This is a genomic window from Yersinia enterocolitica (genome assembly GCA_002082245.2).
In the GTDB taxonomy this organism is placed as follows: Bacteria; Pseudomonadota; Gammaproteobacteria; order Enterobacterales; family Enterobacteriaceae; genus Yersinia; species Yersinia enterocolitica_E.
This window is the reverse complement of record NBTC02000002.1, coordinates 1-57671: the sequence shown is the minus strand read 5'-3', so window position 1 is coordinate 57671 and position 57671 is coordinate 1. Positions and strand designations below refer to the sequence as shown.

The window sequence follows — 57671 nt, the reverse complement described above, 5'->3', positions numbered from 1 at the left end:
ACGGATTATCAGTACCGTGACCATAAAAAATATTGGCCGCATTAAACCGGCTAACTGCCCAGCGCAGCATATCCTGAATGGTGTGCAGCTCATTTACTGCTTCATCGACGAAAATCTTGTCCAAGGTATTCTCCAACAACGGTGCGAAAAATCATTATCTATCCCCTAGTTTGCCATGAAGCCCGCGACAAATCAGCAGCAATACATCAGTTGAATGATAACCGAATAATGAAAAGCACATTAACATTGAAAATTGTATGGATAACCGCTTGATTGCGAGAACAGCCAATACACCTACACCTTGAAATATGACGACATACCTATACCCAATAGATTTCGAGGCGTAGGAAGGCGGCAACCGAGATAATCCCGATGAGCTTACACAAGTAAGTGATTCGGGTAAGCGAGGGCAGCCAACACACCTACACCTTGAAATATGACGGGTATAGACATTTATTTAGACAGATGACGTTCAACAGGTAAACTGGAGGTAATCAAATAAGTACAACGAACTGATGATGAAAAATAAATATCACCTCACGACTGATGATTTACAGCTATTTAAGGAGTCAATAGTTGGGGCGAAGAAGCTGAAACAAGATACGATTGTTCTGCATACACCGCCCAAGTTGGGCAAAAGAATCGCACCGGAAAAATTACTGCAAGAGCAGGTTGATGCCAGTTATTATTTTTCCGATGAATTCCAACCGCAGTTGGATTACGACGGTCCCACCCGCTATGTGCGGCCTGGCGTTGATCATTTTGAAGTTAAAAAGCTGCGGCGCGGTGATTACTCGCCCGATATGTTTTTGGATTTACACGGATTAACCCAGAAACAGGCCAAACAGGAGTTGGGCGCACTGATTGCTGCCTGTAAGCGGGAGCATGTGCATTGTGCCTGCGTGATGCATGGCCACGGCAAACATGTTCTGAAGCAGCAAACCCCTTTGTGGCTGGCGCAGCACCCTGATGTGCTGGCATTCCATCAAGCCCCTAAAGATTGGGGTGGGACTGCGGCATTACTGGTCTTAATTGAGTTAGAAGAATAGACGCGAAATACGGTTTGACAGAAAAACAAAGGCGCGACAGAGATGCCGCGCCGATTGAATATTCACTAACACTGTTTTAACCGTGGCAAGTCTTTGCCAACAGTTGTGACGGGCTGACCTGCCAATCAAGTGTCCCCTTCCCGGTATCACCATTAAGATCAACACAGGCGATTGCCGAGGTGGCAAACATTGGTGGGCATTGCCCTGGACAAAGCTCAGAAACCAGATACCCGACCAGCGGCAAGTGCGAAATGACCAGCACTGCGGCACAATCTTCTTTTGCCAATGCCTGCAAATAGCAGCAGACAAAAGCGGCATCCCCACCCGGCGTTAATTCTGGCATCACTTCCTGCTCTGCCGGTAGCGTAATCACCTCACGCGCGACGTCTAATGTTTGCGCTGCGCGTAGATAAGGGCTAACCAAAATCTGATCGATATCAACAGACTGCTCGCTTAGCCAGCTTGCTATCTGACGTGACTCATCCTGACCACACAGAGTAAGAGGCCGTTGTGCATCACTTGCTGCATCAAGGGCCGCGTCACCGTGACGCATAATGAAAACTTGCATATTGCACCGTTTTTGTTAACAAAATAACGCTATACAGAAACGCTTTGCGTGCTGTACCGCCGAAACCTTTGCCATGGGCAAAGAAACTTCATAACGATAACGCGCCGTCTCTCTATGGCGGCCGGGCATTTTGCCTGAAACTTAAGGTAAAGAAAATGGCTGCTTTTTACACCGAGCATACCGGCAGCCAACCTTGAATGGTTACATAATAACCATATCAACAGCTTAATCTAAACTTTATCACCTGCGCAATAAGTGCCTATTAATACATTTTGGCACGAATAGTCACTTAACGTGATTCTGGTTAAGGTAGCGCGGGTTGCCCCCGGTGTACAGCCACCTAATCCCTTAGAATTGCAGGTGGTGATCCTGCTCACACTCTTAAGAATAGGTGTTAGTCGGCCGCCTGTTTAGTGGAAAAATGCGACCAAGCCCCGTGAGCAATACCCTTTTGCAAACTCAGCGCTCTTCGCCAGGCACCTCATCTGGATTACGTTCCTGCGGGTAAAACGTCTGTTGCTGTTCGGCCATGCTCACCAGCAGTTGGCAAGGTTCAAAACGTTCGCCGTATTGTTGTGCCAACAATCTGAGTGTTTTCACGACCTTCTCCACCCCCAGACTATCCAGATAGCGGAAAGGCCCCCCGAGGAATGGCGGGAAGCCGATGCCAAACACAGCACCAATATCACCATCGCGTGGGTTACGAATTATCGATTCATCCAGACAACGTGCTGCTTCATTCAACATCATCATGGTACAACGCTGTGCTATCACCGAGGACTCGATATGGGCTTTCGGCGTCACACCCAGCAAGACATAAACACTGGTATCGACTTGTTTATCCTGTTTTTTCTTCCAGTTAATACCTTTGGTTGCTGCCGGATAGAGATAAAAGCCACGGCCATTTTTACGCCCTTTCCGTCCATCCTTCAAGATGACATCAAATGATGGAGGTGCAGCAAAACGCGGCCCTAGTTGCTCAACCAGAATCGGCATGATTTTGGTACCTACATCAATACCAACTTCATCCAACAGTGTGATCGGCCCAACCGGGAAGCCAAAATTCACCAACGCTTTGTCAACAGAATCGATAGGTTCACCGTCCAGTACACAGCGAGCAGCTTCGTTGATATATGGAGCCAGAATTCGGTTTACATAAAACCCAGCGCAATCAGCCACGACAATAGCTGTTTTACCTTGTTTACGCGCCAAAGCTACTGTGGTTGCGATAGTTTCTTCGCTGGTTTTTGCATGAGGAATCACTTCAACCAGCGGCATTTTATCTACCGGGCTAAAGTAGTGCAGGCCGATCACCTGTTCTGGTCGCTGTGCCTGCGCAGCAATTTGGCTTATCGGCAATGAGGAGGTATTGGAGGCAAAAATGGTATGTGCTGCGCCGAAACGTTCGATATCAGCAACCATTTGCTGCTTCAATGATAAATCTTCAAATACAGCTTCAACTACGATATCAACCGAGTCAAAACCGCAATAATCTGTGCTGCCGGAAATCAGCATCATCTGGCGCTGCCGTTCAGCCGGGCGCATACGCTTACTGCGAACCCGCTTGCCTAAGGCATCCCAAGTGTATTTTAGCGCCTGATTAATCCCTTGCGGATTAATATCTTTGATACGTACCGGCAAGCCTGCGCGAGTGGCCGTTACATTGGCAATTCCGCCCCCCATCAAACCGCCACCCAAGACCCCAACACGATGAATAGCACGAGGCTGCGCTGTACCACCGGTCTCCTTTTTCAGTGATGTTGTGGCAAAGAACAAGCTACGCAAAGCAGATGACTGGGGAGACATGGCCAGATCACCAAAGGCTCTGGCTTCCGCTTCATAACCACTGGGGCCACCGTAGTCCAATCCTTTACGCACCACATCAATAATGCGCTCCGCCGCCGGATAATGGCCCTTGGTCTGCGCCAGCGTTTTTTTACGCACAATCTTAAACAGTAATGCTTTACCCAATGGGCCGCTAAGTAGACGTTCCTGCCAAGGTAAAACTGGCCTATCGAGCCAACCCGCTTTGGCCCGTTTGACCGCCACATCTAACAAGATATCGAGGGGCACCGCATCGTCCACCAGCCCCATCTTAAGCGCCTGGCGCGCACGGACTTGTCTGCCGGTAAGAATCATATCCAGTGCTTTGCTGACACCAATCAACCGCGGCAAGCGTTGTGTACCACCCGATCCGGGCAACAGACCCAGTTGAACCTCTGGCAAACCGAGTACCGTTTTGTCATCTAGCGAACAGATGCGACTATGGCACGCTAGCGCCAGCTCCAAACCACCGCCCAGGCAAGCACCATGGATAGCAGCCACCACCGGTATGGGGAATGCAGCGATCTGCGCTAGAACAGATTGCCCTTTCTGTGCCAATACACGCGCATCGTGCGCGGTACGGCAAGCGGCAATCATGGTGATATCAGCACCTGCAATAAAAGAGTCTGGCTTGCCAGAAATAATAACCAGCCCCTGCAATTGTGATAAAGCCTGCGCTTGTTGCAGTATCTCGGCAATTTGCTCTGCAAATTCAGCCTTTAAGGTATTCACTTTGTCACCAATAACATCAATGGTGATCACACCGATATTGTCTGGCCGCACATTGAGGGTAAAGACCGAATCGGTTGGGGTACGGCTATCCCCTGAGGCTGTTTCACTACCGCTGTTAAGTAAATTTTCCTGACCCATTACTCCACCTCCAAAATCATCGCGGCACCCAACCCACCGGCAGCACATGCCGTCGTTAGCCCTAATCCTCCGCCACGGCGACGCAATTCATTTAATGTTTGGGTAATCATCCGGGCGCCTGTGGCCGCAAAGGGGTGACCGTAGGCAATCGAACCACCCAATACGTTGAATTTGCTCATATCAACTTCACCAATAGCCTGGCTACGACCCAATTTTTCACGCGCGAAAGTATCACTGGCAAACATTTTCAGGTTAGCCAGTGTTTGTGCCGCAAATGCTTCATGCATATCGATAAGGGTCAAATCAGCCAGCGTGATGCCGGCACGGTCTAGTGCCAGTGGCGTGGCATAAGATGGGCCTAGCAGCATATCTTGCCAGACATCGATGGCGGAAAAGGCGAAACTGCGCAGATAACCCAACGGTTGCAAACCTAACTCTTTTGCTTTCGCTTCACTCATCATCATCACGGCTGCGGCACCGTCCGTCAAAGGGGTGCTGTTGGCCGCCGTGACACTGCCATGTTGGCGATCGAATGCGGGGCGTAACTTGGCATATTGCGCCATAGTGGAATCTTTGCGGATATTGTTATCTTCGGTAATAGCATCACGGTAAGGCGGGATATAAGCCGTCATCACCTCATCGTGTAATAACCCTTGCTGCCAGGCAATCGCTGCCATTTGGTGCGATCGTAGCGCCAGAGCATCCTGATCTTCACGGCTGATACCATAGGTTTTTGCCATCTGCTCTGCGGTATCCCCCATGCGCAAGCCGGTAGAGTATTCAGCCACTGCCGGGGCAACAGGAAGCAAATCGCGTAACTTTAAGCGGCTGAACAACTTCAGGCGCTGGGAGAGGGTTCGCGCTTTATTAACATCAACCAAGGTTCGCGCCAGTGCTTTACTGACACCAATTGGCAGCACGGAAGAGGAATCGGCACCACCGGCTATCGCCACCGTGACTGAGCCTGCAATAATACTTTCTGCCACATTGGCTACCGCCTGAAAACTGGTGGCGCACGCGCGTGAGACACTGTAAGCATCGGTATGCACACTCATGCCGGTACCCAACACGATTTCACGGGCAATATTTGGCGCTTCAGGCATCTGCACCACTTGACCGAATACGAGTTGATCAATTAACTCAGGAGCAACGCCACTTCTGGCCAGCAACTCACTGACCACAATTTTGCCTAAGTCGACGGCCGGTACGCCATGATAAGCAGTTGCTTGCTTGGCAAAAGGGGTCCGCAGGCCGCTGACGATTGCAATGCGATCGCCCTGGCGCGTCACTAGCGGTAATGGCTTACTCATAAACGCTCCTGATAAATAGAGTGGCTTTTAGTTAAGCATAACAAATAACAGGTCTGACCTGATCTAATTATTTTTAACCAAAAATTTACATTTGGTAAACCTACAGAACAGGAAAGTGAGAGCAGGAGCAACTTTTAGCGACAAAATCGTGGGAAAGATGAATTGGGGATGGGGAAGAATGATGAATCTAACGCAATAAATTTACAGAGGAAATTAGACAAAAATAAACGCGAAGCAAAAGGCTTCGCGTTAGAGATCGGTTCAACTTACCTGAGTTGCGGTGACTACCGGCATGAATTAACGCAGACCCAGCTGGAAAATCATGGTTTCTGCCTGGCAGGCAAAAGTAAAGTCGATGGTTAAACAAACACCGCCGTCCTTCTCTTCCAATTTATGCTCAATCAAGCAAGGTTCTGACTCAACAGCACGCGCTTTTTCGGTCAGCGATTTCAGCATCGCTTCAGCTTCAGTACGGTTGTCAAACACACAACTGTAAGAGGCCGTGCAATCAGTATTATCCATTATAGTACCAACATCTATACAGCAGCAGGCAGCAGTTTCTTCCGCACTACAGCGATTAATTGCATCTGACATCTTCAATTCTCCTCAACGGACATTTCAAAATAGGTGCAAATTGCCAATTCGTTAGTGCAAATAGCACAAAAAGGCATGGCGCAAAAAAAATATTTTCTCTGTCATTATTTTACTACCGTCGGTCACTTGGCACTAGGACTTACTGTTTATAGGCTTATTAAGTGATAAAGGTCACAGTCAAATTGTATGCTCATTCATTGATAATGTAATAATTGATACTAAATTGTGAGTTTTTTGTTAACTGCGTCTATTTTTTGCAATCAAAACTGAACAAATCCCAAAACATACTTGCAACACTGACACAGGTCGGACCTATACTTCAGCCACTGGTCTGCTTTGTCTGACCGATAACGGACCCTACAATCCCGCATTCTCTTGTTACGGTGTGTAACATTAATTAAAACAATGAGGTTTTGGTCATGAACCAGAAAAACCTGTTTACCCGATCAGCTCTGGCAGCTGCAGTGGCAATCATATCGTCGAACGTTTCTGCGGCTGGCTTCCAGTTGAATGAATATTCAGCCGCTGCATTGGGGCGTTCTTTCTCTGGTGAAGGCGCCGTTGCCGACAACGCATCAGTTGGTAGCCGTAACCCCGCAGCAATGACTTTGTTCGACCGCCCTTCTTTCTCTGGCGGCTTTGTTTATGTTGATCCTGACGTCAATATTAGTGGGACATCCCCCATTTCAGGCAGAAGTACCGATGCCAATAACATCGCGCCTTCAGAGTGGATCCCAAATATCCACTTTATTATGCCACTGAATGAGCAATGGGCAATTGGTGCCTCTGGTACCTCAAACTACGGTTTGGCTACTGAATTCAATGACGACTATCCTGCGGGTTCCCTTGGCGGTCAGACTGATCTGAAAACCGCCAACCTGAACCTGAGTACCGCGTATCGCCTGAATGAAAACTTCAGTTTCGGCCTGGGCTTTAATGCAGTGTACGCCGATGCGAAGATTGTACGCCATCTCGGTGAAGTTGGTCCGTTATCGGGTCGCCCTGCTAATACCGAAGTTACCCGTATGGAAGGTAAAGAGTGGGGGTATGGTTGGAATGCGGGCGTGCTGTATGAAGTTGATAAGGAAAACCGTTATAGCTTCACTTACCGCTCAAAAGTGAAAATCGACTTTGATGGCGATTTCAGCAACCAACTGCCACCACCAAGAGGCACTGGCGGTAATACGATCCCGGGTGCTTTAACTCTGAACCTACCAGAAGTCTGGGAAGTGTCCGGCTATAACAAAGTGGCACCACAGTGGGCCATTCACTACAGCATGGCCTACACCAGTTGGAGTCAGTTCCAAGAACTGAAAGCAACCGGCACTAATGGCCAGACACTGTTTGAAAAACATGAAGGCTTCCATGATGCTTACCGTATCGCGCTGGGTACCACTTATTATCACGATGATAATTGGACCTTCCGTACCGGTATTGCCTTCGATGACAGCCCGGTTCCGGCAGATAACCGCACTATCTCAATTCCAGACCAAGACCGTTTCTGGATCAGTGCGGGTACTACCTACGCCTTCAACAAAGATGCCTCAGTGGATGTTGGTATTTCCTATATGCATGGCCAAAGCGTGCATATTACTGAAAAAACACCAGCGGCAGTGGGCGGCACTACTTATCAGTTCGACTCTAAAGGTACGGCACTGCTGTACGGCGTGAACTTTAACTACGCGTTCTAATCAGCGGATACTGGCAATTCCTTTGCCCATAAAAAAGCGCCTTTCGGCGCTTTTTTATTATTCGAATCAGGTATCAGAATCAGTTGGCTGAATCGATACTGTCCAAATCACCCTGAATAGCTTGTGCATTCGAATTGACTTCCGGTTTCAACTGCCCGCCGTTCGCCAGGAAATCATGACGTTGGAAGTAGGCATCGCGCACCATCAGATAAGGATCTGACGAGTTACGCAGCAACCCATCGGAATCCAATAGCTGAGCACGGGTTTCAATCCCTTCTACCATCCATTTACCTGCCGACATCCAGAACGTGAGATAGCTCAACACCGGATAAACGTAATCAGCCGCATTCCCCCCATCCTCACGAATGGTGAAGCTGCCATAGCCCGGTAACACTACATACGGGCCGTAACCAACATTATAATGGCCCAGTGTACTGCCAAAGCGGTGAGGGACTTGTTTAGCCAGCTTAGGGTTAGCCATACTCGCCACATCTATCAAGCCACCCATGCCCAAAATAGTATTCAGGAAGAAGCGGTTAAAGTGCTTCATGCCATTATACGGGTCACCCACCAAGAAGCTGTTGACCATACTGGCTGGCTCTTCAAGGTTACTCAGGAAGTTACTTGTGCCGTTACGTGCAGGTTGTGGCACGTAATCACGCCAAACTACGGCTACCGGGCGCACCACGTAAGGATCAAGAACCTCATAGTTAAAATTGAACATTGCCCGGTTAAAACCTTCCAGCGGATCTGAGCGGCCCTGCTCCATATGATCCGGCGAGCTACTGGCACACCCTACTAATAGCACGGTGGCAAAAGCCAGCACAGTCAGGCGGTAGTTCATAATCTTCTCCATGAAATTCTGTCCAGCCCCTTACGCTTAAGGGATCTGTTTGTTTATCTGTACATTAATTGTTTGTGGCTTTGCTGTCCCACCGAAACTCTGCACGCTGCTCTCACCAAACCAGTCACCCGATTGCGGATTGGCCGTACCATCTTGCGAGAGACGTGCCCGCACTTTCACCTGAGACAACGAAGAGAGCAAACGCTCTGGCATCATTGCATTACTGTCATCCAACGTTACTAATAACGGGAATCGGCTCACAGGCAGTTGTTTGACGGCAACCGGTACCGGGTTTGCTCCATCGGTTACCGATATAATCAGGGTTCCCTGCTGAGGTAATTTCTGAGCGGCATCAGAGGAGATTGAAACCTCTATTCCCAGTGTAGCTGTTTCCTGCCCAGCCTGTGATTTGGCTTGCTGGATACTGCGTTTTATCACTTCTATGCGGGAATCGCCAGCAGGCAGCAATTTTAGCATAACTTCCCATGCACCAATGGCTTGTTTAAAGTCACCCTGCTCAAAAGCATTAAAAGCTAATAAACTCATGGCGCGCAGATTGGTATGATCCTGTCCAACCATCGTTCGCAACATCTGAGTTGCCAGCTGATTATCTTGTGGATCGTTGGAACGTGTCAGCACCTCAGCATAACCGAGTCTGACATCTTCATTATCGGGCGCAAGCTGATAAGCTTTAGCAAAAGCTTGGGTTGCGGTAGTGGCATTATTCAGTGCCATCCCCACCCGGCCAAGCATCATCCAATCATTGACGTTAGCAATATCTTGCTGCAAAGAAGTACGCAAGCCCAGCCCTAAACGTGCGACCTCTTCCATACTCAAAGGCTCCGCCCGCTCATTGGCAACTCTGGCACGTAATTCAGGCATTTGTGCAACAACCTGATGCCATGCCTGCACCTGAGCCAAACCACCGGTTTTTAGGTATAACCCCACGGCGACCACCACCAGTATCACCACCCCGGGCAGTAACACCCAGCGGTTAATCGGGCTTATCTCCTCATCCGGTTGTTGGGGGATATCTGTCAGCAGGTTTTGTTGCAGTTCCTGAATCAGTTCAGGTCGCTGTTCTACCACGCCTTGCGCTTCATCTTCAGCCAGTTCAGATAACCGATCCTGATAAATAGCCTTGTTCAATTCATCCCGGGTGGTCGTCGGTGAATCCGTGTCTTGCCGCATGGCAGGTATAACCAACAAAGCACCCGCGACCGCCAGCAAAATGATCACTATCAGCCAAAAAGCCATTATGGTTGTTTCCTGTTTGTCTTCGCGTGTTTAGTCGGGATGCTGTGTTGCACCACCGTCGATTTTTCCACACCGCGAGCATGTTCGGCGAGCAGATGGTGTAACCGTTGCTGTTCCTGCGCCGACAGTGGGGTCTCTTTCTCCACTCGTCGCCGTGCACGTAATATCACCACTACGGCCCCAAATAGCACAAACAGAGCCGGCCCCACCCACAGAATCAGCGTTGCAGCCGTCACCGGCGGCTCGTAAGTGACGAAGTTGCCGTAGCGGGCCACCATATAGTCAATGACTTGCTGTTTGGAATTACCCTGCTGCATCAGTTCATACAATTTGGCGCGCATATCAGCAGCAATAATCGCATTGGAGTCGGCAATGCTGTTGTTCTGACATTTAGGGCAGCGCAGTTGTTCGGTCAGTTCACGATACTGCTGCTCTTGTGCCTCAGATTTAAAGGTGTAGGTATCGATGGCGGCAAACAGACTCCAACTCAGCATAAGGCCGAAGATCAGGCTTAGTAATCTCATGCGCCCCCCTGATACTTCTTATACAACGGCAGAATTTCTTGCAGCCAGACGCGATCGTTCAGATCACCGGCATGGCGATAACGGATAATTCCCTGCCCGTCGATCAGAAAAGTTTCCGGCGCACCATAAACCCCCAGATCCAGCCCTAACATGCCATCACCATCATACAAACTCAGCGCGTAAGGATTACCCAGCGCATTGAGCCACTGCACCGCTTTGACACGATCATCTTTATAGTTCAAACCCACCACACGGATGCCTTGTGCCGCCAGCTTATTCAGATATTGATGCTCAGCGCGGCAGGTCGGACACCAGGTTGCCCAGACATTAAGTAACATCGGCTTACCATCATGTAATACTGCCTGATCAAAGGTTTTCCCCGGTTGCTCAAGCGATTCAAGCTTGAACGTTGGCACCGGTTTACCAATCAGCGCAGACTCCAACATCGTCGGATCCTCGCCATTAGCATTGCGAGTCAATTGCACTAAAAAGGCCACAACTAGCAGTAAAAACAGTACCAGCGGAATAAACATCAGCTTATTGAATGAAAAGTGAGATTTCATTATTCAGCCTCCGATGCAGCACTGCGCTTTAACTTTTTGCTCATCCGATAGCGCGGATCAAGCATGCAGAAGATGCCGCCGATAGCCATAAATACCCCACCGAACCAGATCCAGCGGACAAAGGGTTTGTAATACAAGCGCACCGCCCATGACCCGTCATCCAGTTCTTCACCCAGTGCGGCGTAGAGATCACGGCTGAAGCCACCATCAATAGCGGCTTCAGTCATCATAGAACGGGCCACACTGTAATAACGTTTCTCCGCATGTAAGGTGGCTTCAGGTTTACCATGACGGGTGACATCAATAATGCCAACACCGCCGGTATAGTTCGATCCTTTGATATCGTGAACATCGCGGAACACGAAGTGATAATCGTGAATATCGATGCTATCACCAGCCTTCATGCGCACATCACGCTCAACACTGTAATTTTGGCTAAAGGCAATACCGATCACCGTCACCGCCACACCCAAATGCCCCAACACCATGCCCCAATGACTGCGAGATAAGTGCGTTAAACCACGCCAAAAACCATGGCGGTGAGTTGCTCGCTCATGCAACTCCATCAATGTCAGGATAATGACCCAGATAGACATCATCAAACCGACCACGGTCATACCGGCAATAGTGTCTTGCAGCAGCCAGGGTATCAATATCGACAGCAGCAAGGTGATGACCAGAGCCACACTGAGGCGTTTCCAGAGTTTACTCGGCTCATCACGACGCCAACGCACTAACGGCCCAATCCCCATCAGCAGTGCCATTGGGGCCATCAACCAGGTAAACATGGTATTAAAGAACGGTTCGCCGATTGAAATACTGCCCAGTCCCAGTTGCTTGTGTACCAATGGCAACAAAGTACCCAGAAGCACCACCAACATTGCGGCAATCAGCAGCACATTATTACCGAGCAGGAAAGTCTCGCGTGAGAACACCTCATGCTGAGTACGGCTGCGCACTTGTGCACCTTTAACTGCATACAGTAGCAATGAGCCACCGATAACAATCACCAGATAAGCCAGAATAAACATGCCACGAGCCGGATCAGAGGCAAAAGAGTGTACCGAAACCAATACGCCGGAACGCACCAGGAAGGTGCCCATTAGGCATAGAGAGAATGCCGTAATCGCCAGCAATACCGTCCACGCTTTGAATGTGCCACGTTTTTCGGTCACCGCCAGTGAGTGAATTAACGCCGTACCTGCCAGCCAAGGCATAAACGAGGCATTCTCAACCGGATCCCAGAACCACCAGCCGCCCCAGCCTAATTCATAATAGGCCCACGCCGAACCGAGCACGATCCCCATGGTCAGGAACACCCATGCCGCTTGAGTCCACGGCCGTGACCAGCGCGCCCAAGCACTATCAAGTCGGCCAGCCATTAAGGAAGCTATCGCGAAAGCAAAAGCTACCGAGAACCCCACATAACCCATATAAAGCAGTGGCGGATGGAAAATCAACCCGACATCCTGCAACAACGGATTTAAATCATTACCGTCAATTGGGAAGTCCGGCAAGGTGCGGGTAAACGGATTTGACGTCAGAATAATAAACAGCAGGAAACCGCCGGTAATCATCCCCAGCACCGACAGCACTCGGGCTACCGCATCATCCGGCATTGAACGGCTAAAGAGCGCAACGGCCAGCGACCAGCAACTTAGCAGCAACACCCACAGCAGCAGCGATCCCTCATGTGCGCCCCAGGTCGCCGCAATACGATAATAAACTGGCAGGTGTGAATTTGAGTTCGCCGCCACATAGGAGACAGTGAAATCATTCACCACAAACGCATACACCAGACATATAAATGACAGCGCGATGGTAGCGAACATACCGTACGTCAAGGGTCTGCCAACCGCCATCATACGGGCATCTTGACGCGCAGCGCCCCATTGCGGATACAAACTCAGCAATAGCGAGATAGCCAGTGCCAGGCATAACAGAAAACTCCCCATTTCAGGCATCATGAGGCATTACCCTCACGCTTAGTGCTACTGTAAGCCTCCGCTGGGCGGGTGTGGTTTTCCTTCATCGCCTCTTTCACTTCTGGTGGTGTGTATTTTTCATCATGCTTTGCCAGCACTTCTTTCGCATTTACCTTATTGCCCTCAGCGAATACACCTTGCGCTACCACCCCCTGCCCCTCGCGGAACAGGTCCGGTAAAATGCCGGTATAAGTGACGGTGATTGCGCCGCGCGCATCATAAACCTTGAAACTCATTTCCAGCGTCTTATCATCACGTTTCACCGACCCCGGCATCACCATGCCGCCGATACGTAAACGCTGACCTATTTCCGGCTTCTCGTGGCGCTCCCCTTTACCCTGCAAGATTTCGCCAGGGGTATAGAACAGATCGATATTGGCACGCAGTGCGTACAACACCAGAGTGGTGGTCAGACCGATACCGATCAAAACCACCATCGCCAGATAGAGCCGACTTTTTCTACGTGGGTTCACTGCTGTTTCTCCTGCGAACGGGCGGAATGCTGAGTCTGATTTGCCTGCCGAATGCGCAGCTCCCGCGCCTGACGACGCTGAATATCCGCTAATAATTGTTTGTGCTGCCACAGCGTATGTCCCCACAAACTAAGCAGAGACAGCAAAGTAACCGCCGCCGCCAGCCAGACATAAAAGGCATAGCCGCCCATGGCGAAAAATGCCGCCCAAGAGTTAAAGGCCGGATTCATAGACGTGGCTCCTTACGCAATAAGGCGCTTACCCAAGGGCGATGGCGCTCTTGCTGCAAAATCAAGTTGCGCAGGCGCATTAATGTCAGAGTAATAAAGCACAACAAATAGCCAAAAATCGCCCAACGCAACGGCGAACGCATACTTGGATCAATGCTTTGCTGCATGTTGGTGGAACCTTGATGCAAGGTGTTCCACCACACCACGGAGAAATGAATGATTGGAATATTGACCACACCGACCAGCACCAAAATACCCGCAGCCCGCCCAGCCAACTTGCGGTCGTCAAATGCGTTATACAGCGCAATCACGCCAAGATAGAGGAATAGCAACACTAACTCAGAGGTCAATCGCGCATCCCAAATCCACCAGGTTCCCCACATCGGTTTACCCCAAGTAGAACCGGTGACCAAGGCAATAAAGGTAAACACCGCGCCGACCGGCGCCATGGCGGCGACGACGTTATCAGACATTTTCATTTGCCAGACCAGGCCGACAAGTGCCGCAATCGCCATCGACATATAGATCCCCATCGACCAGATCGCCGCCGGGACATGCAAGTAAATGATACGGAAACTGTTGCCTTGCTGATAATCAGAGGGGGCGAAACCAAATCCCCACACCCAGCCCACCATCAAACAGACCACAGCGGCAATACCCAGCCACGGGACAAACCGACCACACAGCGTATAGAGCCGCTCGGGTTTAGCGAATTGATGAAACCATTTCCACATTTTTCATTGCTCACAGTAAAATTGGACAGGCATCACTCAGTGGCAATGCCGGCGCAGGGTACGGCGCACAATCTGCTCTGACTGCGTTGGCTACCGCGCTTAAGCTTCTGAAAATTATTATATTTTAACTACAGATTTCTTTTAAGAAATTGTTACCTTCTGAGTGGCATTCAACTGCTAGTGCACACTCACTCTCAATGCAGCGGCGGTGGCAAAAGGCGCAAGTGTTACACTCCCCGCGAGCATTGCCCCCAAAATCGCCAGATACCCATCAATCGGCAGTGACATAGAAGCCGCATCAATGGCCGCAGTAGCAAATATCAGCACCGGGATATACAGCGGCAACACCAATAAACTCAGCAGCACCCCTCCCTTGCGTAACCCCACCGTCAGTGCCACACCAATAGCCCCGATAAAACTTAAGGTTGGCGTCCCCAACAGCAGCGTGAGCGCCATGGCAATCGCGGTATTACTATCAAGAGACAGCAAGAGAGCGACCAGCGGAGATAAAATAAGCAAGGGTAATCCGGTAACGACCCAGTGAGCACACACTTTGCCTAACACCGTGAGTGCCAGTGGCGCGGGTAACAACAACAACTGTTCAAGGGAACCATCGTAGAAATCATCGCGAAATAGCCGCTCCAAAGAGAGTAACGATGCAAGCAATGCCGCCACCCAGACAATCCCCGGAGCAATACGCGCCAATAATTGCGGTTCTGGGCCTATCCCTAACGGAAACAGCGTGATGACAATCAGAAAAAACCAGAGCGGGTTAACTATCTCTGCCCCTTTTCTAAAGGCTATTTTTAATTCACGACGCAACACGCTGATAAACATTAATTCTCCTGCGTGTTGGTTAAACGGATTTTACGCACACTCTGACCAACACCGTTCAGATCCTGATGTGTGGTAAGCAGTACCATGCCACCGTTAGCTGCATGTTCAACAAACAGATCTAACAGGGTAGCAACCCCCTGCTTATCAATCGCGGTCAACGGTTCATCCAGAATCCATAGTGGAGCCTTGCTCAACCACAAACGGGCCAAGGCCACGCGCCGTTGCTGCCCAGCCGATAATTGAGATACCGGTAAATCCTCATAACCCACCAACCCGACCTGAGACAAAGCCTGCCAGATTGCGGCGCTATCGACCTTTTGTAACACCGACTGATAAAACGCCAGATTTTCAAAAGGCGTCAGTACCGACTTAACCCCCGGTTGATGGCCTAAAAACAATAAATCCTGATGATACTTAGCGCGATCTCGGCGAATATTCGCCCCCAACCAGCTCACCTGCCCTTCATCTGCATCGGCCAGTCCGGCTAAAATCCGCAACAGACTGGTTTTACCTGCACCATTTTGCCCCTCGACCTGCACTATCTCCCCAGCAGCCACACAAAAGCTTAACTGTTGGAACAAGCTTCGCTCATCTCGGATGCAGGTCAGGTTTTTAGCTTCCAACATGAAGGATTGGTTTCCACCGTAGGATTGTTGTTTCAGGAAAACTGAATGATAACATAAGGCTTAATCCTTACGTAGCGTGGGCCTAACCCTGACCCTACCCTTATAGAGGTATTATTCGGTATAAGATCAAATTTCTGTAGAAAAAACCAACAACATTAACGTTGGGTTACTTTTCTCCCTCTTCTGATGGCTATTTTACTCCGCCCAACAAAGACACACTAACAACTCACCATTAGCCCGCGAATAATAAATAGCGACTACGCTTATTATGTCGACTTTCCCTTATTTTTTGTGTTCCAACCACCACAATTATTTATCTACCAACTGGGAAATCCCTATGAATGATGAAAAACTGTCGCAGAATAAGGGTGAATTGAAAGTGGAAAGTGAGGAACAAAAGCAGGGAAAAGAGATAGAAATAAATGAGAAGGAACTTCCCTCAAAAGCAGCCGCAATCCATGAATTGATCCGCCTCGAGGGGCAAAAAGAGTTAGAGCGCGACAGCTTTGCACTGCTGTGGTCCGCCATTGCTGCCGGCCTTTCAATGGGGGCATCGCTTATTGCCAAAGGCATTTTTCACGCAAAACTACCTGACTCACCGGCAAGTTTTCTGCTGGAGAATGTCGGTTATACCTTTGGTTTTATTATTGTCATTATGGCCCGCCAACAGCTATTTACCGAAAATACCGTGACCGCGGTACTGCCCATCATGCAAAAACCGAGTGGGCAAAACTTTCTTCTGTTATTTCGCCTATGGGGGTTGGTACTACTGGGCAACCTTATCGGTACAGGAATTGCGGCCTATTCCTTTATCCATATGCCGGTGTTTGATGAGTCGACCCGCGCATCATTTGTCACTCTGGCACAAGGGGTGATGGAGAATTCGCCATCTGAGATGTTTGCTAACGGCATATTTTCCGGTTGGATCATTGCCACTATGGTATGGATGATGCCATCAGCAGGAGGCGCTAAGATCTGGGTCATTTTCCTGATGACCTATTTAGTGGCGCTATGCGACCTTACCCATATTGTGGTTGGTTCGGTCGAAATCTTCTATCTGGTATTTAATGGCTCATTACCCTGGCAGCAATTTATTTATCCATTCGCGATTCCAACATTGGCAGGCAACATTATCGGCGGTACTTTTATTTTTGCCCTGATAAGCCATGCGCAGATCCGCAGTGATATGACCCATCAACCGAAAAATGGTGATAAGGCAGCCAAAGACACTCCGCCCCCCTCTGAATAGCACCAACTTAACCACTGTGTTAACGTGATAATTTCGTACTAGCAAAGAGGTACAACTAATGCATTTCTCTTCGATCGAGGATATCAGAGCGGCTATTGATGGCATAGATTCGCAAATTGTCGCGTTAATCGCGCAACGGAGCCAATGTGTAAAAGCGGCCGCCGCATTTAAGCAGGATCAGAACGCAGTACGGGCGCCAGATCGGGTGCAGATGGTAATAGATCGTGTCACAGCAGAAGCCAGCAAAGCGGGATTAGCAGAAGAGATCATAGAGAAAGTTTACCGGACGATGATCAATGCTTTTATCGACTATGAACTTGAACAACATCGGCGCTTAGGGCAAAAGTAAGCGGGATTCAGTTATCACTGTTCCACTAACAGGTGGTAACAGGGTATACCGACAATTTTTAATAAAATCCCCTTAGTTCAGCCAATCATCCTTATATCATCTAAACCATAAAAAATACCATGACGTGGCAGGATTCAAAGATAGCTACACCGATACACCCGTAATTATTTACCTGAGTTACTGGCCACTTGGCTATTCTTTAATGCGGTAAAAAGTGTAAAATATGTGAACATCAATATAGCAGACTGTTATTTGTCACTTTTTTATATTTATTCAATTTAATTTCAAGAGGTTAACGTGCAGGATTTACCAAACTGTCCAAAATGTAGTTCTGAATTTACATGGCAAGAAGGTGAACAACTGAATTGCCCGGAATGTGGTCATGAGTGGTCGGAAAATAGCCCTTCAGCCACCGGCCAAGACGACCTGGTGGTGCGCGATGCCAACGGTAATTTGTTGGCTGACGGTGACTCAGTAACTGTTGTTAAAGACCTAAAAGTAAAAGGCAGTTCTTCAACGCTGAAAATTGGCACCAAAGTGAAAGGCATCCGCCTGGTTGAAGGGGATCACAATATCGATTGTAAAATTGATGGGTTTGGTCCAATGAAGTTGAAATCAGAGTTCGTTAAGAAGAGTTGATATTTTAATCAATGAGTTACCCCCAAATAGAAATGTAGCCTCTGGGGGGATTGCCGTTGGTTGCTGAGTTTACTGGACACGAGTGGCGACAGCCTCGTGTCCTTAATTAACCTATTCAAATTAACTTATTCACTTCTCACGTCAGCCTGATACTCGATGTTGTTAATGGCTTACGGCAAAAAAACAGTTATAAGGCTAGATAGCTACAACTGTGCCGATAAACATCGTTTTTCGGTTATTACTATCACTTAATCACTCTAAGTTGGTGACAGAGTAACCAAACAGCCAGCTAACCGCTTATTATCTGGATAAAAATGCGTATAATGCTCGGCAGTACACTTCAGCGGCAGTCACTCTGCCAATGTCCGGGTCCCCGTAGTTAAACGGATATAACAAGCCCCTCCTAAGGGCTAGTTACTGGTTCGATTCCAGTCGGGGACACCATTAGCACTTCTTAGCACATCCCGCCAAGTCTATAAAACCCTGTTAAAACAACGATATAGACAAAGACTAAACAATATGGATTTTCCAGAGAATCGAACTGGGTAGACTGCTTACGCTCCCTACTTTGAAGCTCAGTACAAAGAATGAACAATCAAGGTTGAAACACTAAAACAAAAATTGCCTAACGACTACCAGCAGTGGAAACACACAGAGTTTTTAGCTCATTTACTCCAGATAAAACATCACCAGCCAACCCATTCCCCTCACTATATGGACTTTGTCTTCACTTTATTCCTCGCTGGCATATAATAAATATTTATCATATATATCAATAAATAGAGTACAAATCTCCTCTATTTTTACCCATAAAACTCACTATTTATCACTCTCTGCTTGTCAATTTAGATATATCGATCTAAATTAGATATATCTAAATTGTTTAGATATATCTAAAGGAGAGTCATTATGTTTGGTTTTTCAAAACGTGGTCATCATCAGGGCGGCGAACACCATGAAGGGCAGCGCCACTGTGGCGAAAGGATGCATCGCGGAGGTCGTCATCATATAACCGCTGAAGGCGCTGAAGCAGTAAGGGGCAGCAGGCGTGGTCGCGGTGATAAAATGCATCGCTTGTTCGAACATGGGGATTTGCGCATCGTCCTCTTAGCGCTGGTTGATAAAAAACCGAGCCACGGTTACGAGCTGATTAAGGCAATTGAAGAGGCGTCCTCCGGGCTCTATGTTCCAAGCCCTGGGGTTATCTACCCAACGCTAACCCTGCTAGAAGAGCAAGATTTTGTCACGCCAGTGGCAACCGGTAATGGCCGTAAAAGCTACCAAATCACTGATGCCGGTAAAGTTGAATTACAACAAAATCAACAGATGGTGGATGTGATTTTCTCCCGCTTGGCACAGGTAAATCGCCGGCCAGAAGGGAATCTGGCAGAAGGTATTTCTGATGCTATGCATCGCTTACGCCACATTCTACGTAGCAGTATGATGCGTTCTGATGTCGCACCAGAGCAGGTTTTGCGCATTAACGCCGCACTACTGGCGGCGGTAGAAGTGATTGAAAAAGAGTTAGCACCGCCTTCGGCTACAACTGATGAAAAAGATCAGGAGAAAAGCTGATGCCGGGATATCGTTATCGCATCACCATTGAGCCGCTGACCGACCGCAAAGGTGACGCTATTGAGAAAACCCCGCTAACGTTCGAAGCCGAGAATCATGACGAGATCCTCGGCATCATCGAACGGTTACAAATGCGGGAAGATATAGACTTCGGCAAAGAGAAAACCGCAGCATTTGCTCTCGGGCTGAAACTGTTTTCAGAAACGATGCTGGAGAACCGTAAACACCCGCTGTTTGCACCGCTGCGCACCGCATTTACCGATTTCATGATTCATCTGAAGAAAGGCCCGCACGATAGTAATGATAGTGCCGGGTAATACGTCATAAGGAGAAAATGGACCCGCTCCCGACTATATTTATCCACTGGGGATATCGGCTATAGACGATATCCCGGCAGATGACTTAATCCAAATCGGCACCGTTACTGGCAATAACTTTTTTGTACCAATAAAAGGATTTCTTTCTCTTACGGGCTAAAGAGCCCTTGCCCTGATCATCACGGTCAACATAAACAAAACCATAGCGCTTGCTCATTTCACCGGTAGAAGCAGAAACCAGATCAATACAACCCCATGAGGTATAACCCATTACCGGAATGCCATCAACAATGGCCTCCCCCATAGCTTTGATATGCTCACGCAAATAACTGATGCGATAATCATCTTCAATCTCGCCTTGCGGGTTAATTTCATCCTTGGCACCTAACCCATTCTCAACCAAAAATAGTGGTTTCTGATAGCGGTCGTACATCATATTCATGGTGATGCGTAAACCTAAAGGATCAATACCCCACCCCCATTCACTGGCCTCAATGTGAGGATTTTTCAGCGATTTTACGATATTCGCCGCACTGCTGTTATGGTCGTTCATATCGGCCGACGCACAGCGGGAGGCATAATAACTAAAGGAGACAAAATCCACTGTATGCTTGAGTATCTCGTCGTCACCCGTTTCAGTAACAATTGAAATCCCTTTCTCCCTGAAAAGCCGTTTGGTATAAGCCGGATAAGCACCTCGGGCCTGTACATCAATGAAAAACAGATTTTCACGGTCTTTCTCCAGCGCGGCCCACACATCCTCGGGTTTACAAGTGCGCGGATAAAAGTTCCCCCCCGCCAGCATGCACCCCACCTGATTATTCGGATTAACCTCATGGGCAATTTTTGTCGCCAAGGCACTGGCAAGCAACTCATGATGAGCAGCCTGATACTTTACTTGCTCCTGATTTTCCTGTTGCTCAAACACCAGCCCGGCGCCAGAGAACGGACTGTGCAGCAGGATATTAATTTCGTTAAAAGTGAGCCAGTACTTAACTAATCCATCAAACGCCGTAAAACATGTGCGCGCATAACGAGCGAAGAAATCAACCATCTTCCGGTTACGCCACGAGCCGTATTCTGTGACCAGATGCATGGGAACATCAAAGTGGCACAGCGTCACCAGTGGCTCAATATTGTACTTTTTACACTCGGCGAAAAGGTCGCGGTAAAATGCAATGCCCTGTGCATTCGGGGTTAACTCATCACCGTTAGGGTAAATCCGACTCCATGCGATTGAGGTACGAAATACGGTGAACCCCATTTCAGCCATTAACGCGATATCATCTTTATAACGATGATAGAAATCGATCGCTTGATGACTGGGATAAAACTCATCATCTCTTAGGGTAAAACGCTTCTCCTGCCCCAGCTTTACTGCCAAACGGTGTGGTCCATGAGGGATCATATCAACCGTCGTCAGCCCTTTTCCACCTTCAAAGCAAGCACCTTCGGCCTGGTTTGCGGCTAATGCGCCGCCCCATAAGAAACCGTCGGGAAATGTTGATACTGGCATTACATACCTCGTATTTAGTTAATTTTTACTGCGCTTGGCGCAACAGCAGAATGGGCGGTATCACTTTCGCTATTTTCAACCGGGATATCTTCAAAACCCAGCAACAGCGTGGTAATAAACGAAATCACGATGGCCAGAATCATCACACCAAACACCCATACGATACTCATTGGATTGGCCGGATCGAAGAACTGGACACTGGTAAATAATCCAGGGGACGCCATCGAATGACTTGCCAGCCCACCGATTCCGGCGACTGCACCACAAATAAAACCACTAATAAGACTGGCGATCAGCGGGCGTTTAAGACGCAATGCCACCCCATAAAGTGCCGGTTCAGAGATACCCGCGACAATCGCTGATGCGGCAGCAGCCAGCGCCGTTTGGCGCAATTCCGGGTTTTTGGTTCGCCATGCGACAGCCAACGATGAGCCACCCAGTGAAAGATTAGCGCCAATCTCTGATGGCATAACCATGCCCTCTTTGCCGGTCTCCGCAATGGTCTGAATAATGGTTGGGGTAAAGACACGGTGCATGCCGGTCATAACCAATAAAGGCCAGAGTGCCCCCATAATCGCTACCGAGAGCCAGCCCAGATAGTCATGAACGGTGTACACTAACGAAGAAATACCGCTGCCGATCCAAATTCCCAGAGGGCCAATAAACATGATGGCAATAGGCGCGGAAATCAGCACAATTAACATTGGTTTAAGGAAGTTTTTGGTCACCGCCGGTGTAATGCGATCCACCCATCTTTCAATATAAGACAGCAGCCAGGTCATACATAATGCCGGAATAACGGTATAGGTATACTTCACCGCCGTGACCGAAATGCCCATAAACTCAACTTGTTGGCCTTGTGCAGCTTTGGCCATTAAATCAATAAAGGCGGGATGAACCAACACCCCGGCAATGGCGATAGCCAGTGACATATTGGTTTTAAATTTGAGTGCGGCAGAAGCAGCAACCATAACCGGAAGGAAGAAGAACGCCCCGTCACCAATGACATTGAGAATAATCAGTGTCGATGAGCCTTTGCCAAAAACACCGGTCATATCCAGAATCATGGCCAACAGTTTGACCATTGAACCACCGATAATGGCAGGAATCAGAGGTGACATGGTGCCAATCAGCGCATCAAGGATCCCCGCGCCGATGCGTTTCAAGGTTATTTTATTTTTTTGCGGCAGCGTATTTTCAGCTACCAGGCCTTCCGGCAGCAGTTTTAGCACTTCAGCATAGGCATATGAAACGTTATTACCAATAATGACCTGACACTGGTTTTCATTGCGCACCACACCCAGCACACCGGTGATGGACTTCAACTTCGCCAGATCAACCGCACTATCATCGTTAAGCACAAAGCGTAAACGCGTCATACAGTGGGTCACCGCCGCGATGTTATTCGCCCCACCAATGGCATCGACTATCGATGCAGATACTGCGGCATAATTCTTTGACATGAGTAGCAACTCCCCGTAATGACGCACGCCGAGCTAAGCAAACCATTTGCCATCGAAGAGGGACTATCCTCACCAGCATGAATGGTAATTAGCTATTATATTCATAGTGTTATTTAAATATTACCTGCCGATACACCCTTGCTTTTAGTTATTATCAGGCAACTAGGTAACCGGTTCCACACGAGAATCTTAAATTACTGACTGCAATTCAATAGATGGAGTAATTAAATTCTTATTTTGTGATAACGATCAGCATTAATTAGGCGTGTTATTGTGCACGACAGTAGTTGTGAGCCTAAAGAACTGAGTATTGCCAGTCAGCCGCCAGTCTATAGCGCATGGGCCAGAACCCAATTGGAACAGCATGTCTACCCGCCCATAGGGTAAGTGAATATTGCTAACAGCCGTGCAGTTTCGAGGGCGAAAGGTATAGAATGACAATAATTTTCAACGGGTAGGAAAGACCTATGTCTACAATGCTAGAAGTGGCAAAAAAAGCAGGTGTCTCGAAAGCCACTGTTTCGCGTGTTCTGTCAGGCAAAGGCTATGTCAGTGAAGTGACTAAAGCGCAGGTATATAAAGCGATTGAAGAGAGCGGATATCGACCAAACTTGCTGGCAAGAAATCTGGCGACCAATAAATCACAATGCATTGGTTTGGTGGTGACCAATACTCTTTATAATGGTAACTACTTTAATGAAATACTGTCTCAAGCGGCCAAAAAATTAGAGAATAATGGCCGTCAACTGGTGCTGGTTGACGGGAAACACAGCGCGGAAGAGGAACAAGAAGCAATCCAATTCCTGCTCGACTTACGTTGCGACGCAATAATAATTTATCCCCGATTTTTAACTGTGGATGATATGGATCTTATTATTGATAAATATAAGCAGCCCATTATGGTGGTCAACAGAAAATTAAGAAAAAACCACAGCCACTGTACTTTCTGCGATCATAAAGGGTCCAGTTATAATGCGACAAAATATCTCATTGAGCGGGGCCATCAGGATATTGCATTTATCACCGGCTCACTGGATTCACCAACAGCGATTGAGCGCCTTTCTGGATATAAAGAAGCATTAAATGCATTTTCTCTTCCGCTGCGCGATAACCTTATTATTCAAGGAAAATGGACCCCGCTCAGTGGTGCAACTGCGGTAGAATCGTTATTAGCCAGCCAACAACCATTTAGTGCGATTATCGCCAGCAATGATGATATGGCAATTGGTGCCATGAAAAGATTAAATCAGGCAGGGATCAGCGTACCTGAAGCGGTCTCTCTTATTGGCTTCGACAATATCCCCATTGCACCTTTTCTAAGTCCATCGTTATCCAGTATTAAAGACCCCGTCAGCGGTATGATAAATGACGTCATTAATCGGCTAATTTCAATGCTGGACGGAGGATATTTATCAACTGAAAATATATTTCAGTCCGAACTGATTATCAGGGATTCAATCAGTGACGGGCCATATTTAAGCCAATTAGCGCTCAACCATCAATAAAGCGCCCAGTTCACTGGGCGTATATTGGGCATAGCAAGGAACAGCTGGTGTTTATAGCCCATCCTCTCGGCGATCACTGGCTATTGGTGGCACCGATGATGCTCTCTCAACCACAATACGGCGGACCTTATAGCCGGTGATACCCAGTATTAGCGTGACTATCGGCGCGGCAATATTAAATACCGCAAATGGCAGATAGCCCATGGTGGATACACCCAATACCGCCGCCATATAAGCACCGCAAGAATTCCAGGGAATCAACGGAGAGGTGACGATACCGGCATCCCCCACCAGGCGTGAGAGATTTTCAGGTGCTAACCCGCGTTTGGCAAATTCACCGTGGAATAACCGTGTTGGCAGCAATAAAGCAATATATTGATCACCCGCGACGATATTAAGCCCAATGGCCGTAGCAACCGCCGAAGCAAAAAGTTGCCCAACAGTTTTAGCCCGCAACAAAATCGGGGTTACCAGTTTATTAAGCAGGCCAAAGTCATCCACCATAATACCGAATGTCACTGCACCGATAATCAACCAGATAGTCAGCAGCATGCTGTCCATTCCCCCACGCGACAACAATGCATCCATCTGTGGAATACCGGAGTTCTCCTGAAAACCATTAGCCATCGCCAACCAAACGCCCTTCACCGCAGCAATGGGTAACGCGGTATCAGGTTCAGCAATAAAGCGCGCAATGGCCTGCGGCTGAATAAATGCTGCCATCACACCAGCCAATAACGCCGCGCTAATAATGGCCAACGGTGCCGGGACTTTACCGACGGATAATCCAAGTAAGAATACCAGTGGCAGTAAATTCCAAGGCGTAATGTTGAATAACTCATCAAATCGGGCTAATTCGGCGTGCGTAATTGTGGCATCAAAGCTGGCTTGTTGATTGATACCCAATATGATGAATGCTACCAAAGCAACCAATGCGGCAGGAATTGTGGTCCAAAGTTGTGCCTGTATATGGCGATACAATTCAACACCATTCAACTGTGCGGCCAACACAGTACTTTCGGATAATGGCGAGATTTTATCACCCACATAGGCACCAGAAATCACGGCACCTGCGGTTATCTCTGGTGAGACACCAATCATATTGGATAACCCAACCAACCCTACCCCAATGGTTCCCGCCGTTGTCCAGGAGCTGCCAATACTTAGAGAAACCCCGACACAAACAAGAAATGTAATGGGGAAAAACCAATTTGGTGTAATCAGAATAATGCCGTAATAAACTAAAGTCGGTATCGTCCCCGACATGTTCCAGGTCCCAATTAATGCACCAACAGCAAGTAAGATAAATATCGCGCCAACCACTGTTGATATTCCCTTACGCGTGGATTGGGCAATATCCTCCCATACATGACCATTCTTCATAATGATTACAGCGGTAATCATGGTGCAAAGAATAAGCGCGACCTGTAATGGTCCATTGACGGCATTTAGGCCAAACAGAGCGACAGATGCGCCGACGAGTAACACCAACGACAACATCGGAATAATGGCATCTAAATAGGAGGGAGGCTTGATAGTGCGCGTTTTTTTGGGAACATTGGCCATATATACCCCACAAACAATTAAATACGACTAGTGAGTCAGATCAATCTTTTAATGATGCTTGCACGCTACGGCTCGTTTTTTTAAGTATAGTCATTGGAAAGATATCTGATTAATTAGTTTAGCATTTAACGCCAGAAGTCAGCGCGAAGTAGCACCCAAAGAAAAGGAGCACAAGGCTCCTTTAGGTCAAACAACGACGGTATTGGTATCGCTCTGACTATTTGGCGCGAACACCTTCGACTGACAAAATCAGTTCGACTTCCTGTGATGCCGGGCCTAAATCAGTGGTGATATTAAAGTCTTTCAGCTTGATAGTACCATTTGCTTCAAAGCCAGCACGATAACCGCCCCAAGGATCACTACCTTGACCAGTCAACTTGCTTTCCAATGTCACCGGCTTAGTGACACCATTTAATGTCAGGTTACCCACGACCGAATAGCCTTCTGCATTTTTCTTAACGTCAGTCGACTCAAACGTTGCCTGTGGGAATTTACCGACATTCAGGAAATCTTTACTACGCAGATGTTTGTCACGCTCTGCATGGTTGGTATCAACACTATTGGTATTGATCACCACATTAACTTTATCAGCGGCCGGATTTTTCTCATCAAAAGTGAAAGAACCGTCAAAATCATTAAAACTGCCGTATAACCAGCTATATCCTAAATGTTTAATCCTGAATTCGATAAAGGCATGCTGCCCTTCTTTATCGATTTTATATTCGGCGGCTACGGCACTGCCTGCGGTAAACATCAGTGCACCTACAGCCAGGCCCAACAGGGTCTTATTAAACATATTTAATTCTCCATAATACAGTTGGTTAATCGGTGCTACGTCCCAGCATCCGCTTAAGGGTTACATCACCATCAATAAAGTGGTGCTTAATCGCGGCCAGTCCATGCAACAGTGAAAGCACGACGACTGCCCAAGCCAAATAGAGATGTACAGTTCCGGCAGTATCTGCCTGGTCAGGTAGATTGGTCAGTGTTGCAGGGACATTGAACCAACCAAATATATTGATTGGTTGCCCATCTGCTGTTGAGATCAAATAACCGCTGAACATGATACAAAATAGGACAATATATAAAATCAAATGCGCCAATATCGCGCTTACCCGAGTTAAACGGCTATAACTCAATAAGGGTTTGGGGGGCGGCGAAATAAAGCGCCAAATCACCCGAAATAACATCACCGCAAACAGTATGCTTCCGATGCTTTTATGTATTTCAGGTGCCTGATGATACCAGCCATCGTAGTAGCCCAGAGTTACCATCCATAAACCCAGGGCAAACAACGCATACACCGTAAATGCCACTAACCAGTGGATAGCAATAGTCATGCGCCCGAACTGCTCCCTGGTATTTTTCCAAAGCATAATGATTCCCTTTTGCTCAATTTACAGAACAATAGTCAAACATTTCGAAACATAAAATCAACACTTATTTTATATAAGATATATTTTTCCAATCGCCGTCAGTTATTTTGCGGGAGTCGATAATTACTCGGTCAGTTTAATTGTTGGACTTTACTTAACCTGACATAAGCACAGTAAGCAAGCAGGTAAATACAGCAGAAATAAAAGCGGTGAATTCATTAAATTAAGCATTCCCAGCGGGAAATAGCAGGAGTTAAAAGCAGAAATAATGCCATTACAAATATTTATAATGGCATTATTTGGAGGGGTATCCGTTGATCATTCTTATCTAACAGTAAGATAGAAGGCCATCAGGTTATACCGTAAAACCGAGATAGAGATAGATTGCCAAAACAATACTTGCAGTTGCAATGGCATAGGGCATTTGTGTTCGAATATGCTCAATATGGTCACAATCCGTCGCCATAGACGCCACAATGGCATCACCAGAGATAGGCGATGTCATGTCACCAAAAATAGAACCTGCAATGGCCGCACCAATCATATATTCCACTGGCATCCCCAAAGAAACCCCAAGCTGAACACCTATGGGGATCATAATGGCAAACGTGCCCCATGATGTCCCCGTCGCTAGCGACATAATTGCACTGATAATAAAAATAAAGCCAATTGAGAATCCAGGAGAAATAACACCGGAGGTGATAGTAGCAATATATTGCCCGGTATTGAGATCAGCAGAGACATTCCCCATCAAAAATGCCAATACCATTATTGAGCTGATTTTCACCATACTGGCGTAACCGATATACAACTCTTTAAAAAAGGATTCTATATTCAGGATCCGTCGCCCACAGAACCAAACAAAAGAAACCGTTGTCCCAAACATCACGGCGCTATATACCGACATAGAGCCGCTACCTTTAGTGAAATCACCGTCCCCTGTAACATAAAGGGCAACCGGCACCGCAATAACTGTCGATAAGATAGGGATGAGGAAGTTAAGCAATGAATTACACGCCGGATGATCAATGACTTCATCTTTTTCTTTCTCAACGTGCAGATCCTGCTTGCTGGTGAAATTCACCTCAGCTTTTCTCATCGGTCCCCAAGATGCCCCGGAGAAAATATAGAACAGCACTGACGCCAACGAGAACCATGCCATCAGATTCCATACCATCGATCTGGCCAGAATCTCAAAAGGCTGTCCATCAATGTACCCTTTGGCGATCTGGACACCGATAACCCCCATCATTGCCGCCCCCCAACCATTAATCATTGCTGAAGAACAGACCGATACACAGGAGGTTTGGACAATATAAGACATTTTCTCTGGTGATAGACCGTATCTTTTTGCCAGATCTTTGGTCGATGCACCGGCAATAAGTTGGTTGATCGAACTTTCAATGAAAATAATTGACGTAATCACCATCGCCAACAACTGCACTGCTTTTTTATTGGTAACAAACTGAGTTTTTTCTGTTAAGGCGCGAACTAAACTTCGAACGCCCCCGGTCACGACAATTAAGCGCATGATCCCGCCAATCATCACCATAAAAATAACGGTACGAGTATTACCTGGAGAAGAGAATATATCAATAATTCCATTTAAAGTGCCACTGATCCCCTGAAGTAGATTGTGATCATTAATAACCGTAAATCCAACAACTATCCCCATTAATAACGACAATATTACCTGCCGAGTAAAAATCGCCAAACAAATAGTTACCAGTGGAGTTATAATTGTCCACACGCCATAATCATGCATATGACTACCCTATTAATTATTGTATAAAGGAAAGGGCTTGCTCTGTGTCTGCTATTAAATCATTAATATCTTCGATACCGATTGAAAGCCGTAGTGTTGTATCGTATATGCCTATATTTTCCCTCTCGTTTTGAGACATAGAACCATGCGACATTGAAGCAGAATGGTTAACCATACTTTCAACGCCCCCCAGTGATTCGGCTAAAACAAAATAATTTAGCTTGGCAATAAAGGTTTTCACCGCTGTTATATCGCCTTTTAATCGGATACTGACTACCGCCCCGCCAGAACGCATCTGTTTTTTACACAATTGATATTGAGGATGTGATTCCAGACCAGGGTAATGGACATCTAGTACCTTAGAATGTTGTGCTAAAAACTGCGCGATTTTTAAAGCATTACTGCATTGACGTTCCATACGAACATCAAGTGTTTTCATGCCGCGTAATGCCAAATAGGCATCAAACGGCGAAGCAATAGCCCCAACGGTGGTTTTACAAAAATCCAGTTGGTCAGCAATATTCTGCACATTGGTAATAACTGCACCACCAATTAAATCTGAATGCCCACCAATATATTTACTGGTAGAGAGCATAACAATATCAGCACCTAAAGTGAGCGGCCGTTGGTTCCAGGCACTGGCAAAGGTATTATCCACGCAGCTCATTATTCCCCTGCTTTTGGCAACCTGGCATACCACTTCAATATCAACTAATTCCAACAGTGGGTTAGTGGGCGTTTCAATCCAGATTAAAGCTGTATTCTTCTGAATATGGCTATTTACTGACGCCAGATCGTTAAGATCGACATAACTGAATGTGGTGCCTGAAGTGTGTTTACGCAGACGTTCAAACAACCGATAAGTACCGCCATAGACCCCTTTCATTACTAATACATGGGAATCTTTAGGTAGCAACTCCAATATAAGTGCAGTTGCTGCCATACCGGAAGCGGTCGCTGTGGCATAGATACCACCTTCTAACTCAGCCAAGGCGGTTTCATACGCATATCTTGTCGGGTTACTGCAACGGGAATAACAAAACTCCCCTTCTTCGCCTAAATTGGGTTGAATGAAAGAACTGGCAGTAGTAATTGGTGGAAAAATAGCATTATTGCCCCGGTCAACTTGATCTCCGGCATGGATAACCAGAGTCGCGATCGATTTTGACTTATTCATTATTTGTCCCTTTAAATTTTTACGATAACCCACCGATCATTATTAATAATGACGTTAGGCCACGCAGTTAAACCGTAATATTTATTTACGTGTCATTATACTGATAATTTCTTTATCTGTTTGCCTCATCGGCGATAACACTAATTTACATAAATTGTTGATAGAACCTTCAACATTACAAGAAACAATGCCATCACGCTCCCCTGCAACGCTATTTTGTTGCGCCATCAACACCGACTTAAATGCGCAGGCGGTGGCAGTAGACACTTTCATCGCACAACTATTTGATGCACCATCACAAATAATCCCACTGATATCACTGATCATATTACTGACCGCGTAGGAGATAGTCTGAAAATCTTGGGTCAATAACCAACTCATACCTGCCGCTGCGCCCATTGCTGCCGTTGAAGCCGCACACAATGCAGACAATCGGGTATAACGCATATGAATTGAAATTGCAGCCAAATGAGCCAATGCTAATGCCCTGGCCAGGGTTTCATCATCGGTATTTAGATGTCTGGCAAGTGTCACTACCGGCATTGTCACGGTAATCCCTTGATTACCTGAGCCATAATTTGACATCGCGGGTAAGGGTGCGCCTCCCATACGGGCATCTGACGCCGCAGTGGTGTTGATCAACATTTGGCTCAGTAAGTCAGTGCTGATAAAGCCGTTTTTCCTGGCCTGCGACAGCGCCCCACTCACGTTCAAACCATAGCTCTTCCTTTGCCCCTCATCAGAAAGCGCAGTATTAATCTCAGCACTTTTCAACATAAACATAATATCTTTAGCACCAACATCGGTCACAAATTTAAATGCGTCGTTAAGTGAAAATTCGGGTAGTGCGCCCTTTTCATTGTCGGTGATTAAGTCTCGGGCTAATATTTGTTTTATATTATTAATATATACTTGCGTGACATTGGTATGGCCACCTTGAATCACAACCCGGCAGTGTTCATCAAGGCTATATAACGTAATATCAATAAAAATAAAGTCCGCAGCATCTACTGCGTTTAAACACACTTTACCTGATTCATTGAACATATAAGCTTGGGTAATTTGTGCCGCAGTAATGTCTTTCAATACTTCTAAATCGGCATCCGCGTTACCGCCAATAGCCCCTATCGCCGCCGCAAGAGTCACTCCGCAATAAGTTGTTCCCGGGATAGTGACCCCCATCGCATTTTTATACAGATTCTCCGATATCTCCCCCGTTATTTTTAATATCGGTGCGTTGAGATATTTGGCAGCCACCGCAGCAGCATACGCAATAGCAATAGGTTCAGTACAACCTAATGAAAGTTTTACTTCTTTTCTCAACCAATCGAGCAACTGTTGATGCGTAATTTTTTGCATTTGAAATAATTAATCAGTGATTTTATTTATTTTTATCTTATGGTTTTAATGGGAGAAATACTTTTCATATTTTCCTGTTGTTTTTAATAGCTGGAGAATATTATTCTCTTTAATGAAAAATTAAAATACAGATAAATTTAATTAAAAATACATGAAATACAACAAGTTAAATAATTTACTTACCATAAGTACCACACCCAATGAGATACTAGTCACAAAACAATAAAGAGAATATTTTCCCCCTTGGGCGAGATTCTTTCTCTGAATCCATAAACCGCCGATTAAAAAGGCGAGTTAGCTACTGCCAACTCGCCTAAAATAAAACCTAAGCTATCACGATATTCTCGCTTCAACCTGTCCTAGTTTGATAACCCGTGCTACTGAGGAGACTGCTGCATGGTCCAGTTGAGCACTTGGGTGGCTAACTGGTCACTGGCCAGGCCAAAGGCCTGAATCACCTCATTCATCTCGCTACCTGTTATCGGTTGGCGAATTTCAAACTGGCGGGTCGCAATAATCCTACGGTCCGAAATTCTTACCAGCCGGGCATCAAAGCGGATCAGCACTTCGCTGCTACCAACATGATATACCCCTTGGAACGCAGACAAATCACCACTCAACTCCACATCAGCCTGTAGGCTGTCATCATCGCTACTGACTGCGCGGATTCGTCCATCACTACGGAACGCCTGAATAAGACGATTGCGCACCAGAATCGGCGCTGAATCACTCCAACGAGAGTTTTTATAAACTGCAATCTCCTGGCCCTGAGGCTGCACCGCTATGCGTGAGCTATTAAGAAACTGGTTCGTCGCCGGTTGTGAAACCCGTAATGACCAGTTTACTGTCTGCGCGCGCGGCGCACTCACTGCTGGTGGCACCGGCAGAAGATAAACTTGTGATACGGGGGCCGAGGGTAAAATGGTACAGGCAGAGAGCAGTATCGCCCCGCCAGATATCATCAATAGCCACACACGGCGGCCTGCATAGCGCATTAGATTAAGAGAGAGCATTAAGGCGTAAACTCCTGTGTTCTTTCACGGCCGCGCAACAAGGCCGCTGGGTTTTCTTCCAAACGAGAAACGGCGGCACGTAATGTCGCTAATGTTCTGCGCAGCTCATCCACAGCCGGCCCCAGCTCATTCATCCCTTGCATCCCGTTATTGAGTGAGGTTTTATTTTCATTCACCAATTTATTGAGGATGGTACTGGTATTTTGCAACGATGCCATGGTCTTGGCGGCATCATTGACCAGTTGTTTCCCCTGCCCATCCATTAAGCCGTTAGCATTACGCAGCAGGCGATTAGTTTGGGCCAGTGTCTCATTAGCCTGTTTACTGGCCTGCGCCAACTGCTGTAACAGGGTACGAAGATCGCCACGTTGATCAGCCACGGTTTGAGTGACCAGCGCGAGATTATCCAGTGTCGTTATCAGGCGCTGCTGGTTATCCGGTGCCAGCAGCTGGTTCAAGCGCACCAACACTTCATTCGCATTGGTCATGAAATTCTCACCGTTAGCCAGTAACTGACTCATCGGCGAAGGGGTGGCAATAATGATAGGAACATCGCCATCTTTGCCTTCCAACAACGGGCTGTCCTGGCTGCCACTGCTGAATTGAATATTTGAAGTGCCGGTAATACCCGCAACTGTCAGGCGGGCTTGAGTATCCTCGCGTATCGGAGTAGATGCAGAGACGCGGATACGTGCCCAAACCTTATTAGGATTCTCTCGGTCCAACCGCAATTGTGTCACCTCACCGACTCGAATCCCGCTGTACTGAACGGTGCTGCCCTGTGACAGGCCACTCACCGGTTCATTGAAAACGATATCGTACAATCTGAACTGGCGGTCAGAACCGGAATTTGTCAGCCATAGGCAAAACAGCAGCGCGGCACTCACCACAATAAGAGTGAACAAACCAATAACAACATGATGAGCACGGGTTTCCATATTACCACCTCTCTCCACTGTTAATTGCCGCTGCCTGATAAGCAGCCCGGCCTCGTGGGCCATGAAAATACGCCTGAATCCAGGCATCATCAGTCGCCGCAACTTTATCCAGAGTATCAACCACCAGCACTTTTTTCTGCGAAAGCACCGCCACACGATCACACAACGTATACAGCGTATCCAGATCGTGAGTTACCAAAAATACCGTCAGATTGAGGGCATCCCGCAGGGTGCGGATCAAACTGTCGAACGCCGCCGCACCGATGGGATCAAGGCCCGCTGTCGGTTCATCAAGAAACAGAATATCTGGGTCCAGCGCCAAGGCACGGGCTAACGCAACACGTTTGACCATGCCACCCGACAGTGATGCCGGATACTTACTGCCAGTGCCCGGCGGTAACCCGGCCAGTGCCAGTTTAACCTGAGCCAGACGCTCAGCCTCAGCCCGGGGTAACCCGGCGTTTTCTATTAATGGCAACGCCACGTTTTCGGTCACGGTTAGAGAGCTGAACAGTGCGCCTCGTTGAAATAATACGCCAAATCGGCGCTCGACCATGGAGCGGGATTGACCTGACAGTGTCATTAAATCTTCACCAAAAACATGAATTTGCCCGTCAGTCGGACGACGTAGCCCAACAATACTGCGTAACAGAACCGATTTACCGGTACCCGAGCCGCCAACCACGCCCAAAACCTCGCCGCGCTTAACATCAAGATTTAACCCTTGATGCACGCACTGTGCGCCAAAGCAGTTAACCAGAGAGCGAATTTGAATAATTGCATCTTGCGTCATTTGGCTCACCACCCCATTTCCATGAAAAATAGCGCTGCCACGGCATCAAGCAAAATCACCACAAAGATCGAATGCACCACACTGGTGGTGGTATGGACCCCGACAGATTCAGCGCTACCCGTCACTTTGAACCCCTCCAGACAGCCAATAATAGCAATCAGGAAAGCAAAAATAGGGGCTTTGCTTATACCCACCAGAAAATGCTGCAACCCATTACTGTTTTGCATAATCGACAAAAACATGGTTGGAGAGATATCCAGTGTTAAGGCGCACACCACCATGCCACCAAAAATACCACAAACCATACCAATAAAGGTCAGCATCGGCAGAGAAATCAATAGTGCCAAGACGCGCGGTAGCACCAGCAATTCGACCGGATTCAAGCCCAGCGTCTGGATAGCATCAATCTCTTCATTGGCTTTCATCAAGCCAATTTCAGCGGTAAAAGCACTGGCTGTCCGCCCTGCCATCAGGATAGCGGTAAGCAGTACCGCAAATTCACGTAAAAAAGAAAATACCACCAAATCGACGGTAAAAATGCCCGCGCCGAAGGTAGTGAGTACGGTGGCACCGAGAAAAGCGATAACTGCCCCCACCAAAAAGGTGAGCAACATAATGATCGGTACAGCATTGAGGCCAATCTGTTGAATATTGGCAATTAATGAGGTAATGCGCCAGCGTGAGGGCCGAAAGAGTGTTCCCAGCAAGGTTTCCAGCGTCAGGCCAATAAAGCCCAATAGTGACTTAATATCTTGCCATAAGTTATCTACCGAACGGCCGGTGTTAGCCAGCATCTCCAGCCAAAATCGTGCGGGTTTTTCTGACGGCTCAGGCGCTAAGTCAGGCAATACATGGCTTACCGTTTCAAGTAAGGTTCGCCGTTCTTCTGGCAATTTAGGCGCAAGTTCGCGTAAATTTGCCACACGATTCTCACCCAGAAGTAGAGCTAGCAACGTTGCACCGGCGGTATCTAACGCCCCGAGTTGGTTGAGGTCAAATACCACGCCACTGGGCATATTCGCGCGCAACTGCGCCACTTGGGGTTCCAAAAAGCGATAATGCGCCAGTACCCAATCCCCCCTGATATACACTATGGGAGGCTGAGCCGCGCTATCGAGATCAAGTTGTACGGAGGACGTTTGCTCAGTCATTGCTCAGACCTTACCTATTTCAAACCCTAATGTTTCAAACCCTAAATAGGTATATCACACAGTTAAGTAAGAGTAATGACTGTTTAATTAATGAAGTGTTAACCACCCGCTAATCAGTGAGGTGTGGCACTCTGTTTGCCCAATTGCCGTATTTTCTTCCCCGGCAGGGTAAACCACACCACCACCGCCAGCAGAATTAACAGTGCGCTGGCAGTACCTAATACCAAACTATGCGAGGCAGAAAAGGCAAGTTTGGCGCTGGTCAGTAGATGCTCATTCCCACCAAGGCTATTGACCACCTGAATAGTTTCACTGATAGAAGCACTGGCCTGCTCAACGAGATCAGCAGGTAAATCTGCTGGTAATTCAATAGACGCGGTATAGGCCCGCGATAACATCAAACCAAATATTGCCACCCCGAATCCCGCCCCCAGCTCATAAGCCATACCCTCAACCGCCCCTGCCGCACTGGCTTTTTCCGGGGGAGCCGCACTCATAATCGCCGCAGTAGAAGCTAATAACGAGGCTTCAATACTGAACCCCAGCACTATCATCCATCCCCATGCCAGATAAACTTGCGTGGCAAAATCGGTCCAGGCCAGGCCGAGAAAACTCAATGAGCTAAATGCAATACCCGCGCTTGCGACGGTACGTAACCCCAATTTAGCCACCAGCCAACCGGATATCGGCCCGCTAACACCACTGGCAATCATCAATGGCATTAGAAATATACCCGCTTCGAGTGGGCTTTTACCTAACACAAACTGCAATTCCTGTGTCAGCAGCAATTCAAAACCAACCAGCGTTATCATTGCCGTCATGGCCATTGCCATACCAACAGCGATCACCCGCTGGCTTATCAGGCGAAAATCGATCATTGGAGCTGTCGTTGATAACTGGTGACGAACAAAAGCAAACAGCATCGCGCCCCCGATACACGCGGTTAGGAAAGTTACCCTCATATCTCCCCCGCCGCGCAGCCCGGTTTTCGCCGCATAGACCAGCAATAGGATCGCAGTAATCAATACCAGTGCCGGAGCCAATCTCCATGACTGTTCCACCCGCACTGGCTGGCTCGGTATAACCAGCAGCGTGGCAATAACCACTGCAATAATAATAGGGATATTGATCAGGAAGACTGAACCCCAGTAGAAATATTCCATCAATAATCCACCAACCAGTGGCCCCATCGCGGCACCCGTCGTTCCGATGGCAACCCATATCCCCAGCGCCAATGCCCTTTCTCGTTCATCGGTAAAGATATGGCGCACCGCCGACAAGGTTGCCGGCAGGATCATCGCCGCACCTATCGCCAAGAAAGCGCGTGCCGCAATGAGCGCGGCAACCGATGGTGCAAAAGCCGCCGCCAGTGAAGCAAGCCCGAACAGTACCGACCCCAACAACGCCAACCGTTTGAAACCGATGCGATCCCCCAGCGCCCCCATTGGCAGCAGCAAACAGGCCATAACCAGTGAGTAAATATCAATAATCCACAGCAATTCACTGCCCGTGGCTGACAGTGCAATACCCAGCCGTGGGGCGGCCACATGTAATACAGTTGCATCAATAGAAACTGGGAGATACATCAGAATAATAACGTAGAAAATCATCCACTTTTTAGACATACAAAACGCTCAAATAAGGCATATATTAATGTTGAACACCTGTTCAATATGTCAATAATAGCGGAAAGTTGAACTAGCGTCCAATTCATCACATAATGGCTGAAACACTAATAAGTCAGATAAGGAGTCTCTTTGGCCTATTTGAACCGTGAGGAACGCCACGACACCCTTTTGCAGGCTGCGATGCGTGTCGCGATAAGTGAAGGGATGGCGGCAACCACTGTACGTCGTGTTGCCAGCGAAGCCGGCGTGGCTGTTGGGCAAGTTCATCACCATTTCACATCAGTCTCACGACTACGCGCAGATGCTTTTCTACTCTTAGTTAAACAGTCGTTATCTGCTTTTGCGCTAAACAGTCAAAACTTACCTGCCGTTGAACGGATACAGCAAGTGTTGGGCTATCCACAAGATGAAGCCGGCCGAAGAGAAACCCGGTTGTGGAATGAAATTTCAATGCTAGCCGAGCGCGATGAACTTATTAAGGAAGCCTATGCGGCGTCGATGTCAGACTGGCATGCGGCTACCGTGGCGGTGATCCATACCGGCATTACCTGCGATGAATTTCGCTCAGATATCAATGCCAGTGATGTTGCCTGGCGGCTGATCGGGCTGGTGTGCGGTCTGGATGGTCTAACCCAGTTTACCGAGTTAGGTTTTTCAGAAGCAGAAATCTTGCGCCATCTGGCCGCAATGATGAGAAGCGAGTTATTGAAAAACCATTAATAGATTCTCACCTTGGCCGGTACTTAACTCAGAGAGTTTTCCCTGATAGGACAGGCTATAATGATTATCTGATTCCTCAAATCCCCAACGTCATTGGCGTGGCAGCACAGCAACCAATCCCGATGAGCTGACAGAGGTTAGCAATTCAGGTGATAAACATGCCGGGAGCAGCTAACGTCAAGGAAGAAGGGACATATTATAAAGTACATAACATGACTAAACAGACTCCTGTCGCCGACAGTATTTATTACAACGGCACAATTTATACGGCAGATGCTGATAATACGGTTTGCAGTGCCATCGCCATCGGCCAGGGCTATATTCTGGCCACGGGCGGTGAGGAGATCAAACAGCAATTCGCTAGCGCGCATACTCAACTTATCGATCTGGCGGGTAAGTTTATGATGCCCGGCCTGATTGACAGCCATATGCACCCGTTTTGGGGCGGGAAACAACTGATTGGTTGTAACCTCAATTACGCTGCGCTAAGTGTTGAACAGACACTGGATATTATCCAGCAACACCTCGATAGCGATCCTTTTAACGGTGAAAATGACTGGCTGACCGTGCGCGCCTGGCAGCGTCAGGCGATGACACCCGTCGGCGCTGATATGAGCCGAAAGGCCTTGGATTCGCTCAATACCTGCCGTCCAATCGCATTGTTCTCCAATGACTGCCACACGCTGGCGGCCAACAGCCGCGCGCTGGAATTGCTGGGTATTGATGAACACACCCCAGTACCGCCAGATGGCAAAATTGCCAGCGATACCCACGGTAAATTGACCGGTATTTTGGAAGATGCGCCCGCCATGCGCGCCTTTGACAGTATCCCCTCCGCCACAGCGGAAAAGAATGTGCAAATTGCGGCCCATGTGCAGCAAGTACTTAATGCGCAAGGTGTCACTACCGTGATGGATACTCGTGTTTTTGCCGAACAGTTACTGGCTTTCCGTCGCTTGCATGAACGTGACGCATTAACCTTACGGGTACTGGGTGCTAAAGAAGTGACCCCTGATAGCCTGCAAGGCCCACAGGACGCCGCTCGCGTGGTACAAGAGGTGCTAGAGTTCGCCCACCAATGGGGAAGCCACGCATGGACACCCGCACCGAGTTTCGCCGTCGATCACCTGAAATTGTTTATCGACGGGGTATTGCAACCCCCAACCATGACCGCTGCATTACTGGAGCCGTATCGTGCCAACCAGGGTTCAGCACAACAACCTGACTGGCAAGATACCGAGCGCTATGGCGACCTCTATTTTAGCGCGCCAGTAGTCAATGCCGTGATTCTGGAGTGCGCCCGCGCAGGTCTTCATCCACACACTCATACCGTGGGTGATGGGGCCATCGAGATGGTGCTGGATGCAGTGGAACAGATGCGCGCCGCCTTGCCGGGCAAAGATATCCGCCCAGGATTAGCACATAACGAGCTGGTTGCCCCCCATCAATATGATCGTTTTGCCAAACTGGGAGCAACAGCAGTGCTTTCCTTCCAGTGGGCCGGCTTACCGGGGGTACTAATTGATGAAGAGCGTGAGATGTTGGGCGAGGCCCGTTTCCTGCATATGGAGCCAGCAGCACGCTTCCTTGATGCTGGCGCACGTATTGCGTATGGCAGTGACTGGCCCATTGACAGGCTAGATGAATGGTACAACCTGCAAGTGGGTATGACCCGTCGTGCATGGGATCTCGACGGTCATCCGGCTGGCCCACGGCTGGATAATGATCGTGACCTGACGCTGATTGAAACATTACGTTCTGCCACTATTGATGCCGCTTATATGATTGCCAAAGAGCAATATATCGGCTCACTGGAAGCAGGGAAGTTCGCCGATATTATCATTCTGAAAAATAACCTGTTTGAGCAGTCGCCAAACGCTATTTACCAGACACAGGTGGACTCTACGCTGATCGGCGGTAATGTGGTTTATCAAGCCTAGTGAATGCCCCGCATCATTGATTCACGTCGGTGATGCGGGGGGCAAATCTGTCAGGAGCAGAGTTGAGCACGACAACATAGGCTAAGAAGGAAGTCATTGGCGTTACAGCGACCCTTATGTCAAAATCCGCTCCTTTATGTTCTATAGCTGCATAAAAATGCAGCGTAACGGTGCTTTTTCTCACCAGGAGATGATACGGTAATGCCACAAAACATTCAGTTGCGCAGAGTGCTTAAAACCCCCGCGCTGGTCGCTTTCGGGCTTGCCTATATGGTGCCTTTAGGCGTATTCACTACCTATGGACAGGTGACCGTATTAAGTCAGGGGCATTTGCCCGTTGCCTATCTGGTGACTGTTGCCACCATTCTGTTTACCGCCCTCAGTTATTGCCGGATGACCAGCGCCATGCCGCTGTCTGGCTCCGCCTATTCCTATGTTCAGCGTAGTTTTGGCGGGAAAACCGGTTTTCTGGTGGGTTGGGCGCAAATTTGGATTATCTGTTCCTGCCAATCCTTAATTATTTAGTTTTAGGCATTTTCTTGCATGAGGCATTTCCGCTATTCCCGCTCCGGTATTTATTATTGCGTCTATCATCAGTGTCAGTCTGCTTAATATTCTGGGCGTGCGTTTACTCACCTCAGTTAATTTCTCGCTGATCGCAGCACAGATGGTCTTTATCATATTATTTATTGCGCTCTCTTTCAGTCAGGCCGATTTAAGCCCGGAAGCGTTAATGAAGCCGCTGCTGGTGAATGCCGGTGACCTATCCGGGTTACTCTCTGGTGCGGCAGTGCTCTGTTTGGCCTTCCTCGGTTTTGATGCCATCGCGACCATGGCCGAAGAGGCGCACGACGCCAAACGCACTCTGCCACGGGCCATTCTCTTTACGGTGATCAGCGCCGGTGCTATTTTTATCGCCGTTTCCTATGCTGCCCATTTGGCCTATCCCGATTGGAAATTGTTGATTCCACATCAGGATACCGCCAGCCTGATTATCTCCGAGCATGTCGGTGGTAAGTGGATGTATAACTTCTTTATGGCCACCTATTTGACCGGCGTTTATGCCTCCGCAATGACCGCGCAGACCAGTGTGTCGCGTATTTTCTATGCCATGGGCGTGAAGCGTACTACCACGCAAAGTGTTCTTCCATCTGCATCGCAAATTCCACACACCGTGGCGGGCCATTTTATTCGTTGCCACCATCTCGCTGCTGGCCCTGTTCCTTGACCTGAACTTAGTGGTATCGATGATAAGCTTTGGTGCCCTCGGTGCCTTCACCTTTGTTAATTTGAGTGTGATAAAGCATTTTATTATCAATGAGAAACGCCGCGGTACTGCGGCTATGTTTAAGTACGGGCTATTACCCATGATGGGATTCGTCATGTCGGTGTGGCTGTGGGTTCACCTTGAGCAACGGGCGCTTGGAAGTCGGCTTATTGTGGCTATTGGCAGGCTTTATCTACTTGCTGTGGCTGACTCGCGGCTGGCGTAAATCGCCGCCATCCGTTAATCCAGATGATATTTCACACCTGTTGTAAGAAGCACCAAACCACTAATAGAAAAGGGCCACATCGTAACATGTGGCCCTTTTACTACTTGCCATAACGACGCTAACCGTCGGCAACGCCTTTCACTCACCATTTACTGTATTGAACGTGCCCTGCCTACTGCCTCACCTAGCTGCCATACCGCCATCGCGTAATGGGTGCTGTGGTTGTAGCGGGTAATCGTGTAGAAATTGGGGTAACCCGTACCAATACTGATAACCGGTGCCGACATCCAGACGCAGTAAGCTGGCCTCTTGATAACCCTCTAGCGAACCAGACGGGCTTAGCCCTGCGGCAGATAACATCGAGATAGGGTATTTCGTCTTAAAGCCATTATCAAGGTACGGCGCTTGCCCATTAGCGGGCACCGCGACCATCGCACCTTTGGTCCAGCCATGGGATTTGAAGTAGTTAGCGACACTGCCGATGGCATCTTTCCGGATCCCATAAATTGATGTGGCCGTTACCATTAAAATCAACAGCATAGCTTTTGAATGATGATGGCATAAATTGGCCGTACCCCATCGCGCCCGCATAAGACCCCCGCAAGCTGAGCGGATCATTACCCTCCGCACGAGCCATCAACAGGAAGGTTTCCAGCTCGCCAGAAAGTACTCAGCACGGCGTGGATAAGCAAAGGAGAGTGTGCCAGGGCATCAATGATGCGCGTTTTACCCATCACCCGGCCCCAGCGAGTCTCAACCCCAATGATTCCGACGATAATCTCTGGTGGCACGCCGTAAACCTCATAGGCGCGTTGCAACGCCTCTTGATGTTGGTTCCAGAAGTTAACACCGTTTTGCACATTATCCGGGGTAATAAACTGTTTGCGATAGCGGTTCCACGCACCATTAGGGCCGGAAGGACGGCCTGCCGATGGCGCTTTTATCCATCAAGCGGATAACAAAATCCAGTTTTTTAGTTTGGGCTAATACATCATGCAGTTGTTGAGGCTCAAAACCGTGTTCACGCACCATTTTGTCAACAAATCGGGCTGTGTCGGCGTTATAAGCAAAATCACCGTTTTGCAAATGCCCCACATGTTGCGGCTCAAGCAAGAAACCGCTCTGTATCAGGCCCGCCGATGGCTCGGCAGCAACAGGAGGTGTCGGTTTGCTACTACAGGCAGAGAGCAACGTAAGTAAGGGAACAATAATAGCCAAGTAGCGCATCGAATACCCATAAACCATACAAAAAAGTGATAGCTATGTTAAGTCATTGTCTGCCACGAACAAACAGGAAAATTCGAACAATAAAGGAGGTACGATGCATTTATAAATCAGAACCCACGGCCACAACTGGCGATTAAGGAAAGATGACTGGAGCCGCTCAGATTTACCACCAGGCAGAAGATCGAAGTGATCACAGAACTGGGTCAGTTGATCATACAACAGGTACTATGGCTAAGCGTGATTGTAAGTCAGAACAGGCAGCAACTGAAGAAAAAAGAACAAGCCAATGATTATACAGTGTATTATTCACCTAGTGGCGGTAAAAAGCACCCTCAGCCTAAACTTATCCTGAGCGGTAAGTGGCTGGAAGCATTGGGATTTACTACCGGCTAGCACGTTACTGTTACCCCCGAACACGGCCAGTTGATTATCCGCACCGCGCCCGCCACGGAGGGGAATGTATGAACATCACTTTTACCCCTGAGCCGATCCCTGAACTGACGATCGAAAGCGTGACGTTGGCCAAACTCGGTTTTACCGCTGCAACTGACGCTCCAACATCACCAGCTCTGGATCACTGTCGTCACCGACGCCACCACCTGGGACGCGCTGTGCGAAGCCAGCCAAGACCGGCAAGATTTGGGGGCGGATTGGGTGCGGGAGAACGGCGAGGTGATTATCGGCAGGGATTGGATCACCGATTCTGGGATCACTGACGCGGAACAACTGGAGGTGACCGCCGCGCCCGGTGTTATTCGGTTGTGGCGGCGGGAAGTGTGGGGATTTAGGGCTTAGAAGTAGTAACCCCCAGCCAAGGCTGGGGTTGCTACTTTTAGTTGTAGTAGCTTAGACCTGATCTAACAGTCACCACCATTTAGGATAATCATTAAACGCTGCATATATTGCAGATTTCGCATCGTCCGTTAACTTTTCTCTGCCTTTGATACTGTGGTATATCCATGCAGTTCTTCTTTAGCACATGACCATTCAAGCCATCCTAAAACTGGATTTACAATCAACTCAAAACATCCATTCATATCTTTAAGATGGGCTATATCATCATTCCGTATATTGTCGATAAATTCATCAAAGCATTGGCATTCAAGCCATACCTGGGAACTGACATTCAAACTATAACTAAATTTATCTACTTGAATCGCCAGATTAAACTTCAATGATGGAATATGTTCATCAAGTTCTATTACGTCCAATGTGATATTGATCGGACTTGTAATTTCTATATCCATTTAATTTGCCCCTAGATAACGAGCATGAATGACTGTTGGCAACTCACCAGCAGCACGTGGAGGTTTGATTTCCAGTTGCCAACCATCGACTGTTATACGCCCATATGACATACCGTTCTTTGTCGCGGTATCTAACGCAGCTTGAAAACTTCTGAGTTCTGTCTGGCTGGCAAGTCTGACCGCCTCTGGCGTATTAGTTACGGCTTTAGATGCCGCATATTCTGCCATGTGTTCTGTAGCATTGCCATGTACCCACACTTTTTGACCGTTAGGTAGTGTCATTTCAAAAGATTTCGGTATAACAGAACCAGGGTAAACAGGCTGGGTCCCTTTTATAGAATCAAATACAGTACCAGTTTTGCCTATATCAGCAGCAATAGACTCGGCCTTACCAGCAACACCATCAGGTAGTTTCTTGCCTGGTAGAAGAATACCTGCCAGCATTCCACCTGTGGCTTCCAGAGCAAGCTGGTTACCTTGAGCCGCTTCTTTCACCTGTCCTGCAACCGCTGACCAGGTTTCACTCTTCATCAGGGCTTTCAGCGTATCTGCCGCTGCCTGATTTTTACCCGCCAGATCGTTCAATGCCTGAGTGCAGTAACTGTCTCCCATGGCGCATGAGGTGAGCGCCATCGCCGCATCAGCACCGTAATCCGCTCCACCTAATAACGCATCACCGCTATCTGCCGCCGCACCGATAATGCTGTTAACAATAGCAGACAATGTCCCTTCACCAAGTTTATCCCTGACCTGATCTTTCAGGTTGGCCGTCACCTGTTTAACTGTTTCACGCGCCGCATCACCACTCAGCGAGTTATTCTCCACCGCGTTCTTCCCAGCCTGCGCGCCGATGAGAAGGCCGGTGCTGCTATCAGTACTTAAGCCACCCAGGATACCGGCAGTTAAGGTACTAATCGCACTAATAATTCTCTTATCAGGTTCGGACAAATCAGCGATTTTCTTGCCTGGATGCACCTCATCCATATAGATGTTGGCTGCCCACACTACCAGTGGCGGAAATTATACAGACACTGCGCAAAACCTGTAAGTTACCGAACCGTAAGCAGCAGTCCACTGATTTTATTGAGATGATGCTGGCTAAGAAACCGCCTGGCAGGAAGTGGACTTGATGAGTTGACTGGCAGGTAAAAAATCCCGGCTTGCATTTGTCTGGGATTTTTTATTATGAACCGAGTTACCCATACAAAAAATAGTACTGAAAATGAAACATTTGGTAGCAAATAACGCGAATGATTTCACTATCATTGTTAATTTCTTTCTATACAATTGCTCTGTTTTGCGGTTGCCTGACAATCTCGTTTTCTTCTTTGAGCTTTTAAAAGGATCTCAGTTTATGAAGTTACGTTTCCCCTCTTTCGGCCCTGTCGCCCTACTGGCTTCCTCAATGATGCTGGCGTTCTCCGTCAATGCCGCATCAAATGATGAAGGTATCGTGATTTATAATGCTCAACACGAAAATCTGGTGAAATCCTGGGTTGACGGTTTTACCAAAGATACCGGCATCAAAGTGACTCTGCGTAATGGCGGCGACAGCGAGTTAGGTAATCAACTGGTTCAGGAAGGCAACTCATCTCCCGCCGACGTTTTCCTGACTGAAAACTCGCCGGCAATGGTGCTGGTCGATAACGCCAAATTGTTCGCACCACTGGATGCCGCCACACAAGCACAGGTTGCGAAAGAGTATCGCCCTGAACATGGTCGTTGGACCGGTATTGCGGCTCGTAGCACCGTGTTTGTCTATAACCCGGATAAAATCAGCGAAGCCGAATTACCTAAATCCATTATGGATTTGGCAAAACCTGAATGGAAAGGCCGTTGGGCTGCCTCACCATCGGGTGCCGACTTCCAGGCCATTGTCAGTGCCATGCTGGAATTGAAAGGCGAAAAAGCCACGTTGGAATGGCTAAAAGCCATGAAAACCAACTTCACTGCTTACAAAGGTAATAGCACCGTGATGAAAGCGGTGAATGCGGGCCAAATCGATGGCGGAGTTATCTATCACTATTACCGTTTCGTCGATCAAGCCAAAACAGGTGAGAACAGCGGTAAAACCAAACTGCATTATTTCAAACATCAAGACCCTGGCGCATTTGTGAGTATCTCCGGCGGCGGTGTTCTGGCATCCAGTAAGCACCAGAAACAAGCGCAGGAATTCGTCAAATGGATCCAGCAAATCAGGCCAGGATATCTTGCGTACCAACACCGCATTTGAGTATGCCGTTGGTGTCGATGCCGCTTCAAACCCTAAATTGGTGCCACTGAAAGACCTGCAAGCACCGAACGTTGAGCCGTCTAAACTCAACAGTAAAAAAGTGGTTGAGTTAATGACTGAAGCCGGTCTGCTCGTTAACTCCGGCAAATGACGAAAACCCATATGACTAAAAAATATCAAAATTGTAGTTGATGAAGGGCGGAAAAAAGGAGATCATAAGGGGTTGGGGCCCATTCGGGGTTATGGGGTATTGGGAAAATAACGAATAAGCGGGGTAAATGATTTGATGCAGCTTTCCTCCGCGGTGCCCATTATTTGACTGACCGCTTACGGCCGGGTATTATTGGTCACTATTGGCTATTGCACCGCTAGCCGTACCTGCTTTTGTACAAAGTTATGCATGGATTAGTCTGGTGCCATCAATGCATGGCCTTGCCGCTGGCGTGTTTATCTCAGTAATTGCCTATTTCCCCTTTATTTATCTGCCCGCATCCGCTGTATTACGCCGCCTTGATCCCGGCCTTGAAGACGCAGCATCATCATTGGGTAGTCCCCCAACAGTGGTCTTCTTTCGCGTGGTTCTGCCGCAACTAAAATTAGCCGTATGGGGCGGTTCGATACTGATTGCGCTGCATCTATTAGCGGAATATGGCTTGTATGCCATGATCCGTTTCGATACTTTTACCACCGCTATTTTTGACCAATTTCAATCCACGTTTAATGGTCCGGCGGCCAATATGTTGGCAGGGGTTCTGGCGTTATGTTGCCTGGGGCTATTGTTAATCGAAGCCACCAGCCGTGGCTACAACCGCTATGCTCGGGTCGGCTCCGGTAGCGCCAGGCGCCAAACTGCATATTCAATGGGTACAACCATCACACTACTGTGTCTGTTATTGCCATTGGTACTCACTGCACTCTCGCTGGGCGTGCCCTTTATCACGCTGGCCCGCTGGCTCTATATTGGTGGAATTGATGTGTGGCTGAATCCTGAACTGCTACCAGCCTTGAAGCAAACACTGGCATTAGCACTGAGCGGTGCGGTTATTATTACATTGTGTGCCGTCCCCATGGCATGGCTATCGGTGCGCTATCCGGGGCGCTTGCACCGTGTGATGGAAGGCTGTAATTATGTCACCAGCTCGCTGCCCGGTATCGTGGTCGCGCTGGCGCTGGTGACCATCACTATCCGTGTTGCTCGCCCGCTGTATCAAACAGAATTCACTATTTTGCTGGCTTATTTATTGATGTTTACCCCACGCGCTTTAATCAGTTTACGGGCCGGGATTGCGACCGCCCCGGTCGAATTGGAAAACGTGGCCCGCAGCTTGGGCAAAACACCCACTCAAGCCGTATGGAGCACCACCATGCGCCTTGCTGCTCCTGGCGCCGCTGCCGGGGCGGCACTGGTGTTCCTCGCTATCTCCAATGAGCTGACCGCCACACTATTACTGGCCCCGAACGGCACCCGAACACTGGCGACTGGTTTTTGGGCGTTGACCAGTGAAATTGATTATGTCGCGGCATCACCCTATGCACTGCTGATGGTGGCACTATCTCTGCCGCTAACCTGGCTTCTTTATTCTCAATCGCAACGTACGGCAGGATTATGAGCACGCTTGAACTTCAGCAAATCGGTAAGTCTTTCCAGTCTGTTACCGTATTAGACCGAATTGACTTGCAGGTTTCCGCCGGCAGTCGCACCGCAATTGTTGGGCCATCCGGCTCAGGCAAAACCACGTTGTTGCGGATTATTGCCGGGTTCGAAACCCCCGATCACGGTAAAGTTATTCTGCAAGGTCATCCGGTATTCGACAATTCAACCCACGTGCCAGCGCACAAAAGAGGGATTGGTTTTGTACCGCAAGATGGTGCGCTGTTCCCCCACTTTACCGTCGCGGGCAATATTGGTTATGGACTAACAGGGACCAAGCAGGACAAAGCCCGCCGAATTGATGAACTGATGGAGATGGTCGCACTGGATCGGCGGTTATCACAACTTTGGCCCCATGAGATTTCGGGTGGGCAACAGCAGCGGGTCGCTCTCGCCAGAGCGTTAGCACAGCGGCCGGTACTGATGCTGTTGGATGAACCTTTTTCAGCTCTGGATACCGCCTTACGCGCCTCAACGCGCAAAGCGGTGGCTGAACTGTTGGCACAGGCAAATATTGCCTCCATTTTAGTGACGCATGATCAAACCGAAGCATTATCATTTGCCTGCCTCGCAAGTCGCGGTAATGCGGGCGGGTAAACTGGCGCATGTTGGCCCGCCGCAAGAACTCTATTTGCGACCGATTGATGAACCTACAGCGACTTTCCTTGGCGAAACATTGATTCTTTCCGCCAATATTGATACCGGATGGGCTGATTGTGCACTGGGCAGCGTCAGGGTTGATGATGAGCAACGCCATGGATTGAGCCGGATTATGTTACGGCCAGAACAGATTACTATCACCCCTTTGCCCGCAGATCATCACTACACCACTCATTGTCTGGCTAAGGTTATCAATATTGATTTTGCGGGTTTTATCTCAACACTCACCCTATATCTGGTTGAAAGTAATGAAACGGTAGAGGTTAAAACCATCAGCCGCGAAGGTATAAGTATCGGTTTAATGGTTGACCTGACAATTATTGGCCAAGCGCATATTTTTGCTAACTGAGTAACCTCACAGGGCATTATAACCTTGGTTTTTGGTTCGCATTGCTCAGTATGGCCTTCATCTGGCTAAGGGGTTTTATGCTGCTGGCGTAATCTCGATACTCCAGCAACGTCAACACAATAACCACCACATCCAGCGCAGTTATTACGATCAATAACACCGAGTGAGTGAAGGTATAACGATAGAGTTGATAGATAATGAATAAGCTGAATATGACTATTGCCGCCGGATAATAACCCAGCTTTTTGCGCCATAATCCAATAATGACCCACAACTTAACCACGCCGTGGATGAGCAGATAAAATGCGGCAAAATGCAGACTGCTGATTGAGAGATTTTGTGCCGCATGCAGTAAATAATGGGCTACCACATCGCCACGGTCTTCAATAAATTCAACTTGCGTGATGCGATGCAGAATATTTAGCAAAAACTGCGGCGTCACAAAATAGGTTAAAATACCGCTGATAATCTCCATCACGGCTAAGATTGCTTTCAGTAATAAGCTCAGTTCAAAAACTGCGTGAATATTCCTTTCACCTAAGATGTTGTTACCATCGAATCTGTTTTTCATATTCAACATCACGCTGATTCTCTACAAATAATACTCGATGGAGAATAGCGTAACAGTTTACGTGGTGCCAGTTAAAGCACCACGTCATAGCCGTATTATCTGCAATACAGGCGAAATTTAGAATGTAATAACTGTTTTTAATTCGGTTCCCCATACATCTTGCGTTTGGCTTACCCCTGCTGGTGAGTGCCAATATTGTAGATCAGGTTGTAATTCCAGCCATGAAGTGACACGGAAACGATAATACAGTTCGGCAGCAACCGAATACCCAGCTATTGGAGAGTAACGTGGATTATTATAATCAGAAACATTATTGATTTGATTCAGATAGCGTTGATTATCTTTATAATAATCACTCAGTTTAACCATTGATACGCCGAATCCCAACCAATCTTGTGGGCGGCTATCAAATAAGCCGCGATAACGGATGCCTGCGGAGGTAGCGTAATGCATGTAATTGGTCCGTTGGTCCGCCAACGACATGCTGTAAAACACACTTAAACCACGGTTGGCGTCATCCTGATGTTTTGTTACCTGCTGATTGAATCCACTGTAAAAGAACCAAGTATTATTATGGTAACGATAGCACCTGGATCAGTCGCTCCGGGAGCACCAGAGACCCCGTTATAAAGATCCCGTTGGTTTCATTATTTTCCATTTTTAGAATAACCCGCACATCTAATAATAAATACTCGGTACTTCCCCAAAAATAAGTCGTGTTGCAGTGAGGCAAAACAGTTGAGAGCTGCTTATATCACTGCAACATACAAACGTCGCTATTAGCGTTTCAATGCCTCGCCATTACTCTGAATCACATCGCGATACCAATAGAAGCTCTTCTTACGACGGCGTTCCAATGTGCCATTACCACTGTCATCGCGATCGACATAAATAAAACCATAACGTTTGGATAATTCAGCTTTTGAGGCGCTAACCAAATCAATCGGCCCCCAACTGGTATATCCCATCACCTCAACGCCATCTTCGATAGCCTCACCGACCTGGACCAGATGGTCATTGAGATATTCAATGCGATAGTCATCTTCAATATGGCCATTAACATCCGGCTTATCTTTCGCTCCCAGCCCATTCTCAACAATAAACAGGGGTTTTTGATAACGATCCCATAATTCATTGAGCAAGATACGCAGCCCGTCAGGATCGATCTGCCACCCCCATTCCGAGCTGGCCAGATGCGGGTTCTGCACCATGCTAAGAATATTACCTCGGGCTTTACGGTTTAACTCTTCATCGGCGGTCACGCAGCCGCTCATGTAATAACTGAAGGAGATAAAATCGACAGTCTGTTTTAATGCCAGTTTATCTTCAGCAGTAATTTCAACACTAATGCCGTGCTGTTTAAAATAACGAGCCATATAAGAGGGGTAATAACCGCGAACCTGCACATCGCCAAAGAATAGCCATTCACGATTCTGCTGTAATGTTTCCAATACATCGGCAGGCTTGCAAGTTAGTGGATACATCAGCCCACCCAACAGCATATTTCCGATTCGGCCATCAGGGATAATTTCATGCAATGCAGCAACCGCTTTGGCACTGGCAACCAACTGGTGATGGATAGCCTGATACACGGCACTCTTACTGCTTGCTTGCTCTAATCCTACTCCGGTGAATGGCGCATGCAGACATATTGATCTCATTAAATGTCAGCACAATTTAACCTTATGCTGATAACGCTGACACACGGTGCGGGCATAATGTTCAAAGAAACCAATTGTTTTACGATTACCCCAGCCACCATAATTCTTAACCAGCCCATAAGGCATCTCATAGTGGGATAATGTCACCAATGGCGTAATGTTATATTTCGCCATTTCATCAAATACACGGTCATAGAATGCCAGACCTGCCTCATTAGGCTGCTGCTCATCGCCCTGTGGGAAAATACGTGTCCAGGCAATGGATATCCGCAAACATTTAAACCCCATCTCAGCAAATAGTGCGATATCCTCTGGGTAGCGATGATAAAAATCGATAGCTAGATCTTTGACATAACTGTCACCACTCACCCTAGGAATGATATCGCCAAAAATACCATGGGGTTGTAAATCAGAGGTAGATAGCCCTTTCCCCTCAGCAAGATAAGCCCCTTCTACCTGATTAGCGGCAATCGCACCGCCCCAAAGGAAATTATCTGGAAATGCATGTTTCATCGGTTTTCTCCTAAATCAGTATTAACGAATTACGGTTAATAACGGGGCTTGCTCAGTAATAGAGGTGCCTTTAGCACACAGGACATCCTGATAATTTTCACTGTTGCTGATAATTATCGGCGTCGTCAGGTCATAACCTGCTCCGGTAATCGCCGCACAATCAAACTCCAGCAGTAAATCACCTGCGCTGACCCGGTCACCGGCTTTAACATGAGCGGTAAAATATTTGCCATCGAGTTTGACGGTATCAATACCAACGTGGATAAGGACCTCAGCACCAGAATCAGATTCAATGCCAATCGCATGGTGGGTTTTAAACAGTGACGCTACAACGCCATTAACCGGTGACACGACCCGCCCTTGTTGTGGAATAATCGCAATTCCCGCCCCCAATAAACCACTGGCGAAAATACTGTCACTGACATCCGCTAGCGCTAACAATTCACCACTGATCGGGCTGAATATCACTTCGCCCATACCACTGTGGTTATCGGTGATGGATGAGTGTGAGACAAATCCTCTGTTTCTGCGGTGGCAACAGCGCTGGCAGGCCAAAAAAGAAGGTGCTGATGGCAGCAAAGATCAACGCAATCAGGGTGCCAATAATGGCGCCCCATACGCTGGCATCGACACCTGTAGCGGGAATTATCTGGGCAAAAGAGAAGATACTGGCAAGGCTGAATGAATAAACATGGGTCTGGCAGAAACCGACGATGACACCCCTATCGCCCCGCCTACGCAGCCAAAAACAAACGGTTTTTTCGACGGTAAGGTCACCCCATAAACAGCGGGTTCAGTAATACCGAATATCCCCGCAGTAAATGCCGAACCAGCCAGCCCCTTCATTTTTGCATCGCGAGTACGTAAAAAGACACCGAGCGTGGCCCCCACTTGCCCCATAACTGCCGGTAACAACAGCGGCAACATGGCGTCATAGCCCAGTACACTCAGGTTGTTTATCATCAAAGGGACCAAACCCCAGTGCAGCCCAAAGATAACGCAAATCTGCCATAGCCCGGCCAATACACCACCGGCAACAGGAGGAGCAGCCGAATAGATAATTTGGAACCCCGACGCCAATAAATGGCTAAGCCAGGTTGCCAGCGGGCCAATCAGTAAAAAGGTGGCTGGAACGGTTATTACCAGACACAGTAATGGCGTGAAAAAGTTCTTAATATTGCTGTGTAACACCCGGTTAAACCCTTTTTCTAACCGACTACTAACCCAAGCCGCTAATATGATAGGGATAACCGACGAGCTGTAATTGATAAATGTGACCGGAATACCAAGGAAATAGACCTCAGAAGCCCCAGGTTGCCCGGCTGCGTTAAATGCAGCGAGCATCAAGGGGTGTACTAATGCACCACCAATCGCCATGGTAATAAATGGACTGCCACCAAACTTCTTACCTGCGGTATAACCCAATACCAGTGGGAAGAAATAAAACAGTGAGTCACTGGCAGCAAATAAAATTGTATAGCTGCCGCTGTCGGGTTGTAACCAGCCGCAAACAACACTCAGTGCCAAAAAACCTTTAAGAATACCGGAGGCGGCCAATACACCGAGCAAGGGGTGAAAATACCCGAAATGATATCGATACAGTGACTGAACAAACTCTCTTTTTGATTACCTGACTTGTTATCATGCTCTTCAGCATCAGCCAACCCCGCTTGGTTCACTAACGCCTGGTAGACCTCACTAACATGGTTTCCGATAACCACCTGAAACTGGCCACCACTTTCCACTACCATAATAACGCCAGGATTATCTTTCAGCGCTTGGGCATCAGCCCGCGCCATATCCTTGAGTTTAAAGCGTAAACGGGTAGCGCAATGTACTACGCTATTAATATTACTCTGCCCCCCTACTCCGGCGAGGATCTCGCTGGCGACCGTTGTGTATTGCATCGTGTTTTCCTTCGGTAACACTCTTGTTTATACAGGTAAAAATTCGGGCAAAAAAAAACCTAAACGCACTCCGCACCGCGACCCAGCGACACAAGTACATTCAGGTTTTGCCTGCCGAAGCAGTAACAATCCAGTTTGGCTAAATTCTCTTACTACTTAGAACCCTTCCCTTTTAAATCATTTAATCTGGCAGATTAAAACTTTCCCGGCGAACGCGTTCAATATGGATAGTCAAAAACATCCGCTCTTCTTTGCTCAAATCTTGTGATACTGCAATTTCATATGCTGCTGAATCTTACCCGCACAGCGGTAAGCCTCGGCATAATTATCTTTCACTGCATCGTGTAAGGAATCATCATCACTGGTGACCCCATTACGGCCCAACATTCGCTGTGAGAAAAATTTCAGATGGGTAACAAAACGGTGATAACTCAGCCCGTCCTCATATTCCAGCTTAAATTGGTACTTCACGATATGCAGTATCTCCTGCATTACCTTCGTCACTTGCATTACTTCAGGCATTTCACCCTTCAACTGAGCATTCACCAGATGGAGCGCGATAAATCTTCATCTTCACGCAATTGCACCCCAAGGCGTTGTTTAATAATCTGCAAGGCTTCACGACCCAAGGCAAACTCTTTGGGATACAACCGACGAATCTCCCACTGCAATCCATTCGTTATATCCAAACCTTGTTTATGCCGCTCAATCGCATAGAAACAGTGGTCAGTCAGCGAAATGTAGAGGTTATCCTGCAACTTACCCAGTTTTGCCCGTTGCCTGCGTGATGATACAGTCACAAGCAATCATTACTTCTAATGGAATACAGCTCAGCAACTCACTCAGCCGCGAAACCAATTCATTGTCTTTTAGAGCAAACACTTTTTCGATCAATGTGTTATCTAGCGATTCACCTGGGTGTTTTTGAAAGCCAAGACCACGTCCCATAATGACTTGTTCCTGACCATGCTGATCGAGAACAATAACTACATTGTTGTTAAGTATTTAGCGATTTGCATGCTTTAGCCCTGAAAACAAAAAAACCCGACTCAGCAGCATTCATCATGCTACTCAATCAGGTTTTGCCCGCCATTGACGGTAACAATCCAACTATTCGGTAAACTACCATGTTAATGCACGACTGCAAGCTGGAAGAGATAAGAATCGTGATGCAGATCTCTTCTTATCTGGATAAATAGATCAGCATGTCATTTTAGCCATTATTTAGTTAGGGTTAATACCACCAACCATTGCCGTTATGGTGATAAAGAATAGCGGTAAAAACAGCCGTTTCTTTATTAAGACTTTTCTTAAGATCATAAAGATAAAATTAAATTAACCCATAAAATAATGGAAATAATAACAGCACCCGGTCATTTGAGATTGATTCTTTATTACAACTACTAACTTTATATAAATACATTAATTTTATGTATAGGGAATGGTTAATATCTTACGGTAAATTATTAATAACCTTCGCCTCACTCACAAAAAACAGCGCGATATTTCCGTTATATCGTCTTAATTGATTTACATCATATAAAAGTAACAAGTTATTTCCTAAGGTGAGACATTGCCGCTCAACCCTAATTTTCTTATTTTTCATTAAAAAAGTGTCCTCCGCAAAGGTAATGTCGATGAATAACAATAAAAGACCTATCACCGGCTCACTAAGCCGCCGTGAATTTATTCAAACATCCGCCGCAGTCACCGGGGCTGCGGCTATTGCCAGTTCTATCACCCTTCCTTTTTCAGTACATGCCGCGCCAGAAGAGCACGCAGCAACAACAGAGGAAACCGTTAAATACAGTGCTTGTCTGGTCAACTGCGGTAGCCGCTGCCCACTAAAAGTGCATGTGAGAAATGGCGAAATTATTAAAATTGCTAATGAAGCAATTTATGATGACTCTACCTTTGGTGAGCATCAAATTCGCCCCTGTTTACGTGGCCGATCGGTAAGATGGAAAACATATAACCCGGATCGGGTCAAATATCCCATGCTGCGTGTTGGCAAACGCGGCGAAGGTAAATTTAAACGTATTAGTTGGGATGAAGCTACCACTATTGTCGCTGATAATCTAAAAAGAACCATTGCACAATACGGCAACGAAGCAATTTATTATCAATATGGTTCTGGTTCGACCGGCGCTAATTTACAAGGCCGCAATGCCTGTAAAAGAATGCTGAGCTTGCTGGGTGGTTTTCTCGATCAACACGGTACTTATTCCACCGCCCAAATAAATACGGTAATGCCGTATATCTATGGCAATGCAGACGAAACTTTGCTGGATGAAATTAAAAACTCAGATCTGGTGGTTATGTTTGGTCATAATCTGGCAGAGACTCGGATGTCGGGCGGCGGGCAATATATCGAAACCGTTCATGCTCTGGGGCAAAGCAAAGCCAAAGTTATTATTATCGATCCACGCATGACCGACAGCGTAACGACCCTCAACGCAGAATGGCTCCCCATCTTCCCAGGTACCGATGCCGCGCTGGTGGCCGCATTAGGACATGTATTAATTAAAGAAAATCTGACTGATGAAGATTTCCTGGCACAATATTGTGTCGGCTGGGATGCCACAACACTACCCGCCTCAGCCCCCGCCAATAGCTCTTACAAAGATTATATTTTAGGTAACGGCCACGATGGGTAGAAAAAACACCGCAATGGGCCAGTGAGATAACCGGCATTGCACCGACACAGATTATTCAATTAGCCCGTGAGTTGGGAAATGCCCGTGCAGCATGGATATCACAAGGTTGGGGGATTCAGCGCAGTGCTAATGGCGAGCAGGCGGCACGCGCCATTATGATGTTGCCATTGATGACTGGTAATATTGGCCGCGCCGGAACCAATACTGGAGCCTGGGGCGGGAATGTGAAATATCCGGTGCCGGGATTCAGTATTCCGAACCCAGTGAAGACTGCTATTCCCTGCTTTATGTGGACCGATGCTATTTTTCGTGGCACTGAAATGACAGCGAAAAATGCGCATGTGAAGAATAAAGATAAACTTGATACCAATATTAAGTTTATGTGGAACTACGCCAGTAATGTTATCGGCAATCAGCATTCTGATCTGAATAAAACCCACCGCATTTTACAAGATGAATCACTGTGCGAGTTTTTTTGGTGTGGGAAAACCACATGACCAACTCTGCCAAATATGCTGATTTATTACTGCCCGATGTCACCTCAGTTGAATCAAATGATTTAATTGATAACTCCTACGCTAGTGGGCTTATCACTACGTCACGCGGTTGCAAAAAATGCGATCGAGCCGCTGTGGGAGTGCCGCCCGTCTTATGATGTGTTAGCCGAAATTGCCACCAAGTTAGGAATTGGCGATGCCTTTACCGAAGGCCATACCCAGCAAGAATGGATTGAAATCAGCTATAACAAAATGCGTGAGAAAAACCCCGCCTTGCCACCTTTTGAACAGACCAACGACCAAGGCATCATCGATCGTATTTATGCCGACAGCAGTCAATATATCGCGTTAAAAGATTTCCGTGATGACCCTGTGAACCACCCGTTGAAAACCCCGTCTGGCAAAATTGAGATCTACTCAGAAGCGCTGGCAACATTGGAAAAAGAGTGGCAACTGGCACCCGGTGATCGCATTACCGCTGTCGCTGAATATTGCCCAACCTTTGAAGGTGTTAGCGATGTAGAAACCATGAAAAACTACCCTTTGCAGATGACAGGCTTCCATATCAAAGGCCATACCCACTCCTCTTATTATAACGTAGCCATGCTGCGGGAAGCGGTACCACATCAGTTTTGGATTAACCCCATTGATGCCCAGCCTCGCGGTATCCAACAAGGGGATATGGTCGAAATTTTTAACAGCCGAGGCCGCATGCGTATTGCAGCAAAGGTTACCGAACGGGTGTTACCGGGGGTTATTAGCGTGCCGCAGGGGGCATGGCGAAATACCAATAAGGACGGCATTGATGTGGAGGGTGTATCAATACCTTAACAACACTGCGACCGTCACCACTGGCAAAAGGTAACCCAAACACACAACCTCGTTGAAGTAAAACGTATATAAGGAGTTGAATAATGAAGCAATATGGTTTTTTTTGTCGACTCCACAAGTGCACCGGATGTAAGACCTGCCAAATCAGTTGCAAGG

The 57671-nt window shown here is 47.7% G+C and carries 41 protein-coding genes, 1 tRNA gene and 14 pseudogenes (1 of these 56 running past the window's edge); 19 read left to right on the top strand and 37 right to left on the bottom strand.

Going from position 1 to position 57671, the window contains the following annotated elements; all coding sequences use genetic code 11:
• Together A6J66_001590 and A6J66_001585 are read right to left on the bottom strand one after the other, a co-directional pair.
• Positions 1 to 124 carry the start of a 50S ribosomal protein L3 N(5)-glutamine methyltransferase gene (locus tag A6J66_001590; protein PNM22990.1) on the bottom strand. Its footprint begins 809 nt before the window's first position, so only the first 124 of its 933 coding nucleotides appear in the window; its start codon is at positions 122 to 124; its stop codon lies off the left edge, out of view.
• A gap of 30 nt (positions 125 to 154) precedes the next feature.
• Entirely contained in the window at positions 155 to 358 is a 204-nt protein-coding gene (locus A6J66_001585) for a hypothetical protein (protein ID PNM22989.1), read from the bottom strand.
• Positions 359 to 518: 160 nt separating this feature from the next.
• Between A6J66_001585 and A6J66_001580 the strand changes: the two genes are divergently transcribed.
• Complete coding sequence (locus tag A6J66_001580; protein ID PNM26863.1) at positions 519 to 1049, top strand: endonuclease SmrB; 531 nt, start codon at positions 519 to 521, stop codon at positions 1047 to 1049.
• A gap of 76 nt (positions 1050 to 1125) precedes the next feature.
• On the opposite strand, the gene sixA is transcribed toward A6J66_001580, so the two are convergent.
• From sixA to A6J66_001560, 4 genes are all read right to left on the bottom strand, one after another.
• Positions 1126 to 1617, bottom strand: a complete 492-nt coding sequence (gene sixA / locus A6J66_001575) for a phosphohistidine phosphatase SixA (protein PNM22988.1) — start codon at positions 1615 to 1617, stop codon at positions 1126 to 1128.
• A 459-nt stretch (positions 1618 to 2076) separates the two neighbouring features.
• Positions 2077 to 4311 (bottom strand): fatty acid oxidation complex subunit alpha FadJ, encoded by a 2235-nt coding sequence (gene fadJ, locus A6J66_001570; protein PNM22987.1) that lies wholly within the window; start codon positions 4309 to 4311, stop codon positions 2077 to 2079.
• The gene (locus A6J66_001565; protein ID PNM22986.1) at positions 4311 to 5621 is read right to left on the bottom strand and encodes an acetyl-CoA C-acyltransferase FadI; all 1311 of its coding nucleotides are present in this window, start codon (positions 5619 to 5621) and stop codon (positions 4311 to 4313) included. The genes fadJ and A6J66_001565 overlap by 1 nt, the downstream gene beginning before the upstream one ends.
• Positions 5622 to 5918: 297 nt before the next feature.
• Positions 5919 to 6215 carry a DUF406 domain-containing protein gene (locus tag A6J66_001560; GenBank protein PNM22985.1) on the bottom strand — a complete coding sequence of 99 codons (297 nt, stop codon included), beginning with the start codon at positions 6213 to 6215 and terminating at the stop codon, positions 5919 to 5921.
• Positions 6216 to 6628: 413 nt separating this feature from the next.
• On the opposite strand from A6J66_001560, the gene A6J66_001555 reads away from it, so the two are divergent.
• Positions 6629 to 7906: a long-chain fatty acid transporter FadL gene (locus tag A6J66_001555; protein ID PNM22984.1), complete on the top strand. Its 1278-nt coding sequence runs from the start codon at positions 6629 to 6631 to the stop codon at positions 7904 to 7906.
• Between the two features lie 79 nt (positions 7907 to 7985).
• Here A6J66_001555 and A6J66_001550 read toward each other — a convergent pair whose 3' ends face one another.
• From A6J66_001550 to A6J66_001505, 10 genes are all read right to left on the bottom strand, one after another.
• Entirely contained in the window at positions 7986 to 8750 is a 765-nt protein-coding gene (locus A6J66_001550) for a phospholipid-binding lipoprotein MlaA (GenBank protein ID PNM22983.1), read from the bottom strand.
• A 36-nt stretch (positions 8751 to 8786) separates the two neighbouring features.
• Positions 8787 to 10007 carry a c-type cytochrome biogenesis protein CcmI gene (ccmI, locus tag A6J66_001545; GenBank protein PNM22982.1) on the bottom strand — a complete coding sequence of 407 codons (1221 nt, stop codon included), beginning with the start codon at positions 10005 to 10007 and terminating at the stop codon, positions 8787 to 8789.
• Positions 10007 to 10531: a cytochrome c-type biogenesis protein CcmH gene (locus tag A6J66_001540; GenBank protein PNM22981.1), complete on the bottom strand. Its 525-nt coding sequence runs from the start codon at positions 10529 to 10531 to the stop codon at positions 10007 to 10009. The genes ccmI and A6J66_001540 overlap by 1 nt, the downstream gene beginning before the upstream one ends.
• Entirely contained in the window at positions 10528 to 11094 is a 567-nt protein-coding gene (locus tag A6J66_001535; protein ID PNM22980.1) for a DsbE family thiol:disulfide interchange protein, read from the bottom strand. Before A6J66_001535 ends, A6J66_001540 begins: the two co-directional genes overlap by 4 nt.
• A complete protein-coding gene (locus A6J66_001530; GenBank protein ID PNM22979.1) occupies positions 11094 to 13061 on the bottom strand; it encodes a heme lyase CcmF/NrfE family subunit in 1968 nt (655 codons plus the stop codon). Before A6J66_001530 ends, A6J66_001535 begins: the two co-directional genes overlap by 1 nt.
• Positions 13058 to 13552 carry a cytochrome c maturation protein CcmE gene (locus A6J66_001525; protein ID PNM22978.1) on the bottom strand — a complete coding sequence of 165 codons (495 nt, stop codon included), beginning with the start codon at positions 13550 to 13552 and terminating at the stop codon, positions 13058 to 13060. The genes A6J66_001530 and A6J66_001525 overlap by 4 nt, the downstream gene beginning before the upstream one ends.
• Complete coding sequence (gene ccmD / locus A6J66_001520; GenBank protein ID PNM22977.1) at positions 13549 to 13782, bottom strand: heme exporter protein CcmD; 234 nt, start codon at positions 13780 to 13782, stop codon at positions 13549 to 13551. Before ccmD ends, A6J66_001525 begins: the two co-directional genes overlap by 4 nt.
• Positions 13779 to 14516, bottom strand: coding sequence for a heme ABC transporter permease (locus A6J66_001515; GenBank protein PNM22976.1), 738 nt, complete (start codon positions 14514 to 14516; stop codon positions 13779 to 13781). The genes ccmD and A6J66_001515 overlap by 4 nt, the downstream gene beginning before the upstream one ends.
• A gap of 177 nt (positions 14517 to 14693) precedes the next feature.
• On the bottom strand, positions 14694 to 15353 hold the full coding sequence (ccmB, locus tag A6J66_001510; protein PNM22975.1) for a heme exporter protein CcmB: 660 nt from the start codon (positions 15351 to 15353) through the stop codon (positions 14694 to 14696).
• Positions 15353 to 15979, bottom strand: coding sequence for a cytochrome c biogenesis heme-transporting ATPase CcmA (locus tag A6J66_001505; protein PNM22974.1), 627 nt, complete (start codon positions 15977 to 15979; stop codon positions 15353 to 15355). Before A6J66_001505 ends, ccmB begins: the two co-directional genes overlap by 1 nt.
• Before the next feature lie 337 nt (positions 15980 to 16316).
• Here A6J66_001505 and A6J66_001500 point away from each other — a divergent pair, with 337 nt between their 5' ends.
• The 6 genes from A6J66_001500 to A6J66_001475 all read left to right on the top strand — a co-directional run bounded on the left by A6J66_001500 (position 16317) and on the right by A6J66_001475 (position 20108).
• Positions 16317 to 17228 (top strand): hypothetical protein, encoded by a 912-nt coding sequence (locus tag A6J66_001500; protein ID PNM22973.1) that lies wholly within the window; start codon positions 16317 to 16319, stop codon positions 17226 to 17228.
• A gap of 58 nt (positions 17229 to 17286) precedes the next feature.
• On the top strand, positions 17287 to 17577 hold the full coding sequence (locus A6J66_001495) for a chorismate mutase (GenBank protein PNM22972.1): 291 nt from the start codon (positions 17287 to 17289) through the stop codon (positions 17575 to 17577).
• A 297-nt stretch (positions 17578 to 17874) separates the two neighbouring features.
• Positions 17875 to 18216 (top strand): hypothetical protein, encoded by a 342-nt coding sequence (locus A6J66_001490; protein PNM22971.1) that lies wholly within the window; start codon positions 17875 to 17877, stop codon positions 18214 to 18216.
• A gap of 369 nt (positions 18217 to 18585) precedes the next feature.
• Positions 18586 to 18660 (top strand) — tRNA-Arg (locus A6J66_001485).
• Positions 18661 to 19125: 465 nt separating this feature from the next.
• On the top strand, positions 19126 to 19791 hold the full coding sequence (locus A6J66_001480; protein PNM22970.1) for a PadR family transcriptional regulator: 666 nt from the start codon (positions 19126 to 19128) through the stop codon (positions 19789 to 19791).
• Entirely contained in the window at positions 19791 to 20108 is a 318-nt protein-coding gene (locus A6J66_001475) for a DUF3861 domain-containing protein (protein PNM22969.1), read from the top strand. The genes A6J66_001480 and A6J66_001475 overlap by 1 nt, the downstream gene beginning before the upstream one ends.
• 85 nt (positions 20109 to 20193) lie before the next feature.
• Here A6J66_001475 and A6J66_001470 read toward each other — a convergent pair whose 3' ends face one another.
• Together A6J66_001470 and A6J66_001465 are read right to left on the bottom strand one after the other, a co-directional pair.
• The gene (locus A6J66_001470; GenBank protein ID PNM22968.1) at positions 20194 to 21624 is read right to left on the bottom strand and encodes a 6-phospho-beta-glucosidase; all 1431 of its coding nucleotides are present in this window, start codon (positions 21622 to 21624) and stop codon (positions 20194 to 20196) included.
• A gap of 14 nt (positions 21625 to 21638) precedes the next feature.
• The gene (locus A6J66_001465; protein ID PNM26862.1) at positions 21639 to 23096 is read right to left on the bottom strand and encodes a PTS cellobiose/arbutin/salicin transporter subunit IIBC; all 1458 of its coding nucleotides are present in this window, start codon (positions 23094 to 23096) and stop codon (positions 21639 to 21641) included.
• A 458-nt stretch (positions 23097 to 23554) separates the two neighbouring features.
• On the opposite strand from A6J66_001465, the gene A6J66_001460 reads away from it, so the two are divergent.
• Positions 23555 to 24592 carry a LacI family DNA-binding transcriptional regulator gene (locus A6J66_001460; GenBank protein ID PNM22967.1) on the top strand — a complete coding sequence of 346 codons (1038 nt, stop codon included), beginning with the start codon at positions 23555 to 23557 and terminating at the stop codon, positions 24590 to 24592.
• A 51-nt stretch (positions 24593 to 24643) separates the two neighbouring features.
• Here A6J66_001460 and A6J66_001455 read toward each other — a convergent pair whose 3' ends face one another.
• The 11 genes from A6J66_001455 to A6J66_001405 all read right to left on the bottom strand — a co-directional run bounded on the left by A6J66_001455 (position 24644) and on the right by A6J66_001405 (position 37355).
• Positions 24644 to 26158 (bottom strand): Na+/H+ antiporter NhaC, encoded by a 1515-nt coding sequence (locus A6J66_001455; protein ID PNM22966.1) that lies wholly within the window; start codon positions 26156 to 26158, stop codon positions 24644 to 24646.
• A gap of 217 nt (positions 26159 to 26375) precedes the next feature.
• The gene (locus tag A6J66_001450) at positions 26376 to 26954 is read right to left on the bottom strand and encodes a YceI family protein (protein PNM22965.1); all 579 of its coding nucleotides are present in this window, start codon (positions 26952 to 26954) and stop codon (positions 26376 to 26378) included.
• 25 nt (positions 26955 to 26979) lie between these two features.
• Positions 26980 to 27534, bottom strand: a complete 555-nt coding sequence (locus tag A6J66_001445; protein PNM22964.1) for a cytochrome b — start codon at positions 27532 to 27534, stop codon at positions 26980 to 26982.
• A gap of 355 nt (positions 27535 to 27889) precedes the next feature.
• Positions 27890 to 29299: a sodium:proton antiporter gene (locus A6J66_001440; protein PNM22963.1), complete on the bottom strand. Its 1410-nt coding sequence runs from the start codon at positions 29297 to 29299 to the stop codon at positions 27890 to 27892.
• Positions 29300 to 29315: 16 nt separating this feature from the next.
• Positions 29316 to 30476 (bottom strand): PLP-dependent transferase, encoded by a 1161-nt coding sequence (locus A6J66_001435; protein ID PNM22962.1) that lies wholly within the window; start codon positions 30474 to 30476, stop codon positions 29316 to 29318.
• A gap of 81 nt (positions 30477 to 30557) precedes the next feature.
• The gene (locus A6J66_001430) at positions 30558 to 31835 is read right to left on the bottom strand and encodes a serine dehydratase subunit alpha family protein (protein PNM22961.1); all 1278 of its coding nucleotides are present in this window, start codon (positions 31833 to 31835) and stop codon (positions 30558 to 30560) included.
• 377 nt (positions 31836 to 32212) lie between these two features.
• A complete protein-coding gene (locus A6J66_001425; protein PNM22960.1) occupies positions 32213 to 32848 on the bottom strand; it encodes an ABC transporter in 636 nt (211 codons plus the stop codon).
• Positions 32848 to 33786: an MCE family protein gene (locus A6J66_001420; GenBank protein PNM22959.1), complete on the bottom strand. Its 939-nt coding sequence runs from the start codon at positions 33784 to 33786 to the stop codon at positions 32848 to 32850. The genes A6J66_001425 and A6J66_001420 overlap by 1 nt, the downstream gene beginning before the upstream one ends.
• Before the next feature lies 1 nt (position 33787).
• The gene (locus tag A6J66_001415) at positions 33788 to 34588 is read right to left on the bottom strand and encodes an ABC transporter ATP-binding protein (protein PNM26861.1); all 801 of its coding nucleotides are present in this window, start codon (positions 34586 to 34588) and stop codon (positions 33788 to 33790) included.
• Positions 34585 to 35730 carry an ABC transporter permease gene (locus tag A6J66_001410; protein PNM22958.1) on the bottom strand — a complete coding sequence of 382 codons (1146 nt, stop codon included), beginning with the start codon at positions 35728 to 35730 and terminating at the stop codon, positions 34585 to 34587. The genes A6J66_001415 and A6J66_001410 overlap by 4 nt, the downstream gene beginning before the upstream one ends.
• 113 nt (positions 35731 to 35843) lie before the next feature.
• Positions 35844 to 37355, bottom strand: coding sequence for a methyl viologen resistance protein SmvA (locus A6J66_001405; protein ID PNM22957.1), 1512 nt, complete (start codon positions 37353 to 37355; stop codon positions 35844 to 35846).
• A gap of 132 nt (positions 37356 to 37487) precedes the next feature.
• On the opposite strand from A6J66_001405, the gene A6J66_001400 reads away from it, so the two are divergent.
• The 3 genes and pseudogenes from A6J66_001400 (at position 37488) to A6J66_001390 (ending at position 41557) form a co-directional block, all read left to right on the top strand.
• Complete coding sequence (locus A6J66_001400) at positions 37488 to 38078, top strand: TetR family transcriptional regulator (protein PNM22956.1); 591 nt, start codon at positions 37488 to 37490, stop codon at positions 38076 to 38078.
• Positions 38079 to 38290: 212 nt separating this feature from the next.
• Positions 38291 to 40018 carry an amidohydrolase gene (locus A6J66_001395; GenBank protein ID PNM26860.1) on the top strand — a complete coding sequence of 576 codons (1728 nt, stop codon included), beginning with the start codon at positions 38291 to 38293 and terminating at the stop codon, positions 40016 to 40018.
• A gap of 201 nt (positions 40019 to 40219) precedes the next feature.
• Positions 40220 to 41557 (top strand): annotated as a pseudogene (locus A6J66_001390) (Putrescine importer PuuP).
• Positions 41558 to 41660: 103 nt separating this feature from the next.
• On the opposite strand, the pseudogene A6J66_001385 reads toward A6J66_001390, so the two are convergent.
• Positions 41661 to 42756, bottom strand: a pseudogene (locus A6J66_001385) (murein transglycosylase B).
• A 222-nt stretch (positions 42757 to 42978) separates the two neighbouring features.
• Between A6J66_001385 and A6J66_001380 the strand changes: the two are divergent.
• Both A6J66_001380 and A6J66_001375 read left to right on the top strand, forming a co-directional pair.
• A pseudogene (locus A6J66_001380) lies at positions 42979 to 43203 on the top strand (hypothetical protein).
• Positions 43200 to 43533, top strand: a pseudogene (locus A6J66_001375) (hypothetical protein). The pseudogenes A6J66_001380 and A6J66_001375 overlap by 4 nt, the downstream one beginning before the upstream one ends.
• 128 nt (positions 43534 to 43661) lie before the next feature.
• On the opposite strand, the gene A6J66_001370 reads toward A6J66_001375, so the two are convergent.
• Together A6J66_001370 and A6J66_001365 are read right to left on the bottom strand one after the other, a co-directional pair.
• A complete protein-coding gene (locus tag A6J66_001370) occupies positions 43662 to 43985 on the bottom strand; it encodes a hypothetical protein (GenBank protein PNM22955.1) in 324 nt (107 codons plus the stop codon).
• A gap of 405 nt (positions 43986 to 44390) precedes the next feature.
• Positions 44391 to 44933 (bottom strand): annotated as a pseudogene (locus A6J66_001365) (adhesin).
• 406 nt (positions 44934 to 45339) lie between these two features.
• Here A6J66_001365 and A6J66_001360 point away from each other — a divergent pair.
• The 3 pseudogenes from A6J66_001360 to A6J66_001350 all read left to right on the top strand — a co-directional run bounded on the left by A6J66_001360 (position 45340) and on the right by A6J66_001350 (position 48878).
• Positions 45340 to 46369: pseudogene (locus A6J66_001360) on the top strand (iron ABC transporter substrate-binding protein).
• A gap of 193 nt (positions 46370 to 46562) precedes the next feature.
• Positions 46563 to 47828: pseudogene (locus tag A6J66_001355) on the top strand (iron ABC transporter permease).
• Positions 47825 to 48878: pseudogene (locus A6J66_001350) on the top strand (amino acid ABC transporter substrate-binding protein). Before A6J66_001355 ends, A6J66_001350 begins: the two co-directional pseudogenes overlap by 4 nt.
• A gap of 94 nt (positions 48879 to 48972) precedes the next feature.
• Here A6J66_001350 and A6J66_001345 read toward each other — a convergent pair.
• The 5 pseudogenes from A6J66_001345 to A6J66_001325 form a co-directional block, all read right to left on the bottom strand.
• Positions 48973 to 49458 (bottom strand): annotated as a pseudogene (locus tag A6J66_001345) (DUF2127 domain-containing protein).
• A gap of 108 nt (positions 49459 to 49566) precedes the next feature.
• Positions 49567 to 50090 (bottom strand): annotated as a pseudogene (locus A6J66_001340) (carbohydrate porin).
• Between the two features lie 138 nt (positions 50091 to 50228).
• A pseudogene (locus tag A6J66_001335) lies at positions 50229 to 51623 on the bottom strand (6-phospho-beta-glucosidase).
• A gap of 21 nt (positions 51624 to 51644) precedes the next feature.
• Positions 51645 to 53530: pseudogene (locus A6J66_001330) on the bottom strand (PTS beta-glucoside transporter subunit IIABC).
• Between the two features lie 181 nt (positions 53531 to 53711).
• Positions 53712 to 54535, bottom strand: a pseudogene (locus A6J66_001325) (transcription antiterminator LicT).
• A gap of 632 nt (positions 54536 to 55167) precedes the next feature.
• On the opposite strand from A6J66_001325, the pseudogene A6J66_001320 reads away from it, so the two are divergent.
• Together A6J66_001320 and A6J66_001315 are read left to right on the top strand one after the other, a co-directional pair.
• Positions 55168 to 57587, top strand: a pseudogene (locus A6J66_001320) (dimethyl sulfoxide reductase subunit A).
• A gap of 11 nt (positions 57588 to 57598) precedes the next feature.
• The coding region (locus A6J66_001315; GenBank protein ID PNM26859.1) for a 4Fe-4S ferredoxin at positions 57599 to 57671 on the top strand (73 nt) is incomplete at its 3' end.

Bases quoted from the DNA above. Each gene is read 5' to 3' on its own strand.
- A6J66_001540 (PNM22981.1), bottom strand. From the start codon at position 10,531: ATGAGATTACTAAGCCTGATCTTCGGCCTTATGCTGAGTTGGAGTCTG.
- ccmI (PNM22982.1), bottom strand. From the start codon at position 10,007: ATGGCTTTTTGGCTGATAGTGATCATTTTGCTGGCGGTCGCGGGTGCT.
- A6J66_001435 (PNM22962.1), bottom strand. From the start codon at position 30,476: ATGAATAAGTCAAAATCGATCGCGACTCTGGTTATCCATGCCGGAGAT.
- sixA (PNM22988.1), bottom strand. From the start codon at position 1,617: ATGCAAGTTTTCATTATGCGTCACGGTGACGCGGCCCTTGATGCAGCA.
- A6J66_001505 (PNM22974.1), bottom strand. From the start codon at position 15,979: ATGTTGGAAGCTAAAAACCTGACCTGCATCCGAGATGAGCGAAGCTTG.
- A6J66_001480 (PNM22970.1), top strand. From the start codon at position 19,126: ATGTTTGGTTTTTCAAAACGTGGTCATCATCAGGGCGGCGAACACCAT.
- A6J66_001500 (PNM22973.1), top strand. From the start codon at position 16,317: ATGAATGATGAAAAACTGTCGCAGAATAAGGGTGAATTGAAAGTGGAA.
- A6J66_001495 (PNM22972.1), top strand. From the start codon at position 17,287: ATGCATTTCTCTTCGATCGAGGATATCAGAGCGGCTATTGATGGCATA.
- A6J66_001455 (PNM22966.1), bottom strand. From the start codon at position 26,158: ATGGCCAATGTTCCCAAAAAAACGCGCACTATCAAGCCTCCCTCCTAT.
- A6J66_001460 (PNM22967.1), top strand. From the start codon at position 23,555: ATGTCTACAATGCTAGAAGTGGCAAAAAAAGCAGGTGTCTCGAAAGCC.
- A6J66_001475 (PNM22969.1), top strand. From the start codon at position 19,791: ATGCCGGGATATCGTTATCGCATCACCATTGAGCCGCTGACCGACCGC.
- A6J66_001450 (PNM22965.1), bottom strand. From the start codon at position 26,954: ATGTTTAATAAGACCCTGTTGGGCCTGGCTGTAGGTGCACTGATGTTT.
- A6J66_001425 (PNM22960.1), bottom strand. From the start codon at position 32,848: ATGCTCTCTCTTAATCTAATGCGCTATGCAGGCCGCCGTGTGTGGCTA.
- A6J66_001420 (PNM22959.1), bottom strand. From the start codon at position 33,786: ATGGAAACCCGTGCTCATCATGTTGTTATTGGTTTGTTCACTCTTATT.
- A6J66_001445 (PNM22964.1), bottom strand. From the start codon at position 27,534: ATGCTTTGGAAAAATACCAGGGAGCAGTTCGGGCGCATGACTATTGCT.
- A6J66_001395 (PNM26860.1), top strand. From the start codon at position 38,291: ATGACTAAACAGACTCCTGTCGCCGACAGTATTTATTACAACGGCACA.
- A6J66_001560 (PNM22985.1), bottom strand. From the start codon at position 6,215: ATGTCAGATGCAATTAATCGCTGTAGTGCGGAAGAAACTGCTGCCTGC.
- A6J66_001550 (PNM22983.1), bottom strand. From the start codon at position 8,750: ATGAACTACCGCCTGACTGTGCTGGCTTTTGCCACCGTGCTATTAGTA.
- ccmB (PNM22975.1), bottom strand. From the start codon at position 15,353: ATGTTTATCAGCGTGTTGCGTCGTGAATTAAAAATAGCCTTTAGAAAA.
- A6J66_001370 (PNM22955.1), bottom strand. From the start codon at position 43,985: ATGGATATAGAAATTACAAGTCCGATCAATATCACATTGGACGTAATA.
- fadJ (PNM22987.1), bottom strand. From the start codon at position 4,311: ATGGGTCAGGAAAATTTACTTAACAGCGGTAGTGAAACAGCCTCAGGG.
- ccmD (PNM22977.1), bottom strand. From the start codon at position 13,782: ATGAATCCGGCCTTTAACTCTTGGGCGGCATTTTTCGCCATGGGCGGC.
- A6J66_001565 (PNM22986.1), bottom strand. From the start codon at position 5,621: ATGAGTAAGCCATTACCGCTAGTGACGCGCCAGGGCGATCGCATTGCA.
- A6J66_001410 (PNM22958.1), bottom strand. From the start codon at position 35,730: ATGACTGAGCAAACGTCCTCCGTACAACTTGATCTCGATAGCGCGGCT.
- A6J66_001535 (PNM22980.1), bottom strand. From the start codon at position 11,094: ATGAAATCTCACTTTTCATTCAATAAGCTGATGTTTATTCCGCTGGTA.
- A6J66_001430 (PNM22961.1), bottom strand. From the start codon at position 31,835: ATGCAAAAAATTACGCATCAACAGTTGCTCGATTGGTTGAGAAAAGAA.
- A6J66_001580 (PNM26863.1), top strand. From the start codon at position 519: ATGAAAAATAAATATCACCTCACGACTGATGATTTACAGCTATTTAAG.
- A6J66_001515 (PNM22976.1), bottom strand. From the start codon at position 14,516: ATGTGGAAATGGTTTCATCAATTCGCTAAACCCGAGCGGCTCTATACG.
- A6J66_001440 (PNM22963.1), bottom strand. From the start codon at position 29,299: ATGCATGATTATGGCGTGTGGACAATTATAACTCCACTGGTAACTATT.
- A6J66_001405 (PNM22957.1), bottom strand. From the start codon at position 37,355: ATGTCTAAAAAGTGGATGATTTTCTACGTTATTATTCTGATGTATCTC.
- A6J66_001470 (PNM22968.1), bottom strand. From the start codon at position 21,624: ATGCCAGTATCAACATTTCCCGACGGTTTCTTATGGGGCGGCGCATTA.
- A6J66_001530 (PNM22979.1), bottom strand. From the start codon at position 13,061: ATGATGCCTGAAATGGGGAGTTTTCTGTTATGCCTGGCACTGGCTATC.